This is a genomic window from Flavobacterium sp. B114r (genome assembly GCF_056824125.1).
On the sequence record NZ_CP124858.1, the window covers coordinates 2710558 to 2768228 of the forward strand.

43 protein-coding genes and 1 pseudogene (2 of these 44 only partly in view) are annotated in these 57671 nt (G+C 33.3%); 20 read left to right on the top strand and 24 right to left on the bottom strand.

Going from position 1 to position 57671, the window contains the following annotated elements; all coding sequences use genetic code 11:
* From QLQ94_RS11625 to QLQ94_RS11650, 6 genes are all read right to left on the bottom strand, one after another.
* Positions 1-428, bottom strand: partial view of a hypothetical protein gene (locus QLQ94_RS11625; protein ID WP_482499815.1) — the 5' portion only. It extends 124 nt beyond the left edge of the window; only the first 428 of its 552 coding nucleotides appear in the window; the start codon lies at positions 426-428; the stop codon falls past the left edge of the window.
* 115 nt (positions 429-543) lie between these two features.
* Positions 544-1557, bottom strand: coding sequence for an AAA family ATPase (locus tag QLQ94_RS11630; protein ID WP_482499816.1), 1014 nt, complete (start codon positions 1555-1557; stop codon positions 544-546).
* 167 nt (positions 1558-1724) lie between these two features.
* Positions 1725-2951 carry a DUF4350 domain-containing protein gene (locus QLQ94_RS11635; protein WP_482499818.1) on the bottom strand — a complete coding sequence of 409 codons (1227 nt, stop codon included), beginning with the start codon at positions 2949-2951 and terminating at the stop codon, positions 1725-1727.
* Positions 2944-3720, bottom strand: coding sequence for a DUF4129 domain-containing protein (locus QLQ94_RS11640; RefSeq protein ID WP_482499819.1), 777 nt, complete (start codon positions 3718-3720; stop codon positions 2944-2946). Before QLQ94_RS11640 ends, QLQ94_RS11635 begins: the two co-directional genes overlap by 8 nt.
* Positions 3710-4546, bottom strand: coding sequence for a hypothetical protein (locus QLQ94_RS11645; protein WP_482499821.1), 837 nt, complete (start codon positions 4544-4546; stop codon positions 3710-3712). Before QLQ94_RS11645 ends, QLQ94_RS11640 begins: the two co-directional genes overlap by 11 nt.
* 113 nt (positions 4547-4659) lie before the next feature.
* Positions 4660-5625 (bottom strand): stage II sporulation protein M, encoded by a 966-nt coding sequence (locus tag QLQ94_RS11650; RefSeq protein WP_271335797.1) that lies wholly within the window; start codon positions 5623-5625, stop codon positions 4660-4662.
* A 20-nt stretch (positions 5626-5645) separates the two neighbouring features.
* Between QLQ94_RS11650 and QLQ94_RS11655 the strand changes: the two genes are divergently transcribed.
* From QLQ94_RS11655 to QLQ94_RS11670, 4 genes are all read left to right on the top strand, one after another.
* Positions 5646-6389 carry an RDD family protein gene (locus tag QLQ94_RS11655; protein WP_482499823.1) on the top strand — a complete coding sequence of 248 codons (744 nt, stop codon included), beginning with the start codon at positions 5646-5648 and terminating at the stop codon, positions 6387-6389.
* A 136-nt stretch (positions 6390-6525) separates the two neighbouring features.
* Positions 6526-7392, top strand: a complete 867-nt coding sequence (locus QLQ94_RS11660; protein ID WP_482499824.1) for a hypothetical protein — start codon at positions 6526-6528, stop codon at positions 7390-7392.
* 9 nt (positions 7393-7401) lie between these two features.
* Entirely contained in the window at positions 7402-7806 is a 405-nt protein-coding gene (locus QLQ94_RS11665) for a PH domain-containing protein (RefSeq protein WP_482499825.1), read from the top strand.
* Between the two features lie 73 nt (positions 7807-7879).
* Positions 7880-8482: a trimeric intracellular cation channel family protein gene (locus QLQ94_RS11670; RefSeq protein ID WP_271335801.1), complete on the top strand. Its 603-nt coding sequence runs from the start codon at positions 7880-7882 to the stop codon at positions 8480-8482.
* 218 nt (positions 8483-8700) lie between these two features.
* Here the strand turns inward: QLQ94_RS11670 and QLQ94_RS11675 are convergent, their stop codons facing one another.
* Positions 8701-9384, bottom strand: coding sequence for a cell division ATP-binding protein FtsE (locus tag QLQ94_RS11675; protein ID WP_482499827.1), 684 nt, complete (start codon positions 9382-9384; stop codon positions 8701-8703).
* 339 nt (positions 9385-9723) lie between these two features.
* Here QLQ94_RS11675 and QLQ94_RS11680 point away from each other — a divergent pair, with 339 nt between their 5' ends.
* The 10 genes from QLQ94_RS11680 (at position 9724) to secDF (ending at position 29927) form a co-directional block, all read left to right on the top strand.
* Positions 9724-12738: a tetratricopeptide repeat protein gene (locus QLQ94_RS11680; RefSeq protein WP_482499828.1), complete on the top strand. Its 3015-nt coding sequence runs from the start codon at positions 9724-9726 to the stop codon at positions 12736-12738.
* Positions 12739-12875: 137 nt separating this feature from the next.
* Positions 12876-13739, top strand: coding sequence for a PhzF family phenazine biosynthesis protein (locus tag QLQ94_RS11685; RefSeq protein WP_482499830.1), 864 nt, complete (start codon positions 12876-12878; stop codon positions 13737-13739).
* A gap of 120 nt (positions 13740-13859) precedes the next feature.
* The gene (locus QLQ94_RS11690; protein ID WP_482499832.1) at positions 13860-15614 is read left to right on the top strand and encodes a TonB-dependent receptor; all 1755 of its coding nucleotides are present in this window, start codon (positions 13860-13862) and stop codon (positions 15612-15614) included.
* Between the two features lie 193 nt (positions 15615-15807).
* On the top strand, positions 15808-16257 hold the full coding sequence (locus QLQ94_RS11695) for a hypothetical protein (RefSeq protein WP_271335806.1): 450 nt from the start codon (positions 15808-15810) through the stop codon (positions 16255-16257).
* A gap of 610 nt (positions 16258-16867) precedes the next feature.
* Positions 16868-18544 (top strand): asparagine synthase B, encoded by a 1677-nt coding sequence (gene asnB / locus QLQ94_RS11700; protein ID WP_271335807.1) that lies wholly within the window; start codon positions 16868-16870, stop codon positions 18542-18544.
* Between the two features lie 319 nt (positions 18545-18863).
* On the top strand, positions 18864-20480 hold the full coding sequence (gene asnB, locus QLQ94_RS11705) for an asparagine synthase B (protein ID WP_271335808.1): 1617 nt from the start codon (positions 18864-18866) through the stop codon (positions 20478-20480).
* 203 nt (positions 20481-20683) lie between these two features.
* Positions 20684-23419, top strand: coding sequence for a M16 family metallopeptidase (locus tag QLQ94_RS11710; RefSeq protein WP_482499833.1), 2736 nt, complete (start codon positions 20684-20686; stop codon positions 23417-23419).
* Between the two features lie 323 nt (positions 23420-23742).
* Complete coding sequence (gene gyrB, locus QLQ94_RS11715; RefSeq protein ID WP_271335810.1) at positions 23743-25686, top strand: DNA topoisomerase (ATP-hydrolyzing) subunit B; 1944 nt, start codon at positions 23743-23745, stop codon at positions 25684-25686.
* A 105-nt stretch (positions 25687-25791) separates the two neighbouring features.
* Positions 25792-26727, top strand: coding sequence for a malate dehydrogenase (gene mdh / locus QLQ94_RS11720; protein WP_271335811.1), 936 nt, complete (start codon positions 25792-25794; stop codon positions 26725-26727).
* 227 nt (positions 26728-26954) lie between these two features.
* Positions 26955-29927, top strand: a complete 2973-nt coding sequence (secDF, locus tag QLQ94_RS11725; RefSeq protein WP_427402323.1) for a protein translocase subunit SecDF — start codon at positions 26955-26957, stop codon at positions 29925-29927.
* A gap of 634 nt (positions 29928-30561) precedes the next feature.
* Here secDF and lgt read toward each other — a convergent pair.
* From lgt to QLQ94_RS11750, 5 genes are all read right to left on the bottom strand, one after another.
* Positions 30562-31494 (bottom strand): prolipoprotein diacylglyceryl transferase, encoded by a 933-nt coding sequence (gene lgt / locus QLQ94_RS11730; protein WP_482499834.1) that lies wholly within the window; start codon positions 31492-31494, stop codon positions 30562-30564.
* 65 nt (positions 31495-31559) lie between these two features.
* Positions 31560-31799 (bottom strand): membrane protein insertion efficiency factor YidD, encoded by a 240-nt coding sequence (gene yidD, locus QLQ94_RS11735; RefSeq protein WP_173972466.1) that lies wholly within the window; start codon positions 31797-31799, stop codon positions 31560-31562.
* Positions 31800-31820: 21 nt separating this feature from the next.
* The gene (gene cysS / locus QLQ94_RS11740; RefSeq protein ID WP_271335814.1) at positions 31821-33299 is read right to left on the bottom strand and encodes a cysteine--tRNA ligase; all 1479 of its coding nucleotides are present in this window, start codon (positions 33297-33299) and stop codon (positions 31821-31823) included.
* Between the two features lie 235 nt (positions 33300-33534).
* A complete protein-coding gene (gene folE, locus QLQ94_RS11745) occupies positions 33535-34206 on the bottom strand; it encodes a GTP cyclohydrolase I FolE (protein ID WP_271335815.1) in 672 nt (223 codons plus the stop codon).
* Positions 34207-34408: 202 nt separating this feature from the next.
* Positions 34409-35605 (bottom strand): pyridoxal phosphate-dependent aminotransferase, encoded by a 1197-nt coding sequence (locus QLQ94_RS11750; RefSeq protein WP_482499835.1) that lies wholly within the window; start codon positions 35603-35605, stop codon positions 34409-34411.
* Positions 35606-35727: 122 nt separating this feature from the next.
* On the opposite strand from QLQ94_RS11750, the gene QLQ94_RS11755 reads away from it, so the two are divergent.
* From QLQ94_RS11755 to QLQ94_RS11770, 4 genes and pseudogenes are all read left to right on the top strand, one after another.
* Entirely contained in the window at positions 35728-37053 is a 1326-nt protein-coding gene (locus QLQ94_RS11755; RefSeq protein WP_482499836.1) for a PDZ domain-containing protein, read from the top strand.
* A gap of 202 nt (positions 37054-37255) precedes the next feature.
* Positions 37256-37450, top strand: a pseudogene (locus QLQ94_RS11760) (OmpA family protein); the annotation flags it as partial.
* A gap of 355 nt (positions 37451-37805) precedes the next feature.
* Positions 37806-38300: a hypothetical protein gene (locus QLQ94_RS11765; protein ID WP_482499837.1), complete on the top strand. Its 495-nt coding sequence runs from the start codon at positions 37806-37808 to the stop codon at positions 38298-38300.
* A 247-nt stretch (positions 38301-38547) separates the two neighbouring features.
* A complete protein-coding gene (locus tag QLQ94_RS11770; protein ID WP_072959494.1) occupies positions 38548-40182 on the top strand; it encodes an IS1182 family transposase in 1635 nt (544 codons plus the stop codon).
* A gap of 72 nt (positions 40183-40254) precedes the next feature.
* On the opposite strand, the gene QLQ94_RS11775 is transcribed toward QLQ94_RS11770, so the two are convergent.
* A complete protein-coding gene (locus QLQ94_RS11775; RefSeq protein WP_271335822.1) occupies positions 40255-40635 on the bottom strand; it encodes a DUF1573 domain-containing protein in 381 nt (126 codons plus the stop codon).
* A 274-nt stretch (positions 40636-40909) separates the two neighbouring features.
* On the opposite strand from QLQ94_RS11775, the gene QLQ94_RS11780 reads away from it, so the two are divergent.
* Positions 40910-43546 (top strand): valine--tRNA ligase, encoded by a 2637-nt coding sequence (locus QLQ94_RS11780; RefSeq protein ID WP_482499839.1) that lies wholly within the window; start codon positions 40910-40912, stop codon positions 43544-43546.
* Positions 43547-43776: 230 nt separating this feature from the next.
* On the opposite strand, the gene QLQ94_RS11785 is transcribed toward QLQ94_RS11780, so the two are convergent.
* Together QLQ94_RS11785 and QLQ94_RS11790 are read right to left on the bottom strand one after the other, a co-directional pair.
* Positions 43777-46029: a TonB-dependent siderophore receptor gene (locus QLQ94_RS11785; protein WP_482499841.1), complete on the bottom strand. Its 2253-nt coding sequence runs from the start codon at positions 46027-46029 to the stop codon at positions 43777-43779.
* Between the two features lie 292 nt (positions 46030-46321).
* Positions 46322-47047, bottom strand: a complete 726-nt coding sequence (locus QLQ94_RS11790; RefSeq protein WP_271335825.1) for a hypothetical protein — start codon at positions 47045-47047, stop codon at positions 46322-46324.
* A 440-nt stretch (positions 47048-47487) separates the two neighbouring features.
* On the opposite strand from QLQ94_RS11790, the gene QLQ94_RS11795 reads away from it, so the two are divergent.
* Positions 47488-48648, top strand: a complete 1161-nt coding sequence (locus QLQ94_RS11795) for an MFS transporter (RefSeq protein ID WP_482499843.1) — start codon at positions 47488-47490, stop codon at positions 48646-48648.
* A gap of 335 nt (positions 48649-48983) precedes the next feature.
* Here the strand turns inward: QLQ94_RS11795 and QLQ94_RS11800 are convergent, their stop codons facing one another.
* The 9 genes from QLQ94_RS11800 to QLQ94_RS11840 all read right to left on the bottom strand — a co-directional run.
* Positions 48984-49460, bottom strand: coding sequence for a DUF6265 family protein (locus QLQ94_RS11800; protein WP_271335827.1), 477 nt, complete (start codon positions 49458-49460; stop codon positions 48984-48986).
* Between the two features lie 257 nt (positions 49461-49717).
* On the bottom strand, positions 49718-52027 hold the full coding sequence (locus QLQ94_RS11805) for a type IA DNA topoisomerase (RefSeq protein WP_482499845.1): 2310 nt from the start codon (positions 52025-52027) through the stop codon (positions 49718-49720).
* 474 nt (positions 52028-52501) lie between these two features.
* Entirely contained in the window at positions 52502-53248 is a 747-nt protein-coding gene (locus QLQ94_RS11810) for a hypothetical protein (protein WP_271335829.1), read from the bottom strand.
* Between the two features lie 479 nt (positions 53249-53727).
* The gene (locus QLQ94_RS11815) at positions 53728-54807 is read right to left on the bottom strand and encodes an acyltransferase family protein (protein WP_482499847.1); all 1080 of its coding nucleotides are present in this window, start codon (positions 54805-54807) and stop codon (positions 53728-53730) included.
* A 40-nt stretch (positions 54808-54847) separates the two neighbouring features.
* Positions 54848-55483 (bottom strand): toxin-antitoxin system YwqK family antitoxin, encoded by a 636-nt coding sequence (locus QLQ94_RS11820; protein ID WP_271335831.1) that lies wholly within the window; start codon positions 55481-55483, stop codon positions 54848-54850.
* Between the two features lie 180 nt (positions 55484-55663).
* Complete coding sequence (locus tag QLQ94_RS11825) at positions 55664-56308, bottom strand: hypothetical protein (protein ID WP_271335832.1); 645 nt, start codon at positions 56306-56308, stop codon at positions 55664-55666.
* Positions 56309-56409: 101 nt separating this feature from the next.
* A complete protein-coding gene (locus QLQ94_RS11830; protein ID WP_271335833.1) occupies positions 56410-56775 on the bottom strand; it encodes a hypothetical protein in 366 nt (121 codons plus the stop codon).
* 115 nt (positions 56776-56890) lie between these two features.
* Positions 56891-57232 carry a hypothetical protein gene (locus QLQ94_RS11835; protein ID WP_482499850.1) on the bottom strand — a complete coding sequence of 114 codons (342 nt, stop codon included), beginning with the start codon at positions 57230-57232 and terminating at the stop codon, positions 56891-56893.
* 152 nt (positions 57233-57384) lie between these two features.
* Positions 57385-57671 carry the 3' portion of a hypothetical protein gene (locus QLQ94_RS11840; protein WP_271335835.1) on the bottom strand. Its footprint extends 151 nt past the window's final position, so only the last 287 of its 438 coding nucleotides appear in the window; the start codon falls outside the window, past its right edge; the stop codon is at positions 57385-57387.

Here is a 57671-nt window from a genome sequence, read left to right on the forward strand (position 1 = left end):
AAAGTAGCCTTGTTGTTATCTATTTTCACGATGCTGATCTTCATGGTTTTCCAATATTCGTCAGGGCTGTCCTGGCAATCACACCACATATTGGCATCATTGCCATAAGGAGGCAAATCCCCAACAAGGTATTCCATTTTATTAGTTTTAAGATTGTCGCCAATTTTTAACCCAATCTTATTGTAATTATCAAGAAATTCTTGTGCAAAAAAGTTCGTTTTTTTTAGTTCTTCTAATCTTTTGGTATGTGCTTTTAAATTCAGGCCAATGTATTTGTCTCCTTTTTTATTTTCAACAACATCAAAGTCCATCTTCGAACTTTTAGTTTCAATCCATTCATAAGTTTTTCTGAGTAAGGATTCAAGCTGCTGCTTATCACTTAAAAAATAGATTGATGCATTTGTTTTTTTCAAAGGCTTAACATCCATTGGTTTAAAACTTACCAATGAAATACAAAAAAGTGATAAAAATAATAGTTTAGAAAATTTCATTAAAAAAAAGATTATTATTTAAAATATAACGACTTAAAACTGCGGCTTAAAACTATCTTGGAATTTCTACAGTTTCAATAATTTGTTTGATAATTTCAGAGCTTGTAATTCCTTCCATTTCACGTTCCGGAGCTACAATCACGCGATGCTGCAAAACCGGAGTTGCTGCTTCTTTAATATCTTCAGGTGTAACAAAATCACGTCCTCGAATGGCTGCGAAACCTTTTGCCGCATTCAAAATCGCAATCGAAGCACGAGGCGAAGCTCCTAAATACAAAAAGGCATTTTCGCGCGTATTTACCACAATTCTGGCAATGTATTCCAATAGATTTTGTTCTACTCTGATTTGTTTGACCAAAGCCTGATATTCTTTTATTTCAGCTCCCGAAAGTATGGTTTTTATAGCTTCCAGTTTTCCATGATCCTTCAGCAAATGTTCTCTTTGTATGATCAGGATTTCTTCCTCTAGTTTTGGATAATCAATCGTGATTTTGAATAAAAAACGGTCTAATTGTGCTTCCGGCAAACGATAGGTTCCTTCTTGCTCAATTGGATTTTGTGTTGCAATAACTAAAAATGGAGTTTCAAGCTGATACGCAAATCCGTCAATTGTGATCTGGCGCTCTTCCATAACTTCAAAAAGAGCAGCTTGCGTTTTAGCAGGAGCACGATTGATCTCATCAATTAAAATCAGATTAGAGAAAATAGGTCCTTTCTTAAACTCAAACTCAGAATTCTTCAGATTAAAAATCGAAGTTCCTAAAATATCTGATGGCATTAAATCCGGAGTAAACTGAATTCTGCTAAAACCAATATTCAGCGTTTTCGACAACAATTTAGCCGTAATAGTTTTAGCAACTCCCGGAACGCCTTCAAGTAAAACGTGACCGTTTGATAAAATAGCAACCAAAAGCTGATCGATCATTTTGTGTTGTCCTACAATTACTGTTTCAAGTTCTTTCTTGATGCTGTTAACGTGATTCAGAAGCGGTCCTAAATTTATTCTTGTTTCAAAATTCACATTTTCATTTGTGATTTCTGTTTCTGTTGTATTGATATCGTCCATGTTTGGTATGTTTTCTTTATATATTTTGGTTACTTTTTGTCATTTCGACGAAGGAGAAATCACATCCAATATTCCGCACCGTTTTTCTCTTTGTGCTATTTTACTTGTGTTCTCTTCGTGTGTGATTTCTCCTTCGTCGAAATGACAAGAAATCGTATTATTTTTATCTAATGTATAATTTTCTCTATTGCATTATTAATTCTAATTAAATCTTCTTCAAGACTGCCGTGATAACTATTGCGATGTTCGTTGATCAAAAATATAAGTTCTTGTATGTCCGTTTCGCTTTTTCCTGTTTTATAATGCAGTTTTTTAATAAAAGTATCATCTAATTTTGTTGTATCAATCAAATATTCGGTTCTGATTTTTTCTAAAAAGTAAATGATTTTTTTATCGATAATATTTTTGTGATCGCCTTCCTGATAATATAAATTTCCAATTGTTTTTGTAAAATCAATTGTTGAATTTGGTAAAGGTTTCAGGATCGGAACAATACGTTGTTTTCGCTTGGCATTAAAAATAATAAAAATCAACATTCCGATTAAAAAGAAATACCATGCCCATTTTAATGCCGGCTGACTTAAGATATAACGCAAAGGCGAGCCGGAAATACTTTCGTTATGCTGTCCTTTTGTATACCAGAAAATATCCCCCTTCGGAATATAGGAAAGCAAGCTTTGTGCATATTCGTAATTATTTCCTTTTAATAAGTGTAAATTAGTAAAAGCGGCAGGCTGTGTATGTAAATAAAAATTACCGTTTTTATAAGGGATTTTTATAAAATTGACATCTTTGAATTTAGGCGTTAGTTTATTTGTATTTCCCTGATAACCCAGAACAACTGTATTAAGTGTATCTATTTTAGAGAAAAAATAATCTCCCATTCCTCCGACTAAATGGTGTTTTTTTGAATCTGATTTTTTATTTGCGAACCAAAATGTGTTTATCTTATTTACGAAGTATTGTGAATCAGAATCGATATCGATTTTCAAACTGTCTAATATAGGTCCCGGCAATGTTTTCATACTTAAAAAAGCATTGTTTCCGTGTGATACAAAATAAAGCAGTTCTTTAGCCGATTGATCATCAATGGTACTAAATTCAGATATGTTGATGAAGGTTCCTTTGATTTTATAATTTTGAGCAAGACTGTCTTCATCATATTTCGAGTCTAAAAATTCATAAGGCGTAAGAGCGGAAACTCTCTCTACTTTGTGATTTTTAAAAAAGCCATTGATTTCCTTGTCAAAAACATATAATCCATACGGGATTTTGTCATTGACAGCATAAGTTGGTCTCCAGTCAATAGGTTTTGGCTGATCACGGTCTGCTATTAAAATTAAGGCTAGAATAATAACCAGAACAGCAATGTATATTTTGATACTTTTATCCATTACTAAAGGTTTTTATAGCATTTTTAAATCGGCTTTCGGCTTTTATAAAAGAGGTTTCATCAATATCAAATTCACCATACCAGATGTAGTTGTATAGATAGGATAAATAGGTGAATTCTTCTTTATGAATTGGTTTTTGAAGTTCGTATAAATAATCAGAATTTGTCTTTTCTATATCCCATTCGATATAATGATTTTGCGCCATAACCTTTAATAACCAAAGATAATAATAGCGAATAACGACCCTTTTTTCTCCGGATTGAAGGCTTTCTTTGATTAGTTTTTCAAAATCCAAAAGATGAATATTCTTTTCTATATCTGAGTAATAGATATTTCTTTTATTGGCGTTTTTTCCAAATATCCATTGTCCTTCTTTATTAATCAGGGCTTTTGCTATTAAATAAATTACAAAAACAATAATTAGTACTGCAATTGTTTTTAGAAAAATCCCAACATAATTGATGGAGGTTTCTGTACTGTGTTCCTTAAAAATACTTCGGTAGATTTTAGCAAGCCATTCGACAAAACGTTGCCATAAACCTTTTTCAGGAACTTTATATTCATACATAAAATCTGAACCGGTATATTTTTTCTTAAAATCTTTAAAAAAAGTTTTCGCTTCTACAGTGTCAGAATCAATTTGAATGTCTTTTTCAGTGTATTGAACAGCCGTTATTTTTGGAGGATCAACTGTATCCAAAGAATCCTGAGCAGTAACATTGCCCCAGAAGAAAAGAAAAGAAAGGATAAGGAGAATTCTAGACATCATTGGATCCAATTAAATCAATATCAGTAGTCGAAGTTTTGTTTTCTGTGTCTAAACTATAATAAATAATACCTTGATTAATAACTAGTATGTTATTAAAAATAGTACTGATTGCAAGTAGTATAATAAAGATCAATGAAATCGTAAATAGGAGTATTGGCGAATCTTCAACTGGTTTTACATCAAAATTAGGATTTACTAATACTGTACCCAGAAAAATAAATATTCCCACAAAATAAAAGAACAATGTTATAGATCCCTGTATCATCTGGATTATTACCATTACTATAAAAGTGGCACCAATTATCGCCCAGAAATCCTTTTTTAGTAAAATATAAGCGTGATTTAAAGACTGAAAAAAGCTTTTTTCCTGAATAAGATAGCTATAAAAACTAAAGTTTATAAAAGCAAATAGAGCCGGAATCGCAATTATTAATAACGGGAAACCAATTAAAACAAAGCACAGAAAAAACAATAAAAGAACAGTTACAACCAAGACAGGGAACAGGATAAAAACCAAACCAAAGCTAAACTTGAACATTTTCCAGATATTCTGTTTAAAAGCAGATAAGATATCTTTTGCGGTAAAATCATTTCTGTTTTTTTCGGCGATCAGTTTTAAATATAAAATAGGATAGGAAGAGTTGAACAGAGATACAATTAACAGGATAAGAACAAAAAGCACCACTACACCAATTAGGAGCGGGTAGTTATTGTTGAAATATTTTAAAAGATAATCTGTTGGCATACCTTTTAGATTATCATTGAATAAAATCCTAAAATTAATTTTTAGAAACCAATACATTAAAGCGCCCGTTACAAGAAGCATTCCTGTATTGATTATGAAAAAAATCTTGAAAAAATGCTTTCCAAAAGTTTTAAAAAAGGTGAAAGTGTCTATGATATAGTCGCCGAGTTCTCGTTTCTTGAAAAGTTCAAACATTATAATGAGGTTGTTTTTTTGTGAACAATAAAGGGATAAACTAAATAGTAAAATGAAATTATCCCTAATGTAATTAGAATGATAAAACTGCTCAGCCAATTGGGCATATCGATAGAATATCGGGTAATATAGCCTTCAAGAAATCCTGCGCTTATGGTAAAAGGAAGTGTGCTCAGAAATATTTTAAAGCTGTTTTTAAACCCTATTTTAAAGGAGTTTATTCTCGAGTATGTTTTAGGAAATAGGATCGAAGCTCCCAGAATAAATCCCGCAGCAGTTTCAATTACGATAGCAAAAATTTCCATTGAACCGTGAATCCAGATGCCGCGAACACTTTTCCAGAAAACGCCCTGCTCATAAAAAAAGTACTGAAAAGCCCCTAACATCAATGAGTTTTGAAGAAAAATGTAAAAACTTCCCAGACCGCCAAAAATTCCATAAATATAACATCTTGCGCCTACATAAAGGTTGTTTATCGTGATGCCAATAAAACTTCCCCAATTGCTTCCGGATTCATAAACGGCCATTGGATTTCCTTTTTTGATATTGTCAAGCGTCATGTTGACATAACCGTCTCCTAAGATCAACCTGACAAAATTTTGATCATATCGTGCCGAAACTACTCCCATGGCAACCGTTGCAAAAAATAAAATAAAGGCATACAGCAAATACCTCCTGTATTCATAAAGGAGTAAAGGAACTTCGGTCTTAAAGAATTCCAGGAATCTGTTTTTTTCGGTACGCTTGGTCTTGTAAATTTTTTGATAAATCTGCGAAGCAAGATGGTTTAAATACACTACTGTTTTACTTTTTGGGTAATACGTTTGAGCGTAAGATAAATCATTCATCATTTGAATGTACAAATTAGCTAACTCATCAGGATTTTTTTTAGCTTTACCAAAAATTGCTAGCTCGAATTCAAGCCATTTTTCTTTATTTTGTTTTATGAAGGCAACTTCTCTCATTGTAGGCTAAAATATAAAATATGTCAGAATTATCTATTAATACAACACAAAATGTTCGAATAAATTTTATTGCCGCTTCTCCCGGAGAACGAATAGGATCTTATTTTATAGATCTGGCTATCAAAGTTGCTTATGTGGCGGTGGTTTCCCTTGTTTTTTTCTATTGGTTAAATTTCTACAAATTATTTCAAACCTTAGACAATTGGTCAAAAGGTTCGATCGTTTTGATCCTTTATTTCCCATTTTTCATTTATTCGCTAACTTTAGAAAGCATTTTTGAAGGTCAAACCATCGGGAAAAAACTAGTCAGGATCAAAGTCGTGAAAATAGACGGTTATCAGGCAGGATTTGGAGATTACTTAATGCGTTGGTTTTTTAGACTGGTAGATATTACACTTTTATACGGTATAGTGGCAGTAGTAAGTGTTGTTTCGAGTAAAAAAGCTCAAAGATTGGGTGATATGGTTGCGGGAACTGCGGTTATAACTTTAAAAAATAAAATAAATATCAGTCATACTATTCTCGAAGAAATAGGAGAGTCGTACGTGCCTACTTATCCCTTGGTAATTAAATTATCTGATAATGATATGCGAATTATTAAAGAGACTTTTCAAAATGCCGAGGCAAGAAATGATCAGGAAGTTATTTATAAATTGGTAGCTAAGATTGAAACTGTGACAGGAATTAAAAATCAATCCGGCAGCGAAAACGATTTTTTAAGGGTGATTTTGAAAGATTACAATTTTTATACGCAGAATATGTAATTAATTTGGTTTTTTGTGCCTGTTTGTTCGGAATTTCGTAACTTTGAGTATGCTTCTATTTTACAAATTTAGGGAGTATATTTTAGAAAAGGCGGATCCGAAAAGCCAAAGAGTAGGAAAATTTAATTTAAATACCATGAACTTTACAAAAGTTATTACCGTAATATTAATAATGTTTGTTTCCGTTTTTACTTTCGCCCAAGGAGGTAAAAAATTGGATAAAATAATAAAAAGAGATTATCAGATTATTGAATGTACGATTGCTAAAATGTCTGACAAAGAGGTTGAATATTCTTTACCGGGAGAAACAATGCGAATAGCGCTTGATGTATCTCAAATTGCCAGAATTGATTTTGCCAGTGGCCGTTCTCAAACTTTTGATATAGCTGCAAACACTGCAAACATCGCAAATACTGTTTCTCCGGATGATTCAGGTCATAGTATAACTTCTGCCGAAATGAAACCCAATACAATTGCCGTATTACCAGTTCCGTATGTGAATTCAGGTACTATGGAGAGTTCTGAAGAAATGGCAAAGTTTGCGCAAAGTGATCTTTATAATAAGTTGCTAGACAAATCTGCAAATCTATTCCCGTTAACTGTTCAGGACTTAAGAGTTACAAATAGTTTATTGCATAAAGCCGGAATTGATTATAAAAATATCGATGAAACTCCAATCGAAGATCTTCAAAAAATCCTTGGAGTAGATAATATCGTTGCAGCAAAAGTTTCTTATACAATTACAGAAGGTTCAACAGCTTCAACTTACAACAGTGGAAGCGCTAAAGTGAGCGACAATAATAAAAAATTAAAAACAAGCGACATTTCTACAACAAATGCCAGTACACAAACGTACTATAACTACATGGTTTATTTTGATATGTATAAAAACGGAACCAAAATTTACTCACAAACCCGTAAACCTTTCCTAAATATAAAAGACAGCTGGATCGATTCTATTTCTTATTTATTGAAAAGAAGTCCGATCTATGTAAAAAGATAATAAGTAGCAATGGAGCAATTCAAGTCTAAAGCAGATGTTTGGCTGATACTATTTTTAGTAGTGATTTTTGGTGCTGTCTTGATTAGTTTAGCGTACGATCAAAAGTGGATTGGTTTTGTATTTATACTCTTCGTAGTTGCTTTTATTTTGCATGTCTTTTTGAATACATATTATATAATCGAAAATGGTAAGTTGACGATTAAATGTGGCTTTTTTATTAATTTGAAAATTGAAATTCAGAGTATAAATAAAATAACTAAAAGCTATAACATTATAAGTTCGCCAGCACTTTCGTTTGACAGAATTGAGATTGTTTACAATCAGTTTGATACAGTCTTGATCTCTCCAAAAGACAGACTTAGATTTATTGAAGCTATTAAGAGAGTTAATCCTCAAATAGAAATAAATATATAGGTTCAAAAACTAAATAATCAATTCAGTTTTTGAACCTTTGTATCTTTGTACCTTTGCAACTTAAAAAAATAGAATGTTTCATTTATTAGATCTTATCGGTACAATGGCTTTTGCAATGTCAGGTGCCTTAACGGCTATGCATAAAAGACTTGATCCGTTTGGTGTTTTTATCATTGCTTTTGTTACGGCGGTTGGTGGCGGTACGCTTCGTGATGTCTTGATAGGCAGAACTCCGGTAGGATGGATGCAGGATCTGCAATATGTTTATGTAATAATCTTAGGTTTTGGCTTCGCCATTCTTTTCAGAAAGAAGTTTGACAGATTAAGGACTTCTCTTTTTTTGTTTGATACTATCGGACTTGGTGTTTTTACTTTGATAGGTCTTGAAAAAGGTCTTGAAAAGGGGCTGCATCCTGTAATTTGTATTGCTTTAGGAACTATGACAGCTTGTTTTGGAGGCGTAACACGTGATATTTTGTGTACCGAAATTCCAACAATATTCAGAAGAGAAATTTATGCTACCATATGTATTTTGGGCGGAATCGTCTTTTTTGCACTAAAAAAACTGAATCTTGATAACGATATTTTATACGTAGTAACTTCTGTGGTTATTATTACCGTTCGATTATTAGCAGTAAAATTCAAATGGTTTTTACCGGCATTTGATCACAAATAATTGTTTCGCAACATTTGCATTCTTAAAATTACTTTGCTTATTTGGCGATAAAAGGAATAAAAGAATGACAAACTTATCAGCATGTTTCCCCAAATAAATTTTTATTTCTGATTATGATGTTATATTGAATTCCTAAAATCACAGAATTGTAGTTTTAAATGCTGAACAAGCACAAAAAACATTTAATTAGGATAGAATTAGAATTAAAATAGAAAGAATTATACGCTGCGTTGTACTACTTCAAAAATTCTTTCGTCTTCGCATTTCAATGTTTTAGACGGGAATTTTAGCAATAAAGCATAATCATGAGTTGCCATGATCACGGTTTTACCGTTTGCGTTAATTTTTTTCAATACTTCCAGAACTTCAGAACTGGTCTGAGGGTCAAGGTTTCCTGTTGGTTCATCAGCCAGGATAAATTCAGGATCGTTTAGTAAAGCTCTTGCAATAGCAACACGTTGCTGTTCTCCTCCTGAAAGCTGATGTGGCATTTTATTGGTGTAATCTTTCATACCAACTTTGTCCAGAACTTCATCAATTTTGCGTTCCATTCCTTCTTTATCAACCCATCCTGTAGCTCTCAAAACAAATAGCATATTGTCTTTTACGGAACGGTCCGGCAGTAATTTGAAATCCTGAAATACAATTCCGATTTTACGTCTCAAATACGGAATGTCTTTTTCTTTTAAAGTAGCCAAATCAAATTCAACAATATGACCTTCACCTTCAGTTAAAGGCAAATCCCCGTACAAAGTTTTTAGAAAACTACTTTTTCCGGAACCTGTTTTTCCAATAATATAGATGAACTCACCGTGGTTAACATCTAAATTAATATGAGATAAAATTTTTCTTCCTTCCTGATATATAGTAACTTCTTTAAGAGACAGTACGGTTTGTGACATAATAAATTGATTTGATTGGTAAAAGTAATAAGATAACGCTTGTATTCAAAATAAATTTGAATCATTTCTTATAAAATATCGAAATGAATTTTAAACCATATAAGTGATATAAGTTCATTTTAGATACGTAATGCTGAAAAAATTCTTTGTACCAACGGATATGATTTACTGTCGAAAAGAAGTCCGTAAAACTCCTAACTTATAATTACTTATATCACTTATATGGTTTGAACTTAATTTAGAAATAAGCATTGTTAAATATTTGTTCATAATAAAAGCTTGAAACGTTTCGTTATAAACGGTATAAAATGATACATTTGAATACTAAATATAATTAAAATGCGTAAACTTTCCTGGTTCTTTTTATTACCAATTATCCTTATTTCGACCATAGTTTCGGCACAAAAATCGGCTATTTATACTTATGATTTAAAGGATTTTGACAAAGCACTGGCTTTATATAATGACAAACAATATGCATCGGCCCAACTTATCTTTGAGTATGTAAAAAACAATGCCACGACAGAAGAAGTTCAGTCAGATTGTGCATATTACATCGCCAATTGCGCCATTAGAACCAATAAAGCAAATGCTGATGCTCTGATGGAAAAATTCGTTACAGATTATCCAACAAGTACCAAGCAAAATCAGGCGTATATCGAGGTTGCTCAATATTTCTTCGAGCAGGGAAACTATCCTAAAGCGTTGCAATGGTTTGATAAAGTAGACGAAAGTTACATGAGCAAATCCGAATCGGATAAATTTAATTTCCAGAAAGGTTACAGTTATTTCAATGCTAAAAAGAAAAAGGAAGCTACAACCTACTTTAACAAAGTCGTAAACTCTGCTGAATTTGGTTCTCAGGCCAAATATTACTTAGGTTTCATGGCTTATGAAGGTGATGATTATAAAGAAGCAACTAAATATTTTGATGAAGTTTCAGGCGAAGAAAAGTACAAAGAAAAGCTTTCGTACTATCAGGCAGACATGAATTTCAAGTTAGGAAATTTTCAGAAAGCAATCGATTTGGGGCAGAAAGCAATGAGCAAATCCAATGCACTTGAAAAATCTGAACTGAATAAAATTATAGGAGAAAGTTATTTCAATCTAAAGCAATATGACAAAGCGATTCCGTTTTTAGAGCAATACGCAGGTAAAAAGGGGAAGTGGAGCAATACTGATTTTTACCAGTTAGGATATGCGTATTATGAGCAGAAAGAGTATGAAAAAGCGATTTCTCAATTCAATAAAATTATCGAAGGAAAAGATTTCGTAGCTCAAAACGCTTATTACCATTTAGGTTTAAGTTATTTAAATACGGGTAAAAAGCAAGAAGCATTAAATGCTTTCAAAAATGCTTCTGAAATGGATTTTAATGCACAGATTCAGGAAGATGCAGCTTTAAATTATGCTAAAGTGAGTTATGATATCGGAAATGCTTATCAAACTGTTCCGGGAATTTTACTTGATTTCCTAAAAAAATACCCAAACAATTCAAGCAGATCTGAAGTAGAGAAATTATTAGTAGATTCTTATATTTCGACTAAAAATTACAAAGAAGCTTTAGTTTTATTAGAGAAAAACAGATCGGCAGAGAATAAAACTGCCTATCAAAAAGTACTTTTCTACAGAGGTATAGAATTGTATAACGAATCAGAATATCAGGAAGCAGGAAAAATGTTCAAAAGCGCAATCAGCGAACAAAAAACACCTGAGTTTACGGCACGTGCCACTTTCTGGAAAGCAGAAACAGAATATGTTACCGGTGATTTTCAGAATGCATTATTGAGTTACAAACAGTTTGCTGGCCAGGCTGCATCAAAAAGTACAGCTGAGTATAAAAACATCAATTATAATATTGGATATACTTATTTTAAACTAAAAGAATATGATCAGGCAGGAAATTCGTTTCAGGCACAAATAGACAATTCTAAAGAAGATAAAGTTCGTTTGAATGATTCATATTTACGTTTAGGAGATTGTCGTTTTGTAACGTCAAAATACACGGCAGCAAATGAAGCTTACGCAAAAGCAATTGAAGCAAGAGGTGTTGATGCTGATTATGCTCAGTTTCAAAAAGCGATGGCGTACGGTTTTATGTCTAAAAATGATAAGAAAATCGGCGAGTTGAATAATTTTCTTCAGATGTATAAAAAGTCAGAATATCGTGATGATGCTTTATATGAATTAGGAAATAGTTATGTGGCAGAAAAAAAGAATGATCTTGCCCTAAAAACCTATGATCAGTTAATTTCTGAATATAAAAACGGTGCCTTTACTTCAAAATCAATTCTAAAACAAGGTTTGATTTATTACAACTCAGATCGTGAGGACCAGGCTTTGGTAAAATTCAAAAAAGTAGCCGCAGAATTCCCGAAAACACCGGAAGCTCTGGAAGCAGTTTCGACAGCCAGATTAATTTATGTAGACTCAGGAAAAGTAGATGAATATGCAACCTGGGTTCGTACTCTGGACTTTGTTGCCGTTACAGATGCAGAACTGGATAATGATACTTATGATGCTGCTTTTAAACAATACAGCCAAAATAACAGCAAACAGGCGATTACCGGTTTTGTGGGTTATATCACTAAATTTTCAACAGGGTTACATTCATTGGAAGCTAATTATTATTTGGCACAATTGTATTATACAGAAGGTTCAGAAACAAAATCAGTTGCCAATTATCAATATGTAATTGATCAGCCAAGAAACGAATTTACAGAGAAATCGTTAACCAAATTAGCGCAGATTTTCCTGAAAGCAAAAGATTGTGATAAATCAATTCCGGTTTTAGTAAGATTAGAAAATGAATCTGATTCGTCTCAAAACAAAAGCTTTGCACAAGCAAACCTGATGAAATGTTATTATGACAAAAAAGATTATGACAATGCAGTTGTGTATGCTGACAAAGTATTGCAAAATATAAAAGCTGATGCAAATGTAAAAGCCGATGCTCAGATTATTGTAGCACGCGCGGCAATGCAAACTGGTGATGAAGACAAAGCAAAAGCGGCTTATGCTAAATTATCAGCAACATCAAAAGGAGAATTAGCGGCAGAAGCATTGTTTTATGACGCTTATTTTAAAACGAAAGAAGGCAAGTTTGACGCTTCGAATGTTTCAGTTCAGAAATTAGCAAAAAACTATTCAGCTTATAAATATTACGGAGCGAAGAGTTTGGTTTTAATGGCTAAAAACTTCTACGGATTAAAAGACAGTTATCAGGCAACTTACATTTTAGATAACGTAATAAACAATTTTACCGATTATCCGGATGTTGTCGAAGAAGCTAAAAAAGAATTGGCGGCGATTAAAGCAGAAGAAGCTAAAACGAATTCGTCGATTAATAAGTAAGAATTAAAGAGAATAGAATAAAGAGCAAAGAATAAAGAGCAAAGAATAAAGAAAATAGAACAAAGAAAATAGATATAAGAGCAAAGATTGGAAAGTCTATTCTCTATATTTTATTCTCTTAAAATCTTTTAAGAAAAATGAGTTTACCCTTTTATATAGTTGATGTTTTTGCTGATAAAAAATATGCCGGAAATCAATTGGCGGTTTTTATGGATGCGGAAAAATTAAGTGCTGAAGAAATGCAGCAAATTGCGCGCGAAATTAACTTCGCCGAAAGCACTTTTATAACCAAACTTGACAAAGAAAATAATAAGGCCGAGATAAAAATATTTACACCCTCTCAGGAGATGCAATTTGCGGGACATCCGATAATTGGGACTTCATGGGTTTTGATGAATAAAGTATTTGATAATGCGCCGGAGAATATAAAATTAAATGTTCCAATTGGGCCAATTGCAATTCATCAGTCTGAAGGTTTGATTTGGTTAAAAGCAGCCCAGCCAAAATTTTGGGATATTTTTTCGAAAGAAGATATTACAGTGTTTAGTAATCTGGAAAACCATGATTTTGAAAATCAATTTCCTATTCAGGAAGTAACCACCGGAAGTGCTTTTGTAATGGTTGGATTAAGCAGTAAAAGAGCGTTGGAAAATTTGGTTTTAGACAAAGATAAAACACAAAAATGGCTTAAAAATAATTGCAAAACAGCTCATCAGGCTTTATATTTTTATTATTTAGAAGGTTCTAAATTGTTTAGCAGAATGTTGTGTATTGAACACAATCAATTGATCGAAGATGCTGCAACAGGAAGCGCGAGTACATGCTTGCAGGCTTTTTTGCTAAAATATCATAAACCTGAATTTGAATTGATTAATTATCAGGGAGACTATATCGGTCGTCCCTCTCAGATTTATTTTAAAGGAAGTTTAAACGACAACGAGTTTGATATTCAAATAGGTGGAAAAGCTCAATTTGTTGCAAAAGGTGAATGGGAAGCTTAGGAATAAAGAGAATAGAATAAAGAGAATAGAATAAAGAACAAAGAGTTTGAGTAGAATAAAAAGGATTTAGTATAGTCTATTTTCTATATTCTTTTCTCTATACTCTTAAAATAAAGAAATATGAAAATTAATTGCCATAATAAAATCATCATTTTACTAGTATTGTTTGTTGTTCAGGTTTCGTTTTCTCAGATTAAAAAAGAGGAAACGATAGGAACAGAAACGGTAAATGTGGTAAAGCCTTATTCGCCAACAATTTCGGATGCTTTTAAGATAAAAGAAACTCCGTCACTTGACGATACAGGAAATCAGCCTAAAGAAACTATAAAATATAGTATTCTTTCAGTTCCCGTAGCTTCTACATTTACGCCTTCAAAAGGAAAAGCAGAAGGTGTTGAGAAATCAAAAAGAGAAAAACTATTTAATAATTATGCGACTTTGGGAGTTGGTAATTATGGGACTTTAAATGCTGAATTGTTCGTAAATCAGGATTTGGGAAATAATGATTACGTAGCAGGAATGTTTCGTCACCATTCGTCTCAGGGCGGAATTAAAGGTGTAGATCTTAATGATGAGTTTTATGATACAGCATTAAATGTAGGTTACGGCGTAAACAATCGTGACATGTCGTGGAATGTTGATTTAGGATACCAAAATCAATTGTACAACTGGTATGGTTTACCGGCTGAATTTGGTTCGACTTTGGCGGGACAAACCCGTAATGATTTAATTAGAGGAATCAATCCGAATCATTCTTATAACACTATTTCATTAGGAGGAAATGTCGAATTTAACGAAGGGATTTTTAGTAAAATATCAACTAAATTCACGCATTTTTCAGATAGTTTTTCTTCTTCAGAGAATCGCTTTTATGTAAAGCCTTCTTTCAAAGTAGAAGTTATGGATCAATCGATCAACACCAATATTATTGTAGATCACGTAAGCGGATCTTTCGAACATAATTATGCGCGTGACAATACACAACCTCTAAAATACAGTTTGACGAATTTTGGAATTGAACCAAGTTTTGTTATTCTTGAAAACGACTGGACATTAGAATTAGGAGCAGGATTGTTCTATGGTTTAGATTCTGAAAACAGTGGAAACAAGTTTTATATCTATCCAAAAGTAAATGCGTCGTATAAATTAGTTGGTGATTTAATGATTTTTTACACAGGAGTAAATGGAGGTTTAGAACAAAATTCTTATGCTGATTTTGTAAACGATAATCCGTTTTTATCGCCAACATTAAATATGAAACCTACGAATAATCAATATACTGTTTTTGCAGGTTTAAAAGGTAAATTGGCAAACAATATCAATTATAACCTTACAGGATCTTATCTGAATGAAAAAGATAAAGCACTATACAAAGGGAATGATTATACAGAGGATTTCTCGAATCAAAATTATGCTTTCGGGAACTCATTTGGAGTAGTTTATGACGACGTTAGAACATTTCGTTTTTATGGGGAATTAAAAGCTGATTTTTCAAGAAATGTATCTTTTGGAATCAACGGAACTTTTAATAGTTACAAATACGACGGAATTGAAGCTTGGAATTTACCGTCGATGAAAATAAGCTCAAATCTTGATGTAAACATTACAAAACAATGGTACGCTGGTTTGAATGTTTTCTTTGTAGGAGAGCGTAAAGACATGCAATCGAATCTTGATTTAGGAACTGATCCGGTTATTACAACTCTTAAAAGTTATTTTGATGCCAATGCACATTTAGGATACAAATACAACGAACGTTTGACTTGTTTCTTAAAATTGAATAATATAGGAAACCAAGCGTACGAAAAATGGCTGAATTATCCTGTACAAGGATTTCAGGTGTTAGTAGGGGCAAATTATAAATTTGATTTTTAAGGTTTTCTAACCGCAAAGACCGCAAGGAATTTTATCTCACATTTTGTTGAGAAAACGCAAGGTTCGCAAAGCTGATTCAATATCAGACTTTGCGAACTTTGTTTTTATAATTAGTGAAAATTTGTGTAATTCGTGGCGAAAAAAATTGCGACCTTTGCGTAAAACCTAGCGCTCTTTGCGGTTAAACTACAATATGGAATTCAAACAAAAAATACATTCACATTACCTGCAAATGGTTCAGGACCGCATTGATGTTTTCAGAGATATGATTTCGGCTTTGACCGAAGATTCTAAAAACGATGCCAAAGGTTCTGCCGGTGACAAACACGAAACGGCTTTGTCGATGATGCATATCGAGCAGGAAAAACTTACCAATAAACTAAAAGAAGCGATAACTCAAAAAGCGATTTTAGATAAAATTGACGCATCAAAAACTACTGAAAATATTATTTTGGGCAGCTTGGTAAAAGCCAACGGAATTTATTTGTATGTAAGCGTGGCACTTCCTAAAATTGCAATTGACGGAATCAATGTTATTGCACTTTCACCTCAATCTCCGCTTGGATCTCATTTAATGGGGAACAAAGTTGGGTTTAAATTTGAAATCAATAAGACGCATTATACGATTGAGAGTGTTTTGTAAGGTTTGATTTTTTGTGTAGTCCCTACGGGACAATTTTATTTCCGCGTTTATTTTTTCTACCGACATTTAATCTCTACGAGATATATTAAATATTGATATTTGTTTTTTCTACCGACATTTTTTCTCTACAATATATACTCCTTTAGGAGTTAAATATCGGTAGAAAAAGAATGATCACATGATGAAATTGTCCCGTAGGGACTACACAGGATTATAAATAAAGAGATTCCACACAATCTTGTCATCCCTCGTTCCTCTAGATGACAAACAAGGTGATGGAATTTGTATGATGAAATTAAAAATTGATGAAAAGAACAATTACCAAACCACTTTTCTTCTTCTCTTTAGGAATCTTTCAGTGATTTTTGAATATCATAATATTTAACTCAAATATCTCTTTAAAACCTTGTGTTTTGTGCCTTGTTTAAGATTGAAATTGAAATTTTCAAGTTCAGGCCTTTTTTTACTGTTAAAATTTTACATTTTATATGTAAATGTCATTTTTTGGTTTTAAATTATAACTGAAATAAACTTTTATGTTTTTCAATTGTAACCAATACCGCATCTTTGCCTTATCAAAATAAAAATTTACAAATAAAAATATATAGTTATGTGTGGAATCGTATGTGCCTTTGATCTAAAACAAAAAGCCGAAACATTAAGACCTCAAGTATTAGAAATGTCTAAAATCATTCGTCACCGCGGACCGGACTGGAGCGGAATTTACAGCAATGATAAAGCAATTCTTTCACACGAGCGTTTGGCAATTGTAGATCCAGCTTCAGGAAAACAACCTTTATTTACAGAAGATAAAAAATTGGTTTTGGCTGCAAATGGTGAGATTTACAACCACAGAGAATTGCGTAAACAATTTGAAGGAAAATATAACTTTCAGACAGAAAGTGACTGTGAAGTTATTTTAGCACTTTACAAAGAAAAAGGACCACACTTTGTAGACGAAATGAACGGAATCTTCGGATTCGCTATTTATGATGTTGAGAAAGATGAGTATTTTATTGCTCGTGATCACATGGGTATTATTCCCCTTTATATTGGTTGGGATCAGCACGGGACTTTTTATGTAGCTTCAGAATTGAAAGCATTAGAAGGATATTGCACAAAAATTGAGTTATTTCCTCCAGGACATTATATGACAAGCAAAGACGGTGAATTTGTACAATGGTACAAAAGAGACTGGGTAGATTATGATGCTGTAAAAGACAACGAAACAAGTATTCCTGCAATTAAAGAAGCACTTGAAGCGGCGGTTCACAGACAATTAATGAGTGATGTTCCTTACGGAGTTTTACTTTCAGGAGGTTTAGATTCGTCTATTACTTCGGCTGTAGCCAAAAAATTTGCACAAAAACGTATTGAGTCAGATGATACTACAGATGCGTGGTATCCTCAACTACACTCTTTCTCAGTAGGATTAGATGGTTCTCCTGATTTAGCCGCAGCTCAAATTGTAGCAAAACATATCGGAACAATTCACCACGAAATCAAATTTACAATTCAGGAAGGTTTAGATGCAGTTCGTGATGTAATTTATAACCTGGAAACGTATGATGTAACTACGGTTAGAGCATCAACTCCAATGTGGTTAATGGCGAGAGTTATTAAATCAATGGGAATCAAAATGGTATTGTCAGGTGAAGGTGCAGATGAGTTGTTTGGAGGTTACTTATACTTTCATAAAGCACCAAATGCAAGAGAATTTCACGAAGAAAACGTTCGTAAATTAGGCAAACTGCACATGTACGATTGTTTGCGTGCAAACAAAAGTTTGGCAGCATGGGGAATCGAAGGGCGTGTTCCGTTTTTAGATAAAGAATTTATGGATGTTGCGATGCGTATCAACCCACAAGATAAAATGATCAACAAAGAGCACCCAATGGAAAAATGGGTAGTTCGTAAAGCTTTTGAAGATATGTTGCCGGAAAGTGTAGCATGGAGACAAAAAGAGCAATTTTCTGATGGAGTAGGATACAGCTGGATTGATACTTTGAAAGAAGTGGTAGCCAAAGAAGTTTCAGATGAGCAATTGGCAAATGCAAGATTCAAATTCCCTTTGCAAACACCAACTTCTAAAGAAGAATATTACTATCGTTCGATCTTTGCAGAACATTTCCCTAGTGATGCAGCAGCTTTATGTGTGCCTCAGGAAGCAAGTGTTGCTTGTAGTACAAAAATTGCGTTGGAGTGGGATGAAGCTTTCAAAAATATGAACGATCCTTCAGGACGAGCAGTGGCAAGTGTACATGATGACGCTTACGCGCAAGCATAAACAGGAATTATTAGAATTAGTATATATTATTTTTCCGAAAGACGTTCTCAGTATTGAGGACGTTTTTCTTGTCTAATAATGTTAAAAACTATTATTTCAGATACTTAAATTTTTTTTTCAGCAATTGTTTAAGTTTCTTTTTTATATTTGGCATTCGCTGAAATAAAACAAATCACCTGTATTGTAGCTATATAATTACAGGAAATAGATTATTTGGTATTAGTTTGAGCTAAAAATTAGAAGATTATAAAGGAAATTACTGCCGGCTTACTTTGTTTTGATGTGAGCGAAAATTAAAATAAATAAAAAATAGAATAGTATGTCTGGATTATTGGCCGTTATTGGTAAAGGAAAAGACCCGCAACTCGTAAAAGAGCTTTCTAAAAGAATGTCGCATCGTGGTCCTGATGAACGTGATTTGCATATTATGGAGAATGGCAGTATTATTTGTCATGAAAGCCTGTCGATTATCGATTTAAAATCGGGTAAACAGCCAATTCAGGGAACTAATAAAGCCTGGATGGTTCATGATGGGGAAATCTATAATTACCAGGAATTAAAAGATACAGTATTAAAAAATCATACGTTTAGAACAAAATCAGATTCAGAGGTAATTGTGCATCTGTATGAAGAATTTGGATACAAGTTTTGTAATATGCTTGATGGCGATTTTGCTTTTGTTATCATAGATGGTGATAATTATATTGCCGCCAGAGATGCAGTTGGTGTTAAACCATTATATTACGGATTGGATGAAAGAGGAAGAATCTATTTTTCGTCAGAAATGAAATCAATTGCAGATCAGTGCAAATCGTTTTCAACTTTTCCTCCGGGGCATTATTACACAGGAAAAACAGGTTTCGTAAAATATTATAATCCTGATTATGAAGATCATTCGAATGCTAATCAGGCATTAGATCTTGATCTGGTTCGTGAATCGTTAATACAGGCAACTCGTAAACGCTTAATGAGCGAAGTGCCGGTAGGTGTTTTACTTTCAGGAGGATTAGACTCCTCATTAACATCAGCAATTGCAGCGCGATTGTTGAAGGAAAGCGGAGAAAAACTACATTCTTTCTCTATTGGTTTAGATGCTGATTCTCCTGACAATAGTGCTGCAAGAAAAGCGGCTGAATTTTTAGGAACAGAACATCATGAAATACATTTTACGGTAGAAGAAGGTGTTGCTATTTTAGAAAAAGTGATTTATCATATCGAAACTTATGATATCATTTCAGTGAGATCTGGCGTACCAATGTATTTGTTATCAAAAGCAGTAGCTGATCAGGGAATTAAGGTAATTCTTTCAGGAGAAGGAGCTGATGAAGTTTTTGGAGGTCATTTGTATTTTAGAAATGCGCCATCTACAGAAGAATTTCAGGATGAAACAATCGAAAGAGTTCAGAAATTGTTTACCGCAGATTTATTACGTGCAGATAAAACAACAATGGCACACGGACTAGAGGCCAGAATTCCATTTTTGGACAAAGATTTTTTAGATGTTTCAATTCGAATTAAAACAGAAGAAAAACAACCAAAGACATATGATGGTATTGAAAAATATATTTTAAGAAAAGCATTTGATACCCCGGAAAACCCATATTTGCCAACTGAAATTTTATGGAGACAAAAAGAACAGTTTTCTGATGGAGTTGGATATAAATGGGTTGATGAATTAATTGAATATTGTGCTACCCAGGTTTCTGATGAACAATTAGCCGGAGCAAGTGCTGAATTTCCATACAATTCACCAACAACAAAAGAAGCTTACCTATACAGATCTATTTTTCATAAATTCTATCCACAGGTTAGTGCTGCACAAACGGTTCGGAAATGGATCCCGAAATGGCAGGAAAACCAGGATCCGAGCGGAAGAGCAAATGCTGCACACGTAAAAGCAGATATTGAAATTTCTAAAGCGGGAGTTGTAGCGTAAATTTCAAAAAGAGAAAAAAATAATTTCCAATTTGGAGAATAAATACTTAAAATCCGAAGCAACATGAAATATGTTGTTTCGGATTTTTTTATGTCTCATTTTTAGAGTTTTGTCCCAAAACTCAGGGATAAAAATTAGAATTTGATATTCAGAAAAATACTATATTTGATTACCAAAGAATAAATTAATTTTAAATGTAATCCATGAGAAACTTATTATTAAGTAGTATTTTATGCTGTTCGCTTGTTTCATTGAGTTCGGTTTATGCGCAAAAAAAGATTGAAACTCCTAAATACATTAAAAATGTAGAAGGTGTAAAAGAGTATTCATTGAATAACGGATTAAAAGTACTGTTGATTCCGGATGCTTCTCAAAGCAATATGATTGTAAATATTGTTTATAATGTAGGTTCCAGAAATGAAGGTTACGGAGAAAAAGGTATGGCGCATTTACTGGAGCACATGCTTTTTAAGAGCACTAAAAATTTAGGAGACATAAAAAAAATGCTTTCTGATAAAGGAGGAAATGCAAACGGAACTACTTGGTTAGATCGCACTAATTACTACGAAATTTTTCCTTCTAATGATGAGAATTTAAAGTGGAGTATAGAAATGGAGGCAGACAGAATGGTTAATTCGACCATTTTGCAAACGGATCTTAGTAAGGAATTTTCAGTAGTAAGAAATGAGTTTGAAATAGGAGAAAACAATCCTGATGGGGTTTTGCAGGAAAGAATACTTTCTGCGGCTTATTTATGGCACAATTACGGCAGAAGTACTATTGGAAGTAAAGAAGATATTGAACGCGTAAAAGCGAATAGACTTAGGGTTTTTTATGAAAAATATTATCAGCCGGATAATTCAACTTTAATAATTGCCGGTAAGTTTGATGAGAAAAAAGCATTACAATATGTAGGGCAATATTTTGGTGCGATTCCAAGACCTAAAAGAGTTTTAGATAAAACTTATACCATAGAACCAGCTCAGGATGGCGAAAAATATGTAGAGCTTAAAAGAGCAGGAGACAGCAAAAATATCGGAGCTTTATATCATACTGCAGCTTATGTAGATAAAGATTATGCTGCAATCGACGCATTAGGAGAGATTTTAACGGCTGATCCATCAGGTTACTTGTATAAAACATTGGTCGAAACACAAAAAGTATCCAGTATTTATTTTTGGCAGCCCATTACAAGAGATGCCAGCTTTTTATATTTTGGGGTAGCAGTTCCAAATGATAAAGATATTAAGGCAACAAAGGAAATTGTAAGAGACGAACTGGATAAAATAGGTGCAACAAAATACACAGATGAAGATGTAAGCAGAGCGAAAGCTAAAATTATTACACAAATCGAAAGTGTAAAAAACAATACCATTTCGTTTGCAATAAATCTTACTGAAGTTATTGGAGCAGGAGATTACAGATTAGGATTTTTGTACAGGGATGCTGTCGAGAACTTAACAAAAGAAGATATACAAAGAGTGGCCGAGAAATATTTTAGAAGTAACAATAGAACAGTTGGAGTATTTATTCCGTCAAAAGACGAACAAAGAGTAAAACCTGCTGAATATACAGACGAACAATTAGTTGCTTTTACAAAAGATTACAAAGGAAAAGCTTTAGAAAAAGAAACAGCTGCATTTGAAGCTTCGATTAAAAATTTAAAACAAAATTTAGTTGAAGGAAAACTAAGTAATGGTGCAAAATACGGATTGATTAAAAAAGAAATTAAAGGAGGAAAAGTTCAGGCTAATTTTAAATTTCCGGTAAGCAATCAAAAAGATTTAGCAGGTAAAACTGATGCCGGTGGTATTCTGGCCCAATTACTGAAAACAGGAACTAAAAGCAAAACCAAAGAGCAAATTCAGGATAGACTGGATCAGTTAAAATCAAGTATCAATTTTAATTTTACAAGACAAACCCTGTCAATTAATATTAGTACTTATAAAGAGAATTTTAAAGAGGTAATGGAGATTTTGGGCGATTTGCTGGTTAATTCTACTTTTCCGGAAAATGAACTAACAAAAACAATCAGTGATTATAATACTTATTTAGAATCGAACTTAAATGATCCCCAGTCAGTCGCATTTACAGAGATTTCAAGACAAACGACAAAATACCCTAAAGAAAGTATTTTTTATACCTTGACAATTCAAGAACAGATCGATGCTTTTAAAAAGATCAAACAATCCGAAATAGTTGATTTTTACACCAATATTTTAGGAGGAAATAATGGGGTAGGAAGTATTGTAGGAGAACTTGATGCAAAATCAACAGCAGAGATTTTAGAAAATACGTTTGGAAAATGGAATTCTAAATCGAAATATGAACTTGCTTTACCTACTTATTTTGAAACAGCGAAACTGGACAAGGATGTAATTACTCCTGATAAAGAAAATGCTGTTGCCATAGGAAGAATAAATTTTAAAATGGACAGAAGCAACCCTGATTATCCTGCCTTTATTATGGCGAATGAGATACTGGGAAGCGGAGGGTTTTTGAGTGCAAGAATTCCTATGAGATTAAGAGAAAAAGAAGGAATAAGTTATGGAGCAGGCTCTTTTATTGATGTACCGTTGATAAGTGATGTGGCTTCATGGAGTTATTATGCGTTTTTAAATCCAACAAAAAAGAATGCCGTTGAAACCGCGACGAAAGAAGAAATTGCAAAAGCATTAAAAGATGGATTTACAGCAGAAGAATTAAAATCAAATTTGGTTAGCTGGCAAAATGAGAGAAAAACCAGATTGGGAGTTGATGATACCTTAATGAGTTTGACAAACACTTATCTTCAATATGGCATTCCTCTGGAAGATTATGATGCTCTGGATGCTAAAGTAAAAGCCTTAAAAGTAGAAGAGGTAAATGCAGTTTTGAAAAAGTATTTGAGCCTGGATAAAATGACTTCGATTTATGTTGGAGATTTTAATAAGAAATAGTAAAAAAGAAAAATTTCAATTTTCTTAAATTCCAAATCTTAAATCCGAAATGACATTAAAATTGTTGTTTCGGATTTTTTATTTCATCCTGCTCTCAAGATTATAATAGATGTTGTTATTTGATTTTTTTGTGTTATTCCTATTTTTGGAATTTGGAATTTATGAAGTTTGGAATTTAAAGTTGGCTTTTGGAGTTTATTTTTGGTTTTTAAGACAATTGTGTTAATAACTTAAGTGCTTTAAACAGTATTTTAACGGATATATAATTTGCGTTTTTATATATTTGCGTGTTAGACAATAATTACATTTTTAGAATAAATTATATGAGCGAAGAAATCAAGAAGAACAATTATTCAGCAGATAGTATTCAGGCATTAGAAGGTATGGAGCACGTAAGAATGCGTCCATCGATGTATATTGGAGATGTGGGTGTTCGAGGACTGCATCATTTGGTTTATGAAGTTGTAGATAACTCTATTGATGAGGCCATGGGAGGGCATTGTGATACTATTGGTGTTGCAATAAACGAAGATGGATCTGTAAGCGTCGAAGATAATGGTCGTGGAATCCCGGTAGACATACATAAAAAAGAAGGAGTTTCTGCACTAGAAGTTGTTATGACTAAAATTGGTGCCGGAGGTAAATTTGATAAGGATTCTTATAAAGTTTCCGGAGGTTTGCACGGTGTTGGAGTTTCGGTAGTAAATGCTTTGTCAAATCACTTGCGTGCAACTGTTCACAGTAGTGACGGAAAAGTGTACGAGCAAGAATATGAAAAAGGAAAAGCGCTTTATCCGGTAAAACAAATCGGAGAAACTACAAAAAGAGGAACTATTGTAACTTTTTATCCTGACGAAACAATTTTTACGCAAACTACAGAATTCTCTTATGATACTCTATCAGCTCGTATGCGTGAGCTTTCTTTCCTGAATAAAGGAATTACAATCACATTTACGGACAAAAGAGAAGTCGATGAAAAAGGCGAATTTAAAGTAGAAGTTTTTCATTCAGATGAAGGTCTTAAAGAATACATTCGTTATTTAGATGGTAACCGTGAGCCAATTATCTCTCACGTAATCAGCATGGACCACGAAAAAGGTGAGATTCCGGTTGAGGTTGCCTTAATTTATAATACAAGTTATACAGAGAATATTTTTTCTTATGTAAATAATATCAACACGCACGAAGGAGGAACACATTTACAAGGTTTTAGAAGTGGTTTAACAAGAACCCTTAAAAAATATGCAGATGCTTCCGGGATGCTGGACAAGTTGAAATTCGAAATTTCGGGAGATGACTTCCGTGAAGGATTAACGGCTATTATTTCGGTAAAAGTACAAGAACCTCAATTCGAAGGTCAGACAAAAACAAAACTAGGAAACAGAGAAGTAGTTTCTCCGGTTTCTCAGGCAGTTGGAGAAATGTTAGAAAACTATTTGGAAGAAAATCCAAATGATGCCCGTATCATTATCCAAAAAGTAATTTTGGCTGCACAAGCCCGTCATGCTGCTAAAAAGGCACGTGAAATGGTACAGCGTAAAACCGTTATGGGTGGCGGTGGATTACCGGGAAAACTTTCAGATTGTTCTGAGCAGGATCCTGCAAGATGTGAAGTTTACCTTGTCGAGGGAGATTCGGCTGGTGGAACAGCAAAACAAGGTCGTGATCGTGCATTTCAGGCGATTTTGCCATTACGTGGTAAGATTTTGAATGTCGAAAAAGCGATGCACCATAAAGTATTCGAAAACGAAGAGATTCGTAACATCTTTACCGCTTTAGGAGTTACCGTAGGTACTGCAGAAGATAGTAAAGCATTAAATCTTGAAAAACTAAGATACCATAAGGTAATCATCATGTGTGATGCCGATGTCGATGGTAGTCACATTTCTACCTTAATATTAACATTCTTCTTCCGTTTCATGAAAGAATTGATCGAAGAAGGTCACGTTTATATCGCAGCACCACCTTTATATTTAGTTAAAAAAGGAAACAAAAAAGAATACGCATGGAATGATGTTCAGCGCGATCAGGCAAACGAAAGAATGGGAGGCAGTGCCGGAATTCAGCGTTATAAAGGTCTTGGAGAGATGAACGCAGAGCAATTGTGGGAAACTACAATGGATCCGAGCTTTAGAACTTTACGTCAGGTAACTATTGATAGTCTGGCTGAAGCTGATAGAGTTTTCTCAATGTTAATGGGAGATGAAGTTCCGCCACGTAGAGAATTTATCGAGAAAAATGCAGTCTACGCTAATATCGATGCATAATAATATTTAGTCATCAATTCGTTTAATTGTTTAAATTTACTTAAACGATTAAACGAATTGTTTATTTATCAAATAAATTAATTAATAACCGATAAAGTATAAAATATGAAAGTTACCATTGTAGGAGCAGGAAATGTTGGAGCTACATGTGCAGATGTTATTTCTTATAGAGGAATTGCAAGCGAAGTAGTGTTGTTGGATATTAAAGAAGGTTTTGCCGAAGGGAAAGCGTTGGATATTATGCAATGTGCGACAAATACAGGTTTTAATACCAAAGTGTCTGGCGTGACTAACGATTATTCTAAAACTGCCGGAAGTGATGTAGTAGTAATTACATCAGGAATTCCAAGAAAACCAGGAATGACTCGTGAGGAATTAATTGGCATAAATGCAGGAATTGTGAAAACAGTTGCTGAAAATGTACTAAAACATTCCCCAAATACTATAATAGTTGTAGTTTCAAATCCAATGGATACTATGACTTATTTAGCTTTAAAAGCTACCGGAGTACCAAAAAACAGAATTATAGGTATGGGTGGAGCGTTAGATAGTTCTCGTTTCAGAACATATCTTTCTTTGGCTCTTGATAAGCCTGCAAATGATATCTCAGCAATGGTTATTGGTGGTCACGGTGATACGACTATGATTCCTTTGACTCGTTTGGCTTCTTACAACGGAATTCCGGTAACAGAATTTCTTTCAGAAGAAGTATTGCAAAAAGTAGCTGCTGATACAATGGTTGGCGGAGCTACTCTTACAGGTCTTTTAGGAACATCAGCATGGTATGCGCCAGGAGCTTCTGTTGCGTATCTTGTCGACAGTATTTTAAACGATCAGAAGAAAATGATTGCTTGTTCTGTTTTTGTCGAAGGAGAATACGGGCAAAATGACATATGTATTGGAGTTCCATGTATAATTGGAAAGAATGGAGTTGAAGAAATTTTAGACATCAAATTAAATGACCACGAAAAAGCTTTGTTTGCAAAAAGTGCAGATGCAGTTAGAGGTATGAATGATGCTCTAAAATCGATTTTAGTATAACGATTTTCGTAAAAAAGGGAAAAGACTGCACTTTTGCAGTCTTTTTTTTAAGATTAATTAATAAATAAATTGGTTAATCTTTTCGTTAATTATATATTTGCTCGGTTTAAAAAAAATGTGGTAATTCGTGATCTCGATTTTTTAGTTTTAAAAATTCATGTCAGGGCTTATTTTATGGGACTTTAAAACAAAAACAAACTATAAAACATAATTAATTTTTAGTAATAATGCAGAATAAAGGACTTATTAAATTTTTCGCAATTCTATTTGCATTGGTAAGTATTTACCAACTCTCGTTCACTTTTGTGGCAAATAATGTCAAAAGTGAGGCTAAAGCTTTTGCAGGAGATAATCCTGATAAAGAGCTAAAATATTTAGACTCTATTGGTAAAGAAAAAGTATTTAATCTTGGTTTTTCAGATTTTACTTACAATGAAGTAAAAAATAAACAACTAAACAAAGGTCTTGACTTAGAAGGAGGAATCAACGTGATTCTTCAAATTTCTATTAAAGATGTTTTGAAAGGATTAGCTAATAATTCTAAAAATCCGGTATTTAATAAATCATTAGCCGATGCGTCTGCAAATTTAGAAGGAAATAAAACCTATTTAAGTAAGTTTTTTGAAGCTTTTGAAGCGAATTCAAAAGGAACTGTAAAATTAGCTTCACCTGATATTTTTGCAAACAGAAGTTTGCAGGGAGAAGGTGGAATCGATTTTCAAATGTCTGATTCGCAAGTTCAAAAAGTAATTAAAAGAAAAGTTGATGAGTCTGTTGAAAGTGCTTTTAAAGTATTAAGAGAGCGTATCGACAAATTTGGTGTTACACAGCCAAACATCCAGAAATTAGGAGAAACAGGAAGAATTTTAGTAGAGCTTCCAGGTGCTAAGGATGTAGATAGAATTAAAAAATTATTAGGTGGTAAAGCTCAATTAGAGTTTTGGGAAACTTATAAAATTGAAGAAATTGGAAACTTTTTAGTAGCTGCTAACGAAGCGCTAAAAAAGACTGAAATCAAAAAAATTGAAACTAAAGTTGTTGCTAAAGATTCATTGAATGCTTTATTAACAGATGCTAAAGATTCAGTTGATACTAAAAAAGGAAACAACCCATTATTTGACAAAATGTTAGGTCAGGGTGGTGGACCAATTTTAGGTTATTTCGCTCCAAAAGATACTGCTGTAGTAAACGGGTATTTAAAAAGATCAGATATCAGAGTTTTATTAGGAGCTGACCAACACTATGCAAAATTTGTATGGAGTAAGCCAACTACTATAAATGATGCTAAAGGAAAAAGTATTGAAGCTGTTGAATTATATGCATTAAAAGGAAATAGAGATAACGTTCCTGCGATGAGTGGTGGTGTTGTTACTGATGCAAAAGATACTTTTGACCAATTAGGAAAACCAGCTGTTTCTATGCAAATGAACAGCCAGGGAGCTAAGGTTTGGGAAGAATTAACAGGTAGAGCTTTTTCTCAAAAAAGTTATATTGCTATTGTTTTAGATGATATTGTTTATTCTGCTCCAGGTGTAACTAGTGGACCAATTGCAGGAGGAAGATCTGAAATTACAGGTTCTTTTGATGTTGCTGAAACTAAAGATTTAGCTAACATATTAAATGCAGGTAAACTACCGGCTTCTGCAGATATCGTTCAATCAACTGTTGTAGGACCATCTTTAGGTCAGGCTGCAATTGATGCTGGAACAGTTTCATCTGTATTAGGATTTTTATTAGTTTGTTTATGGATGGTATTCTATTATGGTAAAGCAGGTTGGTACGCTAATCTTGCATTATTATTAAACTTACTTTTCTTATTCGGAATTATGGCAAGTTTTGGTTTTGTACTTACATTACCAGGTATTGCAGGTATCGTACTTACATTAGGTACTGCGGTAGATGCGAATATTATTATATTTGAAAGAGCAAAAGAAGAATTGCGTGAAGGTAAATCTTTATCTGAAGCAGTTGCTGAATCTTACGGATGGCACGGAGCAATGCGTTCTATCATTGATGCGAACGTAACGCACGTTTTAACTGGAGCAATCTTGTTTATTTTTGGAACAGGACCAATTAAAGGTTTTGCATTAACTTTACTTATTGGTATCGTAACTTCAATGTTTACATCAATTTTTATCGCTAGAATCTTTATCGACAGAAATATTGCTGGAAAAGGAGATTTAACTTTCTCTACAAAAATTACTAAAAACTGGTTTACTAATTTCCACTTTGACTTTATTAAAATCAAAAAATTCACTTACATCTTCTCTTCAATTGTAGTTGTGGTAAGTTTAACTTCTATTTTCTTCGTTAACGGATTAGATGAAGGTGTTGATTTTGTTGGAGGAAGAACTTTTCAGGTAAAATTTGAAAAACCGGTAGACGCTACTGTAGTTTCAGATGAATTATCTGCAGCTTTTGGAACTCCTGTTGAAGCTAAAATTTTAGGTGATGATGATCAATTAAAAATCACTACAAAATATAAGATTAAAGAAGATGGTGTTGCTATCGACGAAGAAGTGAATCAAAAATTATACAATGCATTGCAAAAGTATTACCCAAACACTTCTTACGATAAATTCATCAACTCGTTTGATGGTAAAAAAATCGGTGTTTTGCAAGCGTCTAAAGTTGGAGCTTCTATCTCTGAGGATATCAAAACAAACTCTTACTGGGCAGTTCTTGGTGCAATGGCAGCTATTTTCTTATACTTAATGGTTTCTTTCCGTAAATGGCAATATTCATTAGGTGCGATTGCAGCTGTAGCGCATGACGTTATCTTTGTATTAGGAATTTACTCTTTATGTTATAAATTCATGCCTTTCCACATGGAAATGGATCAGCACTTTATCGCTGCGATTCTTACCGTTATTGGTTATTCTATGAATGATACTGTAATTGTATTTGACAGGGTTAGAGAGTTTATCATCGGAAACCGTAAAGGTAGTTTCGAAGATATTGTAAACGCTTCTATTAATACTACTTTATCAAGAACGTTGAATACTTCATTAATGATGATCATTGTATTATTGACGATGTTTATCTTTGGTGGTGAGTCTATCAGAGGATTTATCTTCGCAATGTTGATTGGTATTGTTGTAGGAACTTATTCTTCATTATTTATCGCTACACCAGTATTGGTAGACACGATTTCAGGTGATGAAAAACATACAATCGAAGACAAGCATAATAAGGTTTAATTAAAATCTTAGTTTATATGAAAAGATCCGGCGTAAGCCGGATCTTTTTTTTTGTGCTTTGTTATCGCATTATATTTATTTCTTATGAAAGTTACAGTTCTGTTTAGTTTATTTGTGTGTTTCTCTGTATTGATTTATGTTAATGTTGATTGTGAAAAGTTTGTATGTAGTCTTACTAAAACGTCTTTTGCAAACAGAAAGTTCTGGTTTAGCCCCGATGGAAACCTACCGTCTGGACACAAATATTATTAATCAATTTTGAACACGAATTTGCTTCGCCTGTTCGACTTTCAGTCTCGGGTCACGAATTTGCACAAATTTTAATAGGTTAATTTAGTTTGTGAAATTAATTCCACAAACTAAATTAGTGTCAATTAGTGAAATTCGTGTTTGTTTTGTACTTGTGTCCACACGGTAGGATGGAAACGATATCCTTTTTTCTGCTTCTTTAGGAGGGAAAAGATATAGTGTACAGCGGGAGTGAAAGTTGTTTTGATAACGATAATCTCTGCTTCTTTAAATAATGAAATTCTTATCGTAACTGCTGGAAATAATAAGACTGAAATATTCGTTTTCGTGCAAAAAAAAAGCCCGATACAAAAATCGGGCTTATTACTATATTGAGGTTTAAATTTTAAGATGTTGCTAAAGGATTTCTTTGTGCTCTGATGATAAAGAAAAGCCCGATAATGATAAAAGGGATACTTAGCCATTGTCCTGTTGAGAAAATGCCTAATTCGTTCTCGAAACCGCCTTGGCTTTCTTTTACAAACTCTACAATAAAACGTACTACAAATAAAAGAACTAAAAACAATCCGAATAATAATCCTGATTTAAGTCTTGCATTTGTTTTCCAGTACAAGAAATACAGAATAGCAAAAACAAAGATATAAGCGATACCTTCGTATAATTGTGTGGGATGTTTTACAGGAACCTGAGCTAATAAATCAGCGAACTTAGGATCTGTTGCAATTGCTGTATAAGCCGCTTTTGGATCTGCAATACCTGTTGCATTTACAGCTTCGGATTTGCTGAATTGATCGTGTAAAAAACGAATTCCAAATGCAGAATCAGTTTCTTTTCCAATGATTTCAGAATTAAAAAAGTTTCCCAGACGAACAAAGATTGCGCCACTTGCAACTGGAATTACTACACGGTCTAAAATCCATAATAACGGACGTTTTAAGATTTTTTTGCTGTAATAGTACATTGCAATGATAATGGCGATTGCCGCACCATGACTTGCTAATCCCTGAAAACCTGTAAATTCAAATTTTGGTTCGAATCTAAAAGGTAAAAATATTTCAAGTAAGTGATTTCTAAAATATTCCCAGTCATAAAACAATACATGTCCTAAACGAGCACCTATTAAAGTAGCTAATACAGTCCAGACAAATAAAGAGTCTAATTTGTCGATAGATTCATTTTCGCGTTCGAAAATCTTTTTCATTAGGAACCAGCCTAAACCAAAAGCAATTACGAACATTAAACTGTAGTAACGAATCATAAAAAATCCTAAGTCGATTCCTTCTGAAGGATTCCAAATGATATTTAAGGAGTGTGTCATATATTAAATTGTTTTTGTGTCTTGTAAAAATAAATATTAAAAACAGAGTTCCTCTTTATAAAAAGTTAATGTTTGTGTGAACATTTCTTCTCAGGAACAGGATCGTAGCCAGTTCTTCCCCAGGGATGACAGCTCAAAATTCGTTTCATTCCCAGATAGCCGCCATAAAATAATCCGTGTGTTTGCAAGGCTTGAATCATATAAGTTGAGCATGTAGGTTCGAATCTGCAGCTTGCCGGTGTAAAAGGCGAAATTGCAGTTTGATAAAAGCGTACTAATAAAACAAATGGAGTAGTTACTTTCATGATTTATTAGAAAATAAATAGTTATATAGAAAAACTTGTGCCTTCTTTACCATCTTTCAGCTGAATACCTAAGGTGATCAACTGATCACGAATCTGATCAGAAAGAGCAAAGTTTTTGTCTGCTCTTGCCTGATTTCTCATTCCGATAAGCATATTGACAACGCCTTCTAATTTATCATTATTAGCATCGGCGGCTTTCTCATCGCTTAAGCCTAAAACATCAAAAACAAAAGCATTCATTGCGGTTGTAAATGAAGTTAAATCCTCAGCAGAGATAGTTTCTTTACCTTCTTTCAATAAATTGATATAACGAACAGCTTCGAACAATTGTGCGATTAAAATAGGGGTATTAAAATCGTCGTTCATTGCATCGTAACATAATTGTTTCCAGGAAGCAATATCTATAGAGCTCGTTGCGCTTGCTGAAATAGCAGGCAAAGCATCAACAGCTTCCATTAATCTTTTATATCCTTTTTCGGCAGCAACAATTGCATCATCAGAAAAATCTAAAATACTTCTGTAGTGTGCCTGTAACATGAAGAAACGAGTTACAGACGCTGAAAAAGCTTTGCTTAAAATGTTGTTGTTTCCGCTTAAAATTTCGCCCGGTAAAATGTTATTTCCAGTCGATTTAGCCATTTTCTTTCCGTTCAGAGTCAGCATATTGGCGTGCATCCAGTAATTTACCGGAGACTGACCTGTACAAGCTTCGTTCTGAGCGATTTCGCATTCATGGTGAGGAAATTTTAAGTCCATTCCACCTCCGTGAATGTCAAAGTGATTCCCAAGGTATTTGGTACTCATAGCAGTACATTCAAGATGCCAGCCCGGGAAACCGTCACTCCATGGCGAAGGCCATCTCATGATATGCTCTGGTTCTGCCTTTTTCCAAAGTGCAAAATCCTGTGGGTTTCTTTTGTCAGATTGTCCATCAAGATCACGGGTATTCGTTAGCATATCTTCGATATTTCTACCACTTAATATTCCGTAATTATTTGTTTCATTATATTTTACAACATCAAAATACACAGATCCGTTGGCTTCATAACCAATGCCGGTAGCGATAATTTTTTTGATGATTTCGATCTGCTCGATAATATGTCCAGTCGCTGTTGGTTCGATGCTTGGCGGTAAAAAGTTGAAAGATTTCAGGATATCATGAAAATCTACCGTATAGCGCTGTACAACCTCCATAGGTTCCAGTTGCTCTAAACGCGCTTTTTTAGCGATCTTATCTTCACCTTCATCTACATCATCTACAATATGTCCAACATCAGTAATATTTCGAACATAACGAACTTTGTAATCAAGATGTAAAAAATACCTGAATATCACGTCAAAAGACATAAAAGTCCTCACATTTCCTAAGTGCACATTGCTATAAACTGTAGGTCCGCAAACATACATTCCAACATTTCCTTCATGAATAGGATTGAAATTTTCTTTTTCACCTGAAAGTGAATTGTATATTTTTAGATGTTGACTTGTGTATAGTGGCATATTTACTTTATCGTTTGTTGTTTATGGTTTGTTGTTTTAGTTTTGAGTCGGAAAAAAACTATTTGAATTTTAATCCTTTGATTTTTTAAAGAATAATTTGTTTTTTAGTTTGTATTTTGGATTAGGAATTCGATTTTTTGACAGATTGTCCTGGCCAATCTCCAAATTTCTAAATCTTCGAATTTTTCTATTTTTGCCATAACAACAAACTATAAACTAAAAACAATAAACTTTTTTAGAACTGTGTATCCAATTTAATGTAGTCTAAAAATTCTCTTTTTGTTTGAGGATCTTTGAATTTTCCACCAAATTCAGACGTTACAGTGCTGCTTTCAATATCTTTAATTCCTCTTGAATTTACACAAAGATGTTTTGCATCGATAACACAAGCAACATCATCTGTACCTAAAGCGATTTGTAATTCCTGAACAATTTGCATTGTCAAACGTTCTTGAACCTGAGGTCTTTTAGCATAATATTCTACAATTCGGTTCATTTTAGACAAACCAATCACTCTTCCGCTTGAAATATAGGCAACATGCGCACGTCCGATAATTGGCAATAAATGATGTTCGCAGGTAGAATAAACAGTAATGTTTTTCTCTACCAACATTTCGCCGTATTTGTAATTATTGTCAAAAGTTGAAGCTTTTGGCTTTTTTGTAGGGTTAAGACCTCCAAAAATTTCCTTAACAAACATTTTTGCAACTCGGTTTGGAGTACCTTTTATGCTGTCGTCCGTCAAATCCATTCCTAAAGTTTGTAGAATGTTTTCAACATCTTTTTTTATTTTTTCTATTTTTTCTTCATCACTTAAGTCGAAAGCATCCTGTCTTACAGGGTTTTGTGCGTTACTGCTAAAATGATTGTCTCCTATTTCGTCTAAAAAATCTTCGTTATTTATCATTAAAAACTACTATTAATATGGGTATATCTTTTTAAGGCGGTAAAGATAATTAATAAAAAGGAAACCTTTTCTATCGTTTTTACTATTTAATTATTCCTTTTTGGATATAATTTAAATTAAAATCAAAAAGGTGTTTGTTGTAAAATACAAAAGACAATAACATAAGGTGTTATTGTCTTTTGCAAGTCTTTGATTTTTGTTATTACTTCTTGTTGTAAACTAAAAGAGCTTCCTTTAAAATGTTTACAGCAGTAATTAAATCTTTTTTGTTTAAGACATAGGCAATTCTTACCTGATTAAGTCCCATTCCCGGTGTCGAATAAAATCCGGCAGCAGGAGCAACCATTACAGTTTCTCCGTTCAGGTCATAAGTTTCAAGAAGCCATTGTGCAAAATCATCGGCATTTTCTATTGGCAATTGTGCAATGCAATAAAATGCGCCTTTTGGTTTAGTGACAATAACACCTTCAATTTTATTCAATTCAGTAATTAGTGTGTCACGTCGTCCTTTATATTCAGAGATTACTTCATCAAAATAACTCTGTGGTGTGTCTATTGCAGCTTCGCAGGCAATTTGCTCAATTGTAGGCGGGCTTAAACGCGCCTGGGCAAACTTCATTACTGTAGACAGTACGTCTTTATTTTTTGTTACCAGACAGCCAATTCTTGCGCCGCACATACTGTAACGTTTTGAAACAGAGTCGACCATAATTACATTTTGCTGTACATCTTCAAGATTCATTACAGAAAAATGAACATCATCTCCATCGTATAAAAACTCACGATATACCTCGTCAGCAATTAAATATAAATCGTGTTTTTTAATTAAACCTGCTAGTTGCTTAATTTCAGCTTCTGAATATAAATAACCCGTTGGATTACCGGGATTACAAATTAATATCGCTTTTGTTTTTGGTGTAATCAATTTTTCAACCGTCTCGATACTTGGCAAAGCAAAAGCACTTTCGATAGTCGAAATTACCGGAACTACAGTTGCGCTCGTAGAAGAGGCAAATGCATGGTAGTTCGCATAAAAAGGTTCAGGAATAATAATTTCATCTCCCGGATCTGTAATTGTGGCTAGTGCAAACAACAAGGCTTCAGAGCCACCAGTAGTAATAATGATGTCTTCTGAGTTAACATTTACGTTTTGACGCTGGTAAAAATCTGCTAATTTTTTTCTATAACTTTCATATCCGGCAGACGGACTGTATTCTATAATAGTTAAATCAATATTTTTTACCGCCTCGATGGCCACTTCGGGTGTCTTGATATCCGGTTGACCAATGTTTAAATGATACACTTTTTTTCCTTTTTGTTTTGCAGCATCTGCAAAAGGAGCAAGTTTACGTATCGGTGATTCGGGCATGTTTCTGCCTTTGTGAGAAATTGTTGGCATGAGTTTTATTATTGAAGTGCAAATTTGCGTTTTTTTTTCGAATTTAACGTAAACATTACGGGTACTTATTAAAATGTGTCAAATATCAATATTTTTAGTAATTTTATCATAAAATATTATCAATGAAAAAATATTTTATAGTGTTTTTTGGGCTTTTAACATCTTTTACGCTTTTGGCCCAAGGTGATTTCTTAATCGAAAACCGCAATAAGAAGGTTACTATTCCTTTTAAGCTGATTAATAACCTTGTTTTTATTCCTATAAAAGTAAACGGCATTGAATTAAACTTTCTACTTGATTCCGGCGTCGAAGAAACAATTTTGTTCAGTATGGAAGAAAGACAGGAAGTGAGTTTTAAAAACATTGAAAAAATAAAACTGAGAGGATTAGGGAGTGAAGTAGAAATCGAAGGATTAAAATCGACCAATAATATTTTAGAAACGCATGGTTTAAAGTCAGGAAATCATTTAGTGTATATAATTTTAGATCAAAGTTTTAATTTGTCTTCACATATAGGTATTCCGGTAAATGGTATTATAGGATATAAATTTTTTAAAAATAATATAGTAGAGGTCAATTATCAAAAAAAGAGAATTGTAGTTTATCTTAATAATGAGGAAACTCGTAAAAGGATGGATAAGAAGTTTAAAGCAATTCCCATAACTATCGAAAGATCTAAGCCCTATATTTATGCCAAAGCAATTGTAGATACAGTTACCATACCTGCAAAATTACTTATTGATATAGGTAATAGTGATGCTTTTTGGATTTTTGAAAACAATAAAATTAAGTTGCCTAAAAAGAATTTTCCTGATTTTTTAGGAAAAGGTTTTAGTGGGGATATCGAAGGGCATCGCGCTAAAATTGATAATTTTTTAATTGCCGACTTTAATTTTAAAAAGCCAATTGTATCATTTCCGGATTCAAGTTCTATCAAGAATGTAAATATGGTTCCGGATCGGATTGGGTCTGTTGGGGGGGAAGTTCTAAAACGGTTTACAGTGGTTTTAGATTATGCGGATAAGAAGTTATATCTTAAAAAAAACAATAAATTTTCAGAACCCTTCACATATAATAAAAGTGGAATTACCATTCAGCACAACGGACTGCAATGGGTTCAGGAAACGGTTCATTTAGAAATGGTAAAAGTAGCGACGACTTTAGAGGAAGTTCGAGCTGATAATAAAAAAGATGGGGAGTTTAAATATAAGTTTTCCTTAAAACCTGTTTATGAGATTGTAAATATTCGTAAAAATTCTGCAGCAGAAAAATGCGGTTTGCAAAAAGGGGACATTATAGTGAGTATCAATAAAAATGTTCCCTATAAATATTCATTGCAACAGATCAATACACTTTTAAAATCAGAAGAAGATATTTGGATTAATCTCGAAGTAGAAAGAAATAGTGTGATTTTAAAATTCAGATTTAAGCTTGAAGATGAGTTGTAAAATACTTAGTCATAATTATTTAAGATTTAAACAGAATTATCTGTGATTAGTATGTATTTTCGGAATTGATTGAATTTTGTGAAAAATTCACTATTAAATCATGTTTTTTGATTCATGAACATTATTATTTTTATCGAAAAATATCATTTTATGATCAAAAACTACGCTAATTTCTTAATTTGTATTAGGAAATGATAAATTTAATGAAGACCTGTCTCAGAAAAGAGCCAATTCGACCAGAGATTTTATAATAGAATCAGGGATTAATGCAAAGAGAGTACAGGCAAAAGGTTATGGAGAATCTGTGCCTATCATAAAATGCAAAACAGACGATGCCTGTTCAGAAGAAGAGCACGAATTAAATAGAAGATCTGAGTTCGTTATTAAGAATTTATAGATTTAGTTTACGTACAGTAAGTTAACCTAGCAGTCCCGAAACCCGATTTCATTAATTTAAGTTTTTAGAAAATAAAATTATTGTAAATCAAATCTGTTTTTATCCGTGTTTTTACGAAGTAAATCTGTTTTATCCGCGTCAAAATTAGACGCTGATTTTACGGATTCGCTAAAGCGAAAACGCTGATAAAAACGGATTTTTCTAATTATTTTCTTGATTTCTCATTAACTTAATGACATTGCCCGAAGCCTCGGGATTAAAACTTGTTAGTTTTTTAATTTTAATTCAGAAGTCTTTTTTTTAGCTTCTTTTTTATTTAACTTTATAAGATAACAACGAACCTAAAAAATAATCTATGAAAAAGTTAGTCATATCTTGTTTGCTTTTGTCTTTGATTGGACTGCAAAGCTGTAAAAATGATGAAAAACAAAAAAAAGAAGCTGAAGCTGCTCAGGCCGAAGCTGAAAAAGTCGTAAGTACAGAATGCTATAAAGCGGTGTATGAAAAAGATACAATCGATTTAAAATTAAATACTTTAAAGAACGGTAAAATTGGAGGGGATATGGTAATGAAAGTTGCTAATGCGCCAGAGAAAATAGGAGAACTTAAAGGAGAATTTAAGGGAGATACGTTATTTGTAGATTATACTTTTAAGGAAAAAACAAATAAAAATCAGACGTTCAAAAATCCGATGGCATTTTTAAAACGTGACAACCAACTTATTTTAGGAAACGGAACCATGCAAACTACGATGGGCGTTACTTATTTGGTAAAAGATAAACCTATCGATTTTGATCGTGTAAAATATAAATTTTCAACTTCTGAATGTGTTGAGAAACCACAAAACTAGCCACAATCTTGTCAATTTCGACGAAGGAGAAATCACACTAGTAATGCCGTTACTAAAAGTTTTAGAACTTTGACAAAGATTTGACAATTTAAATACTCACTATCTATAAGCAAACCTGACAGATTTCAAAAACCTGTCGGGTTTAATTTAAAATATAGTTACAAAAAGAGGCTGTCCGAAAAGTAATTTCGGGCAGTTTTTTTTTGTTTTACACATTGATTTTTCTTATATTTAAGTACTAAAATCAATGATTATGCAGCCAGTTTTTAAGCCTCATTCGGTTCACCAGCAAGATCTTTTTCCATTGAATTTAAATGATCTGATCCCAGAGAATCATTCTGCCCGATTAATAGACAGTGTTGTTGAACAGTTGGAAATTTCCGAGATTATATCACAGTTTAAAGGCGGTGGAAGATCCAGCTACCATCCTAAGATGTTATTGAAAATATTGTTTTACGGATATCTCAATAATACCTATTCCAGCCGAAAGCTGGCTAGAGCCGTGAAGGAGAATATATATTTTATGTGGCTCTCGGGAGGACTTCAGCCGGATTTTAGAACTATCAATGACTTTAGAGGAAAAAAATTAAAAGGGAATATCGAAAAACTTTTCAGCCAGGTCGTTCTGATGATGGTAGATTTAGAGCTCATTAGCCTGGAGAGACAATTTATTGATGGTACTAAAATAGAAGCCAACGCACATAAATACAGCTTTGTGTGGAAAAAAGCAGTTGAAAAACATAAAGACAGGCTTCAGGGAAAAATCGATGCTGTTCTGGCAGATATTGGTCAGGCTATCGAGTCAGACATTATGCATACTGATAACCAAACTGATACCAAGGTAGACAGTAAGAAATTAGAAGAAAAAATACACGAGATCAACCAAAGTGAAAAAAAGCAGAAGCTGAGTAAACAGCAGAACAAATCACTTCAAAAACTCGAGAAAGAACAGCTTGTAAAACTTAAAGAATATGAGAAACATCTCGAAATTCTGGGGGATAGAAACAGTTATTCGAAAACCGATACCGATGCTACTTTTATGCGCATGAAAGAAGATCATATGGGCAACGGACAATTAAAAGCGGGTTATAATATTCAGATTTCTACAGAAAATCAAATTATTACACATTACTCCACCCACCAGACTTCTACTGATTTTACCACATTAAAGACTCACTTAGAAGGATTCAAAAGCAACTATGGCAAACAATCTGCAAAAGTTATAGCCGATGCGGGCTATGGAAGTGAGGAAAATTATCAACTCCTTGAAGACAAAGAAATTGATTTTTTTGTTCCCTACAACATGTACCGTATCGAAGAGACCCGTAAGCATAAAAACAATTTATTCCACGCACAAAACCTGTTTCATAATAATGAGCAAGACTTTTTGGTTTGTCCAATGGGGCAGCAAATGCCTCGTATCTTTACTAAGAAATCAAAAACTACAACTGGTTTTGAACAGTATCATTCGGTATATGAGGCTTTAAATTGCGCAGGATGTCCTCTGCGGGGGCAATGCTTTAAAGCTAAGGGGAACAGACGGATAGAAATTAATCACAATCTTCAAAGACTGAAATTCAAGGCAAGAGAGAATTTAGAAAGTGAATTGGGCAGGGAAATTTATAGTAAAAGATGTATTGAACCAGAGCCGGTTTTTGGTAACATCAAGCAAAACAAAGGATTTAAAAGATTTACACTTACCAAAACAGCCAAAGTAAATACTGAATTTGGCCTGATTGCTATTGCTCACAACTTTTCTAAATGGATCGCTAAAATCCGTTTGGGCAATTTTAACCTCATTTTTGATCTCGTAGAAGCTTTAGAAAAGTTTATAGAAGACCATTTTAGCCCAAATTTACATTTTTCAAGAAACACTCTGTAAATCTACTAGTATAATAAAAGAAAGAGGTCGTCTTTTCAGACAACCTCTTACTATTTTTAGATTTTTGTTTTGTTATAAAACTTCACCTTTGATTTTTAAGGCGACTCTACCATCAGGGTAGTTGACAGCATTGGTTTCAACGGTAATTGTTTTGCGAATTGGACCGGAAGCCATGTTGTATTTTACATCAATTTTACCTTTTTTACCGGGCATTACTGCTGCTGCGGGTTTGGTGACTACTATAGAACTTACTGTAGATTCTGCGCCAGTTACTAAAAGCGGTGCATCTCCTGTGTTTGTAAATTCAAAAGAGCGAACTCCGTTGTCACTTTTTGAAATTTTACCATAATCAATGGTATTGTCTTGGGCTGCAAATTCAATTTTTGGGCCGTTTTGTGCATAACCTATTGCGCTAAACAATACGACAGCAATAAAAGAGGCTACATTTTTCATTTTGAAATTGTTTTTAAGTTGTAAGTAAATATACATTCTTTTAATTAACACACAAATTATTAATTCTCTTTTTATAGTGTACTTAATTATTTACTTTTGCTGTCAAATATAATTACAAAAATTGAACCAAGTTTTTGTTTAATTGTTTAAATGTTAATTTGTTTAATCAATTGAAGTTCTGTAAATTTTGTTACGGACGCAAAAAAACAAACAGTTAAACAAATCCACGGTTAAACAATTAAAACGAATTAACGATTAAACATATCTATAATAAATGAGTATTCCAGCACAATTTGACGCTAAGACGATCGAGAATAAATGGTATGATTACTGGATGAAAAACAACTATTTTCATTCAGAACCAGATCATAGAACACCTTATACAATTGTAATCCCGCCACCAAATGTCACTGGAGTCTTGCACATGGGGCATATGCTGAACAATACCATTCAGGATGTTTTGATTCGTAGAGCACGTCTTAAAGGTTTCAATGCTTGTTGGGTTCCGGGAACGGATCACGCTTCTATTGCAACTGAGGCCAAAGTTGTAGCAAAATTAAAAGCAGAAGGTATCAATAAAAACGATTTAACCCGCGAAGAATTTTTGGCACATGCCTGGGAATGGACAGATAAATATGGTGGAGTAATCCTGGATCAGCTTAAAAAGTTAGGTGCTTCCTGCGATTGGGAAAGAACCAAATTTACTATGGATCCTGATATGTCAGCTTCTGTAATTAAGTCTTTTGTTGACCTATATAATAAAGGATTAATCTACAGAGGGTACCGTATGGTAAACTGGGATCCTGAAGCAAAAACAACTTTGTCTGACGAAGAGGTTATTTATGAAGAACAACAAGGAAAATTATTTTTCTTGAAATATAAAATCGAAGGTTCAGAAGATTTCTTAACGATTGCGACAACACGTCCTGAGACTATCTTTGGAGATACTGCTATTTGTATCAACCCAAATGACGAACGTTTTACTCATTTGAAAGGTAAAAAAGCGATTGTTCCTATTTGTGGAAGAGTAATCCCGATTATCGAAGATGAATATGTAGATGTAGAATTTGGAACCGGATGCTTAAAAGTAACTCCGGCGCATGACATGAATGATAAAGCGTTAGGAGAGAAACACAATCTTGAAATCGTTGATATTTTTAATGAAGATGCTACATTAAATAGTTTTGGATTGCATTACCAAGGGAAAGATCGTTTTGTGGTTCGTACTGAAATTGCAAAAGAATTAGAAGAAAATGGAGCTTTGGCAAAAACCGAAATCCACTTAAATAAAGTTGGAACATCAGAAAGAACTAAAGCGGTAATCGAACCAAGATTATCAGATCAATGGTTTTTGAAAATGGAAGATTTAGTAAAACCCGCAATTAAATCTGTTTTGGTTGATGGAGATATTAAATTACACCCAAAACGTTTCGAAAACACTTACGCACATTGGTTAAACAATATTCGTGATTGGAATATTTCCCGTCAGTTATGGTGGGGACAACAAATTCCGGCTTATTATTACGGAGACGGAAAAGAAGATTTTGTAGTTGCAGAAACTATCGAAGAGGCGCTAGCTTTAGCTAAAGAAAGAACTTCAAACCTAAAACTTGAAACAAAAGATTTAAGACAAGATGTTGATGCTCTAGACACATGGTTCTCATCCTGGTTATGGCCAATGTCAGTTTTTGGCGGAATCATGGATCCTGAAAGTGAAGATTTTAAGTATTATTATCCAACAAACGACTTGGTTACAGGTCCGGATATTTTGTTTTTCTGGGTTGCCAGAATGATTATTGCCGGTTATGAATATGCTGGTGAAAAACCATTTACAAATGTATATCTAACAGGTTTAGTACGTGATAAACAACGTCGTAAAATGTCTAAATCATTAGGAAATTCTCCTGATCCTTTAGACTTGATCGAGAAATTTGGTGCAGATGGTGTTCGTGTAGGATTGCTTTTAAGTGCTTCTGCAGGAAACGACATTATGTTTGATGAAGAATTATGTAATCAGGGAAAAGCATTCTCTAATAAGATATGGAATGCCTTTAAATTGATAAAAGGATGGGAAGTTTCTGAAACTATTCCACAACCGGAATCATCAAAAGTAGCCATCGAATGGTACGAAGCCAAGTTGCAGCAAACCTTAGTTGATATCGAAGATAATTTTGAAAAATACAGAATTTCAGATTCTTTAATGGCGATCTACAAATTGGTTTGGGATGATTTCTGTTCTTGGTTTTTAGAGATGATCAAACCTGCATACCAACAGCCAATTGACAAAGCAACGTTTGATAAAGCGATCGAAATGTTAGAAAGTAATTTAAAATTACTTCATCCTTTCATGCCTTTCTTAACAGAGGAAATTTGGCATTTAATTGCTGACAGAACTCCTGAAGAAGCTTTGATCGTTTCGACATGGCCAGAATTAAAACCTTTTAACGCAGGTTTAATTACTGATTTTGAAAGTACTATTGAAGTAATTTCAGGAATCAGAACCATTAGAAAAGATAAAAATATTCCGTTTAAAGATGCTATCGAATTAAAAGGAATCAATAGTGAGAGTCTTACAACTTACTTCGATACAATCGTAACGAAACTAGGAAATATCTCGGCTTTCGAATATGTTTCTGCTAAAGTAGACGGAGCATTGTCTTTTCGTGTAAAATCAAATGAATATTTCATTCCAATTTCAGGAGGAAATATTGATGTTGAAGCTGAAATTGCAAAACTAACTGCAGAGTTGGTGTATACGCAAGGTTTCTTAAAATCAGTTCAGTCAAAATTATCAAATGAAAAATTTGTTGGTGGTGCACCGGAAAAAGTTTTGGCTAACGAAAGACAAAAAGAAGCTGATGCTTTAGCAAAAATCACTACTATAGAGCAAAGTATTGCTGGATTGAAATAAGATCAGTTTTACTTTTTAGATACAAACCCGACATGTTTTTTTGAATGTGTCGGGTTTTATTTTGTATGAATATTTTCTGTCACGAATTCACGAATTAAAATTTTGACGATTAAAAACAAAAAAACTCATTTAGCGATAATAAATGAGGTTTTGTATTAAAGTCCAAAAGCTTCTTCTATTCTTCAAAAAGGTAGAAAAAGCCCTGGCAGATTAAAATCTAATTCAAATTTTTAGAACTTATATCTTAAGCTTGTCATTACCTGACGTGGTGCAATTGGATTCACACTATAATTTTCGTGAACCGTATAATTCAATTCGTTTGTAATGTTTGATAATTTGCATAATATTGAGATCTTTCTCCAGGTATATCCTGCAGATATATCAATTGTCGTGTAAGCTTCTAAAGGAATTTCTCTATCATTGATAGTTTGAACTCCTGTAGTAGGGTTAATTACTATTAGGTTATTCCATCCACCGGTTCTTTTTCCGATATAATTACCTATTGCTCCAACAGAAACACCTTTAAGGAAACCATCTTGCAGCGTGTAGAAGAAACTTAAATTTGCCGTGTTTGCCGGTGTTCTTACTAAACGATCCCCTTCGATAAAACTTCCGTTTAATCCTGAAGTTTTTGTGTAGCGCATATCGTTGTAGCTATAACCTGCAATAATGTTCAAACCTTCAACTGGTCTTGCTGTAATATCAACTTCAACACCTTTACTTTTAGTTTCTCCACTTAATACTTTTACGTTTGTATCTGAGTTTGGCGTTCCGTCAGCTTTAAATTCAGCTGTTTGTGCCAGGTTGCTGTTTGTGATCTGGTATACTGTAACGTTTGTGCTCAATAAACCTCTCCAGAAATCTTTCTTGATACCTGCTTCGTATTGATCAATAATAGATGGTTTTATTGGTTGTAAATCAACAGTTGTTCCTGTGTTTGGCGTAAATGAGTTAGAATAACTTGCAAACAAAGACGTGTTTTTTGTTGGCTGATATACTAAACCTACTTTAGGAGAAAAAGCCTGATCTGTTAGTTTTTGTCCTTCTGCAACTGTAATTGGTGTTTTAGTATAATCAGTTGTTGTTGCTTGAGTTTCCTGCCATGACCAGCGTAATCCTGCTAAAACTTTAAATTGGTCTGTAATCGAGATTAAATCCTGAGCGTAAACCCCAAAACGATTCGAATCTGTATTTACAAGTTTAGTTGCATTTGCATTTGGGATATCCATACGTTGATTATCGTAAATAAGGTCATAAATATTTACGCGATCGTATGCATTTGCAATGAATTTTCCTTTAGCATCTTTTACCATTTTTTCATCAAAGGCATAAGTATAGGCTTGTGTAAATGAGTTTTCAAAATCAACACCGGTAAAAACCTGATGTTTCACTTTTCCAGTATAAAAAATCCCTTGTAAGCTCAATTGTTGTCCCATGATTTGCTCAAAGTTGTGATTTTGACCTAACGGACGAATGTAATCTCCATCTTTATAATTCGGGATCGTAATATCAATAGAAACACGTTCAGTTCCTTTAGAAGTTCTGTCATAGTTTTGGAATGAAGTATTGAAATTCAATTTCCAGTTATCATTAAAATTATGGTTTACTAAAGCAGAAATACTTGTTTGAGTTGTTTTTCCGTAAGACCAAAGTGCTCCTAAGTATTTGCTTCGTGGCACATCAGCAATTTCTTTACCAATAATTCCAGTTCCAAAATCCGGAGTCCAGTCATAACTAAGATAATCTCCTTGTAGTGTAATTTGAGTTTTGTCGCTTACTTTAAATAAAAACGATGGATTGATGTAATAACGTTCGTTTTTTACGATATCTCTAAAGCTTTCTGAGTTCTCATACGTACCTGTAAAACGAAAAGCAATGTATTTATTTAATGGCCCGTAGATATCAATTGATGGTTTATAAAAAGAATTGCTTCCCATTTGCATAGAAACTTCTCCACCTTTTGTAAACTGAGGTGTTTTTGTAACCATGTTCAGGATTCCTCCCGGAGCAACGTTACCGTATAATAAAGCAGCACTTCCTTTTAAGAATTCTACTTTTTCTAAAGAAGAAACTTCAGGCATAGATCCGCTGCTGAAACGAAAACCGTTTTTAAACATATTATTGGCACCCATATCATAACCTCTTGAAAAGAATGACTCCTGAGCACCACCACGAGCTGATCCTACATAAACACCATTTAGGTTTTTTACCACTTCACTAAGTCTGATAGCTTGTTGTTGTATGATAACATCATTTCCAATAATCTGAACACTTTGTGGCAAGTCCATTACTTTAATACCTGAACGAGCAGCTTCAATTGGCTTTTTAGGTTTGTTTGTAGTAATTAAAACTTCATTAAGAGTTTCTCCCTTTTTGTTTTTTACAGTATCATTTACAGCCGAAGTATTTTCTGCAGCAGCGTAATCCTGACTATATGAGGCAAAACTAAGCAAGGATAAAGCGAGTAGTAAATTATATTTCATGGTATTTATTTAGATTGAATAAGAATAACTATTTTTTTTGCAAATATAAGGGCACATAGATGTTTTAACAAAATTTAACAAGACATTTTCTCGCTTAAATCTTTCTTAGTTTTTTCTTAAGATTAGCTTAAGATTTTGCTATTCCGATTTTAATTCTTTATTAATAAAGAATAGTTCTAAATAATATTTTGAATTATGTCACGTCTTTGTACAAAAAAACCTTGTTAAGAGAACAAGGTTTTGAGTGAAGAAAAATTTCTTTATTTTTTAGCTGAAAAAAGCAGTTTGAAAATTATTTAACTGTAACAAAGTAAGTAGCCATTTTCCAGATTTCATCGTATTTTTTGCCATTGTGTTCTCCGGCAGCTTTCTCAGTATAAGCAAATTCTACCATATAATTTCCAGTCCAGATTGGTGTAAATGAAAATTGACCTTTGTCGTTTGTCCATAATTCTTTTTCCCAACCATTGGGAGCAATTACTTTTATTTTTTGCTCTTTTGCAGCAACACCTTCATATAATGCAAAACCATCAATTTTGACATTCTTTTTTGCTATGTCAGCATTTTCGCTAAACACACCAATAACATTATTGTTGGCAGTTGCATAATTTCCTGCAGTTTTATTTCCAACTACAACAGTAGCGCTTGAATTGTAATCTAAAACCATAGTTCCGTAAACATCTTTTACCTTGTGGTGCATTACAACAGTATAAACTCCATCTTCATCCGGAGTAAAAAACGCTTGATATTTATTGTCTAAAGCTTTTGAAGTAAGTTTTGTTTCCTTTTTTGAAGGAGAAACCAATACCAAAGTAAAGTCCTTCAAATCAGAGAACCATTTGTCTGCTTTTGTAATGTCATTATCTGAAAATTCTCCAAAATAAACTGAAATTTCCTGAGCTTTTCCTTTTGTTCCGGTAGCTTTGGTTTCGATCCAGAGAGCGTGAGCAAATAATTGTGGGGTGGCAACCAACATTAAAAGTAAAAATGCTATTGATTTTAAAGTTTTAGATTTCATAGGATGAAGTTTAAATTTTATTAATTAAAATATTTTTCACAAACTTAAGTCTTATTTAGAATAATTAAAAATAAAAACTTAAAAAAGAGTAACAATACAATTTCGTTTGTTATAATCTTGACTTTTCTCCCAGATCAAAAGCACTTCTGGTCATGATAAATTAGCTTAGCATTATGCACGATGAAATGTAAAAAATTATTGTTTTCGAACATAGAATTTTATCTAAATAATTTGCACCTGTATCAAATTCTGAACTCTTTAATTGGTTTTGCAAAGACTTGATTTAATCTGCCTATTGCCATATTTTGTCAATTTTATTTTAGAATTTATTCAAAATAACATGACAAATAATATTTTCGGGCTTTTATTAAAAAACATGAAAAGGGTAGAAGTTACACTTCAAAACCTTAATTTTGTAGCCTTATAAAGAAATGCTCTTCATGATTTTACCCTTTTTTAAAAAATTACAAAACACCCCCAGGGGATTCCGTATAGCCAACACTGTATTTTTTTTCCTTTCCGGATTTGGATATTCTTCGTGGGTCTCCCGAATTCCGCATATAAAAGCACAGTTGCATTTATCTGAAGCTCAGTTTGGAACTGTTTTATTTGCTTTTCCGATTGGTTTAATGCTCACAATGCCGTTTACAGGAAAACTATTAAATAAATACAGTAGTCGGTATGTGATGCTGTTAGGAGCCATCATGTTTAATATTGTATTGGCTTTGCCTGGTTTAGCTGCTTTTGTATGGCAATTGGTGATTATCCTTTTAATCTTTGGGGTATCTCGTAATATTTTCAATCTGTCTATTAATGCACAATCGCTTGAGGTTCAAAAATTATATCCGCAATCGATCATAACCCGTTTTCATGCCGTTTGGAGTATTGCCGTTTTTGCAGGAGCTGGTTTAGGATATGTTATGGTAACCAAGCATATTGCACCATCAGAACATTTATTGGGAGTAAGTATTTTTATGCTCGGTCTTACGGCTTGTTTTTATCCATTGAGTATTCATAATCAGCCTGTACCGGTAAAAAAGAAGTTCTTTTCGATGCCGGAAAAAAATCTGGTCAAGTTTGCCATAATTTGCTTTGTCTCTATGGCTTGCGAAAATACGATGTACGACTGGAGTGGGATCTATTTTGAAAATATACTGCACGCTTCTCCAAAGTTAACCAGTGCTGCATTTGTATTTTTCGCTACTGCGGTAACCTTAGGACGCTTGTTTGGCGATTATGGAGTGATGAAGTTTGGTACGAAACGAATCTTGCTTTACAGTGGTATTTTTATCACTGTAGGGTTTTTAGTTTGTTTTCTATTGCCTTTTATTTACCCAACAATTTTTGGATATGTATTAATTGGCGTTGGGGTTTCATGTGTGGTTCCGTTAGTATTTAGTATTGCCGGAAGATCGTCGAAACTAAGCAGTGGTTCTGCATTAACATCGATTTCTACTATTGGTTACCTTGGTTTTTTATTGGTGCCGCCAATGGTGGGGTTTATCTCTGAATACTTAAGTATGAAATGGGCGTTTTTGATCATGGCACTTTTAGGTATCCTGATGATTTTGATGGTGAATAAGATTGGGGAGAATGAGTAGTTTTTTTTTATCGACTTTTTTGCGCTGGACTAAAGTCCAGCCTTACAAAATGAATCGAACCGAAGGTTCTTTATATACTAGAGTTTGGTTGAAATTAGATTAATAAGAAGCTTTTATAAGTCTAATTATAATCCCGAAGTTTCAGACATTGCTATACTATAATCGATTCCTAAGAAATTTTAAGACTCCAAAAAAAGCCGTAGGCTCGACCAATATTCTAGGGCTGGACTGAAGTCCAGTTAAAAAAAATATCAAATTCGATTACGATTATGTGCATTAAAAAAAGTCAAATTAAATTATGATTATACGCGTCAAAAAAAGACTTCGTGAGATCATTATTTCTTAACCAAAACAAATTTTTCAGAACTTACTTTTCCATCTAATTTTCCTGAAATTTCTGCAGTCAAAGTATTATCAGCTCCTTTTGTGTAAGTGATTTTTTGAGGATAATCGTGTTTTGGATTTTCGAAAACCAATTGCTTGTCAGATTCGGCGGTTGAAGGAAATGCTACCGGTTTATCATCATTCTGACCTTTTACGGTTGCAAAATAAGTCAGTGTTTCTCCTTTTTGAGCTAAAACAATGGTTTCGAAATGCAAAGTATCTTTTCCTTTAATAAAATAAGAAGAGGCAGTAAAAGAGCTATCGTTAAGTCTTGTCCAGCTTTCTGTTATAACACCATCCGGAGATTTGTTTTCCCAGTTTCCGATAAGCCAATCTGCTATTTTGATTTTATCTTTTTCTACAGATTCTTTTTTTTGACAAGAAATAACGGTAACTAAAAGCATTAAAAGAGTAATTTTCTGAAACATATTTACGGTTTTTGATGTTAAATTGAGAAGCTAAGATATTAAAAAAAAGTTTGTCACGAATTGCACTAATTTCCACGAATTATTATTCAAATTGTAAATAGAAAACTCGCTATAAATTGAAATGATTTTATTTCACGCAGATTTAAAAAGATTTGAGCAGATTCTCACAGATTTATATAATTAAATCAAAATTAAATCTTTTTAAATCTGCGTAAAAAAAAATTCGTGCTAATTTGTGCAATTCGTGGCTAAAAAAATTATATACTCTCGCTCAATATAGCGTATACCAATTCCTTAGTAGGTTTTTGATTTTTTAGTTTTGCCCTAACATCATCAAAAGTCACTTTAAAATCACAACCCAGTTTATAATCTCCACAACCATAAGCCGTTTTTCCTTTCATGATCGTTCCTTTTTTACATTTTGGGCACGTTAAGGCATCAGAATCTGTTGTTGCGACAGGTTTGGCTTTTAGAGCTGTTTTTTTGACTTCTAATTTTAGTTTGTAGTTTTCTTCAAAACGAATCAAGCCTTCAACAATTCCTTCATCGGTTTTGAAACCTTTTATGTTTACGGTTGATCCTTTTTGAACCAATCTTAAATATTGGTTTTCGGATATTTTTTTCTCTGCAAAAGTATTCGGTAGTAAAAAATCACAACCTGCTTTATAGTTTCCACATCCGTAGGCTGATTTTCCTTTTATAAGAGTTGCTTTCTGGCACTTCGGACAAGTTTCAGCCAGAATTCCTGCAGCTTTCTTTTTTTCAACTTTCACTACTTCTTTTTGAGTAGCGGCAGCATGCGAAATATTAGCATGTCGGGTTTCGCTTCGTACTTCGGTAACCAAAGCCTCGACCATTCGCTTCATGTTTTTGATAAACGCTCCAGCGGTAAAAGTGCCTTTTTCGATATCTTTAAGCTGCTTCTCCCAGGAACCTGTCAATTCAGCCGATTTGATCAATTCATTCTGAATCGTATCAATAAGCTGAATCCCTGTTGGTGTTGGTAAAACCTGTTTTTTATTTCGAACAATGTACTGACGTTTAAAAAGTGTTTCGATAATATTCGCACGTGTAGACGGACGACCAATACCATTTTCTTTCATCAATTCTCGCAAATCTTCGTCATCTACTTGTTTTCCTGCAGTTTCCATGGCACGCAGTAAAGTTGCCTCCGTAAACTGATTGGGTGGTTTGGTCTCTTTTTCTAAAAACGAAGGTTCGTGCGGACCTTTTTCTCCCACAACAAAACTCGGTAACAAATCGGCTTCTTTTTCTTTGGCATTCGGGTCTTCAAAAACAACACGGAATCCTTTTTTTAGGATTTCTTTTCCGGTGGTTTTAAAGTGTACTTTGGCTGCTTTTCCAATTACTGTAGTATTGGCCACCAGACAATCATCATAAAAAACGGCAATAAAACGTCTTGTAATAATATCGTAAACCTGCTGCTGATTGTATTGTAAATTACTTTCTATTCCGGTTGGAATAATAGCATGGTGATCCGTAACTTTTTTATCGTTGAAAACCTTAGGTGATTTTTTAATCTTTTTTTCTAAAAGAGGTTGCGCTAATTCGGCGTATTTGGTTAATTTTTGCAAAATTCCCGGTACTTTCGGATAAATGTCATTGGGTAGAAAAGTCGTATCAACTCTGGGATACGTCACTACTTTTTGCTCGTACAAAGTCTGCACGATTTTAAGCGTTTCATCTGCCGAAAACCCAAACTTGGTATTGCAATATACTTGTAAACCCGTTAAATCAAATAGTTTAGGCGCAAACTCATTTCCGTTCTTTTTCTCGACCGAAACAATTTCGAATTCGCTTTCTTTGACTTTATTGGCTAATAATTCTCCATCTTCTTTTTTCAGGAAACGACCATCTTCATAACTAAAAAGGGTTTCTCTGTATAGAGTCTGTAATTCCCAATAGGGTTGAGGTTTAAAATTTTCAATTTCTTTCCAGCGATCTACAACCATTGCCAATGTGGGCGTTTGTACACGGCCAATAGACAAAACTTGTTTGTATCCACCATGTTTTACGGTGTATAATCGTGTGGCATTCATACCCAATAACCAGTCGCCAATGGCTCTTGAAAATCCGGCGTAGAATAAATTATCGTAGTTTTCAGAGGGTTTTAAGTTTTCGAAACCTTCTTTTATCGCTTCGGTTGTTAAGGACGAAATCCATAAACGCTGTACTTCGCCTTTGTAATTGGCTTCGTTCATAACCCAACGCTGAATCAGTTCTCCTTCTTGCCCGGCATCCCCGCAGTTAATGACCAACTCGGCTTTGTCGAATAAGCTTTTTACAATTTTGAACTGTTTTTGGATTCCTGAATTCTGAACTACTTTGGTTTCGAATTTCTCCGGAAGCATAGGTAAGTTGTTCAAATCCCAGCTTTTCCAGTGCGGTTTATAGTCGTTTGGTTCTTTTAAGGTACATAAATGCCCAAATGTGTAGGTCACCGCATAACCGTTTCCTTCAAAATATCCATCATGTTTGGTATTGGCTCCCAAAACGGATGCGATTTCGCGTGCTACACTTGGTTTTTCAGCAATACAGACCTTCATTTTTCTCCTTCTTATTTGAATGCGAAATTAGGGATTTAGAAATTGGTATTGAAATTATATAGGGACAAAGTGGCAAACAGGCAAAGGGACAAAGGTTTTTTTAATCGCGCAATCCTGATAGTTATCGGGAGCAAAGACGCAATTTTTTTTCTTTATTTCACGCAGATCGTGCAGATTAAGGCAGATTTAAATTTGATTATATAAATCTGCGAGCATGTGCTTCAATCTTTTTAAATCTGCGTGAAAGAAAACTTTAATCTGTATAATCTGTGTGAAGTGATTTTTTTTCAATCTTGCCAAAAGGAATATTTCTTTGAGTATTTGTTTATTCTTCTAAAATATATTCAAAATTGCCATATGCCGGGATTGTTAGAATTCCATTTTTGTTCATTTCGTTTGTCGATTGTGTATAAATGAAATGATACCGCCAAATAAAAAATTCTTCAAAAGAGATCTCTTTGTTGTAACCTAATTTTACATAGGTCTTTTTGCTGATTTCGTAATATTATTTTCGATCGAGGCAGTTTTCAGATTGTTTCTGTTATTGCCATAAACACTGATATATTTATTATCAATTTCCTTCGTTTGATTACCGTAAATTCCAAAAGATTCAATTTGCGAATTTGTATTTTCGCTGATTCTGAAATAATAATGGTTTCCATTTCTTAAAGGCCTGTTGTTTTGTTTAAGAAATTCTTTTTCTACATTATTAATTTGCCAGGAATCCAGTAAGACATCACTTAAAATAAGAAAGGACCATTTTTCAAAACTTTCAGTTTTTGAAATTGCCGTTTTTTCGAATAACGATTTTATTTCCGGTAATTTTTTAAAGATTGATTTAGTTATTTTTTTTGAAATTGGTTTTGCATATTTATAAAGTAACTCTCCGTCTTTTGCATCAGAAATAAAAACGGTGGGTTTGTATTGATTATTGATCTTATGAAGCCAATTTTTAGATTCTAAAAAGGCGATTAACTTTGACATTTTTTCATCATCAAACTTTGCGAAATCTTGAAAATTGTTTAGGGAGAAACCTTTATGAAGCGCAAATAAAAGCTTATCTAAACTATCTTTTTGTACTTCAAAATCAGGAAAATTGTCTCCTCTCGAAATCATAGATTCTTCAATTTTTATTTTGAAAATTCCATCAATCTTATTTTGAGATTTTACCTGTTTTGTAAATATTAGAAAAATCAGGATCAATAAGTTTTTTACTTTCATTAGTTTATTTGTTTTTACCACTAAGGCACTTTTTTTTATATTACGATCTCGAATCTCGATGGCTATCGGGATCAGAGACGCAAATATTCTTTATATTTTTTTTGAATTGGAGTTTTGGGATGCAATTGGAAGTGGTGGGATTAAAAGATATTGAAAATTAATCATGCAAAGGCTCGAAGGCGCAAAGTTTTCAAGCAGTTTTGTTAATCTTGCCGAAACTTAATTTTTTTCTGTGTTAAAATTTTGAACTTTGCGCCAAATTCTCAGATTACTAAGTTTAATATGCTTAAAATTTAATCGCCCAGAGTTGTAAAGTTTTTTGTTTTCGCGCATATCGTGCAAATTAAGTCATATCTAATTTTGATTCTATAAATCTGCGACCATCTGCTTAAATATTTTTTTAAATCTGCGTGAAACAAAAAAATCACTTCAATCCTTTTAATCAGTGGCTTTAAATAAAACTTTACGCGAAATGTATTTTAAATCTTCTTTCTCCTATCCGTAAGATATTTTCGAATAGGGATATCGTAGAAAATCATTGTCAAATAGGCAACACCTAATAAAAGCAATGTTCCAATAAACATAATCAAAGCCAGTTGACCTGTTTCAGGTTTATATTTGGTGTAATAGTTGGCAAATATCCACATGGCTGCGTAATGCGTCATGTATAACGGATACGATATTTTTCCGAAGAAGATACATAGTTTTCTGAATACGGGCTTTAGAGTTGCTCCGGCGCCTAATACGATCAGTAATGGAAAATAGAGTAGTACTACAAAAGGTTCTGTTAGCCAATTGAAATCTGAAAAAGGGATAAAGAACGTTAAAAGCAATAATACAGATAAACCGATAAACCCCAGTTTTGATTTAATAATCCAATTGGAGCGGTAGATGAGCATTCCTGCTAAAAACGAGTACGAAATACGGGCACAGCCATCCCAAAAGGTTTCTCCGCTCCATCCGCCCATTAGGGAACCTCCCGCACGATGACTGACAAAACATATTCCTGCTGCTGCAAAAAGGGTTAATATAAAAAGGGAACGACGGCTTAGTTTGTATAGAAAAAGGGCATAAAAAATATTAGCCACATATTCCCAAAACAAGGACCAGCCAGGCGCATTTAAACCAAATAAATTGAAATAACGATCTGCCATTGCCGGAAACGGAATTAGAAAAACCGAAGCCAGAAAGATCAATATCACTTTGCCGGTTTCGTAGGCTTCAGGATGTCCGCCAAACGGGTCAAATAAAAAAGTCAACAAACCCAATACAGAGCCAAAAACAACCAAAGGATGTAATCTGATTAATCTTAATTTAAAGAAGTCGGTAAGTTTCATTTTGTCAATACGGTCATTGTAAGCGTAAGCAATAACAAATCCCGAGAGACAAAAGAAAAAGTCAACTGCGAGGAAACCGTGGGCGATAAAATTTTCTTTGGGAGGATAAACGATTTCCATAAAATGAAAAAAGACAATTGCCAAAGCGGCTACTCCTCTTAATCCGTCCAGGATTTCAAAATGTTGTTTTGGTTTTAATGTTTCGGTAGTGGTTTGGGGCATGTTTTTTGGCTTTTATTGATAGTGTGTCTTATAAAATATACTATAATCGTTTTTCGTACTTAATGTCCGTAATTTTCCCACTACTGTCATAAGTGGTTTCTTTTTTTTCTATTTCTGAGGTATAATCAATCTCTTGGCGTAAGGTTCCATCAGAGAAATTGTATTTCCAAATTCCTATTTCTTTTGAGTCGTTTGAGTAAGTTCCTTCAACTACCAAAATTTCATTTTTAGAAAAAACACTGAACTTACCAATTTGATTATTATGTAGATAATTCTCTTTGGATTTTATTTTTCCGTTTTCCCAATAAACAATTACTTCACCTTCCTTTTTTCCATTGATATAGTCTGTTTCAGAAATTAGTGTTCCGTTTTCATAATAATATTTTTGCAAAGCTTTCTTCCCATTTATATAGTTTAGGGTTTTCAGTATTTTTCCACTGTCGTAAAATTCTTTCCAAACACCTATTTCTCGATTATTTTCAAAATTCCCTGTTATTACCAGCATACCATTTTTTGTATATGAGTTCCATAAACCCTCTTTAGTGCCTTTGTCAGACATGAAACCTTTAACTTTAATTGCCGAACTGTTCTCATAATATTCTTTATAAACTGTAATACTTTTATTTTGAGCAAAAAGAGATGAAAAGTTAAAGAGAAGGAACAATAGTATTTTCATTTGTATATTTTTAAAATTATAGTTTTTTTTTAGATAATAAAACATATAATCCGTTTTGACAAAGATTGGTTTTTTCCGGTTATAAAAAAAGTGCAATAATTTTTGTAGCTTTTTTATTTAGTGTTTTATTCTTGAGTATTTTTTAAATTCAGCTGAGCCAATGTTGTATGTTAGGTATTTTTAACAAGGATACCACCAATGCATAAAATATAATTTTCCATTTTTAATAAATAAATTTATGTATCCGTAATAAATATTATTTTCGTCCTCTCTTAACTGAATTACTTGTAGTTTTCCTTCTTTATATACATCCATATTTCCGATGCTTTTTGTTGCATTCGGAAAGATTTTTTGTAAGTCACTTATTGGTATAGACGAGTTTAATTTGATTCCTTTAAACAAAATAAAATTATTTTCTGTAAATCTAAATTTATCAACGGCTACTTTGTCTTTTGTGTTTTCAAATCGTGAACCATCTTTATACAGATATTTATCTTCCATATCTGAACTTCCATCTTTGTTTTCGAAAATAGAAAAGCAAGGTCCCTCTTCTGATATTAATTTAATGCTGTCTGCTTTTCCAAATACTTCTTCAAATTCACTTATAGAAAAATATCTTTTTAATTTTCCGTTAAAAAGAATATCTTCTTCTTTCATAACTTCATTTAGGAAATCTTTAATAACAGTACTGTCGGATTTAATTTTAGTCTCATAAATTGTTTTTTTTACCTCTTTTGGATGGCCTGATTTTTCAACTGTTTTTGTATTCTTGTTATTACAAGAAAGACAGAATACTAAAATTGATATAAGAACAAGTGTTTTCATTTTGGTACTTTTTTTTTAAGCTGATGTACAGATTTTTAAATGTTTTTCTGTGGTCGGGAATTTATACAAAAGTTGCTATGTTACAGGCAAGCAATCTTTTATTATTTGGTAAAAAAATTGTCCCAAAGATCTTTTTGTTTTTTGTCACTGGTGTAAGGTTCTTTAAATTTCAATTTCAGTCCTTCAATTTCATTGATCGAATTTTCGTAATACTCAAAAGTCAGTTTTCCGTTTTCATAAGTATTTTGCTCGTGAGCCAGGATAATTTGTTTTATTGGAACTAACTTCTCGCTACGCCACTCATAAAGTGTTTTGGATTGATCCATATACCAGCTGCCTTCGTATGTTTCTTCGATTTGCTTTTTTTGTTTTTTTACTTCATAGTCAGTTGAAAACGAACCTGCATATTTGATCGTATTAGTTTTGTCTGAATAATAATAAATTTCTTTCCACGAGTTGCCATTCATGTTACTGGATGACGAAGTTACTATTTCGTTTTTATCGTCTCCGTCGAGGTCTTCAAATTCTATTTTGTAGATAGAAATGTTTGTCTTTTCGCTACCAATTAATTTCCAATTATCCTTATCCAGGTAGAAAAAAATTGATAATGTTGTCTCTAATATTTATTTCTGTTGCAATTATTTTTCTTTTGTCAATGAATTTACCCACTAATAATTGCCTCGATAAGCTGTCTTTTTCGATTACATTTTTACCATAATAAAATGCGGAAGTGTCAGCTTTAGCTAATGCTAAAACACTCGGCAATAATTTATTAAGAATTTGCTTTGTTGTCTTTGTACTGTCATTTTTGTCTTGCAAAAAACTATCATTAGAGATTATTGCAACATTCTTTTTTTGTTTGTCAAGGTTATTACAAGCACAAAAAGCCAAAAGTAAAATGGTTGTAAGTATATAATGTCTCATTGTGTTTGTATATAATGATTTAGGTACTTTGCGATCAGTCAAAAAATTGAAGTATAAAGCCAATATTGTTACTAAAGTTCAATTGAAAAAGGGTTGTTAAATTTTAAACTTCAGTCTGTTTGATACAAAAACTCGTTTTGTAAGCAGTTTTTTTATTGAACTTGTATTTTGTTAATTCTTTTTCTGAACAATAAAAATTGTATTGTGGTAAGCAACAAACCAATTGTTGAAAAAATGGCAAGCGTTGTCAAAATAGTAAAATTATGTAAGCGAATATCAATCAATACATTACTAATGATAAGGATAAAACAAAATAGTGGTATTCCTAAAAATGTTGAAAGTGACAGATAGAAATTATTTCTAATCTTTTCTACCAAATTTAGAAGAAGTACAAAAGAAGAAATAGCCATCGCAATAAAATATATAAATGCAAATCCCA

Excerpts from the sequence above, each read along its gene's own strand:
- QLQ94_RS11790 (WP_271335825.1), bottom strand. The coding sequence starts at position 47,047 with ATGAAATCTAAAACTTTAAAATCAATAGCATTTTTACTTTTAATGTTG.
- cysS (WP_271335814.1), bottom strand. The coding sequence starts at position 33,299 with ATGCCACTATACACAAGTCAACATCTAAAAATATACAATTCACTTTCA.
- lgt (WP_482499834.1), bottom strand. The coding sequence starts at position 31,494 with ATGACACACTCCTTAAATATCATTTGGAATCCTTCAGAAGGAATCGAC.
- QLQ94_RS11670 (WP_271335801.1), top strand. The coding sequence starts at position 7,880 with ATGTTTCATTTATTAGATCTTATCGGTACAATGGCTTTTGCAATGTCA.
- QLQ94_RS11785 (WP_482499841.1), bottom strand. The coding sequence starts at position 46,029 with ATGAAATATAATTTACTACTCGCTTTATCCTTGCTTAGTTTTGCCTCA.
- secDF (WP_427402323.1), top strand. The coding sequence starts at position 26,955 with ATGCAGAATAAAGGACTTATTAAATTTTTCGCAATTCTATTTGCATTG.
- QLQ94_RS11815 (WP_482499847.1), bottom strand. The coding sequence starts at position 54,807 with ATGCCCCAAACCACTACCGAAACATTAAAACCAAAACAACATTTTGAA.
- QLQ94_RS11675 (WP_482499827.1), bottom strand. The coding sequence starts at position 9,384 with ATGTCACAAACCGTACTGTCTCTTAAAGAAGTTACTATATATCAGGAA.
- QLQ94_RS11695 (WP_271335806.1), top strand. The coding sequence starts at position 15,808 with ATGGAATTCAAACAAAAAATACATTCACATTACCTGCAAATGGTTCAG.
- gyrB (WP_271335810.1), top strand. The coding sequence starts at position 23,743 with ATGAGCGAAGAAATCAAGAAGAACAATTATTCAGCAGATAGTATTCAG.
- asnB (WP_271335808.1), top strand. The coding sequence starts at position 18,864 with ATGTCTGGATTATTGGCCGTTATTGGTAAAGGAAAAGACCCGCAACTC.
- mdh (WP_271335811.1), top strand. The coding sequence starts at position 25,792 with ATGAAAGTTACCATTGTAGGAGCAGGAAATGTTGGAGCTACATGTGCA.
- QLQ94_RS11660 (WP_482499824.1), top strand. The coding sequence starts at position 6,526 with ATGAACTTTACAAAAGTTATTACCGTAATATTAATAATGTTTGTTTCC.
- QLQ94_RS11665 (WP_482499825.1), top strand. The coding sequence starts at position 7,402 with ATGGAGCAATTCAAGTCTAAAGCAGATGTTTGGCTGATACTATTTTTA.
- QLQ94_RS11655 (WP_482499823.1), top strand. The coding sequence starts at position 5,646 with ATGTCAGAATTATCTATTAATACAACACAAAATGTTCGAATAAATTTT.
- QLQ94_RS11680 (WP_482499828.1), top strand. The coding sequence starts at position 9,724 with ATGCGTAAACTTTCCTGGTTCTTTTTATTACCAATTATCCTTATTTCG.
- QLQ94_RS11805 (WP_482499845.1), bottom strand. The coding sequence starts at position 52,027 with ATGAAGGTCTGTATTGCTGAAAAACCAAGTGTAGCACGCGAAATCGCA.
- QLQ94_RS11820 (WP_271335831.1), bottom strand. The coding sequence starts at position 55,483 with ATGAAAATACTATTGTTCCTTCTCTTTAACTTTTCATCTCTTTTTGCT.
- QLQ94_RS11775 (WP_271335822.1), bottom strand. The coding sequence starts at position 40,635 with ATGAAAAATGTAGCCTCTTTTATTGCTGTCGTATTGTTTAGCGCAATA.
- QLQ94_RS11830 (WP_271335833.1), bottom strand. The coding sequence starts at position 56,775 with ATGAATGGCAACTCGTGGAAAGAAATTTATTATTATTCAGACAAAACT.
- QLQ94_RS11800 (WP_271335827.1), bottom strand. The coding sequence starts at position 49,460 with ATGTTTCAGAAAATTACTCTTTTAATGCTTTTAGTTACCGTTATTTCT.
- QLQ94_RS11770 (WP_072959494.1), top strand. The coding sequence starts at position 38,548 with ATGATTATGCAGCCAGTTTTTAAGCCTCATTCGGTTCACCAGCAAGAT.
- QLQ94_RS11650 (WP_271335797.1), bottom strand. The coding sequence starts at position 5,625 with ATGAGAGAAGTTGCCTTCATAAAACAAAATAAAGAAAAATGGCTTGAA.
- yidD (WP_173972466.1), bottom strand. The coding sequence starts at position 31,799 with ATGAAAGTAACTACTCCATTTGTTTTATTAGTACGCTTTTATCAAACT.
- QLQ94_RS11810 (WP_271335829.1), bottom strand. The coding sequence starts at position 53,248 with ATGAAAGTAAAAAACTTATTGATCCTGATTTTTCTAATATTTACAAAA.
- QLQ94_RS11765 (WP_482499837.1), top strand. The coding sequence starts at position 37,806 with ATGAAAAAGTTAGTCATATCTTGTTTGCTTTTGTCTTTGATTGGACTG.
- QLQ94_RS11825 (WP_271335832.1), bottom strand. The coding sequence starts at position 56,308 with ATGAAAACACTTGTTCTTATATCAATTTTAGTATTCTGTCTTTCTTGT.
- QLQ94_RS11685 (WP_482499830.1), top strand. The coding sequence starts at position 12,876 with ATGAGTTTACCCTTTTATATAGTTGATGTTTTTGCTGATAAAAAATAT.
- asnB (WP_271335807.1), top strand. The coding sequence starts at position 16,868 with ATGTGTGGAATCGTATGTGCCTTTGATCTAAAACAAAAAGCCGAAACA.
- QLQ94_RS11710 (WP_482499833.1), top strand. The coding sequence starts at position 20,684 with ATGAGAAACTTATTATTAAGTAGTATTTTATGCTGTTCGCTTGTTTCA.
- QLQ94_RS11750 (WP_482499835.1), bottom strand. The coding sequence starts at position 35,605 with ATGCCAACAATTTCTCACAAAGGCAGAAACATGCCCGAATCACCGATA.
- QLQ94_RS11795 (WP_482499843.1), top strand. The coding sequence starts at position 47,488 with ATGATTTTACCCTTTTTTAAAAAATTACAAAACACCCCCAGGGGATTC.
- QLQ94_RS11755 (WP_482499836.1), top strand. The coding sequence starts at position 35,728 with ATGAAAAAATATTTTATAGTGTTTTTTGGGCTTTTAACATCTTTTACG.
- QLQ94_RS11630 (WP_482499816.1), bottom strand. The coding sequence starts at position 1,557 with ATGGACGATATCAATACAACAGAAACAGAAATCACAAATGAAAATGTG.
- QLQ94_RS11780 (WP_482499839.1), top strand. The coding sequence starts at position 40,910 with ATGAGTATTCCAGCACAATTTGACGCTAAGACGATCGAGAATAAATGG.
- QLQ94_RS11645 (WP_482499821.1), bottom strand. The coding sequence starts at position 4,546 with ATGCTTCTTGTAACGGGCGCTTTAATGTATTGGTTTCTAAAAATTAAT.
- QLQ94_RS11690 (WP_482499832.1), top strand. The coding sequence starts at position 13,860 with ATGAAAATTAATTGCCATAATAAAATCATCATTTTACTAGTATTGTTT.
- QLQ94_RS11835 (WP_482499850.1), bottom strand. The coding sequence starts at position 57,232 with ATGAGACATTATATACTTACAACCATTTTACTTTTGGCTTTTTGTGCT.
- QLQ94_RS11635 (WP_482499818.1), bottom strand. The coding sequence starts at position 2,951 with ATGGATAAAAGTATCAAAATATACATTGCTGTTCTGGTTATTATTCTA.
- folE (WP_271335815.1), bottom strand. The coding sequence starts at position 34,206 with ATGATAAATAACGAAGATTTTTTAGACGAAATAGGAGACAATCATTTT.
- QLQ94_RS11640 (WP_482499819.1), bottom strand. The coding sequence starts at position 3,720 with ATGATGTCTAGAATTCTCCTTATCCTTTCTTTTCTTTTCTTCTGGGGC.